A 57,671-nucleotide genomic window follows, 5' to 3' on the forward strand; every position below is an offset into this window, starting at 1 on the left:
ATATCGACAGCAGTTGTAGGGGCAATGGTATTAACAGGTTGTCAATCGACTGGTAACAACCTTGGTGGTATGGAATATGACAAAACAGCGTTAGGCACAGTAATTGGTGCTGCTGCAGGTTATGGGGTCTCTAAAAGTAACGCAAACACAAGTGCACAAAACAACCGTGCGGCAGCCATTGGTGCTGTAGTGGGTGCTGCTGCGGGTGTTTATCTTGACAATAAAGAAAAACAACTTCGCCAACAAATGGCAGGTACAGGCGTAGAAGTAAACCGTAATGCTGATGGTTCTGTTGGCTTGATCATGCCAGGTAACATCACGTTTGATACGAACAAATCAAACATCAAACCAAACTTCTATTCTACCTTGGACAAAGTAGCGCAAACGCTAACCCAAGATAACAAGAGCGGTATTTTGGTAACAGGTTATACTGACAGCACTGGTAACGACGCAATCAACATTCCATTGTCACAAGCACGTGCACAATCGGTTGCAAACTACTTGGCTAGCCGTGGTGTATCAACTTCACGTATTAATGCACAAGGTCACGGTGCTGCAAACCCAATCGCATCGAATGCTACTGCAGAAGGTCGTGAGCAAAACCGTCGTGTAGAAATCAGCATTTATGCAATCCAATAATCTGGCATTGTATAGATTGTAAAGAACCGCCTTCGGGCGGTTTTTTTATGCAAGCAATTTCTAGGGTCTACTCAGCAAATAGACAATGACGTCTAAAGTAGCATTTTAGATTAGTCATCTTTGGCGGAGATGACTATAATCGAGCTCGAACCGAAATAGAGGAAATACTATGACACTGGCAAGTCAGTTAAACGACAAGCAACTTGAAGCGATGAAATACACTCAAGGACCCTTGTTAGTGCTTGCAGGTGCAGGTTCAGGCAAAACTTCGGTGATTACCCGAAAAATTGCCTATTTGGTTAAGCATTGCGGGATTCCTGCGCATCGTATTACAGCGATGACTTTTACCAACAAAGCAGCACGAGAAATGAAAGAGCGTGTGACCAAATTGTTGTCACGTGAAGAAGCTAAAGGATTATCGGTTTCGACTTTCCACACCTTTGGTCTGAATTTATTACGTTTTGAATTAAAACACACGCCGTTAAAAGCCAACTTCTCTATTTTGGATGCCGATGACTGTAAACGTATTCTGATGGATTTAATGCACCGCGATAATTTGTCGGGTGCAGAAAGCAAAGAATTGATTGCCAAAGCCATGAAGATGATTTCGGACTGGAAAAACGATCTGATCGCACCAGAACAGGCACATACCACGTGCGAAACGCCAGAAGACATCCAATTTGCACATTTATATCAACTTTATGAACGTAATTTACGTGCCTATAACGCGGTAGATTTTGACGATTTAATTGTAATGCCAACACGACTTTTGCAAGAAAATGCTGAAGTGCGTGACAAATGGCAGAACCGTGTCCGTTATTTATTGGTCGATGAGTATCAAGATACCAACACCGCACAGTATATCTTGGTGAAATTATTGGTGGGTGTGATGGGGCAGTTCACTGCGGTAGGTGATGACGACCAATCGATTTACGCATGGCGCGGTGCCAAGCCTGAAAATATGGCCTTGCTGAAAGATGATTTCCCGAATTTAAAAGTGATTAAACTTGAGCAAAACTATCGCTCGACCAGTCGCATTTTAAAAGCGGCCAATACCGTCATTGGCAATAATCCACATATTTTTGACAAAAAACTGTGGTCAGACAAAGGTCATGGCGAAGTGATTCGGGTAATTACATGCCGCAATGATGATGATGAATCAGAACGCGTGGTTAAAGACTTACTCACGCATAAACTGATGAATGGTAAAAGCTGGAAAGATTATGCAATTTTGTACCGAGGGAACTTTCAGGCACGTATTCTGGAAACCCAATTACGTCAAATGCAAATTCCTTACAAGCTTTCGGGGGGGCAGTCATTCTTCGCACGTGCTGAAATCAAAGACATCATGAGTTATTTGCGTCTGATTATTAACCCTGAAGATGACAGCGCATTCTTGCGCATTATTAATACGCCTAAACGTGCGATTGGTCCTGTGACTTTGGAAAAACTAGGGCTGTTTGCACAAGAAAACCATTTGTCATTATTGGCTGCTGCAGGTGATCAGCGCCTAACCATGGCAATTCCGAAAAAAGCCACGACGCAGTTGGCAGAGTTTTCAGATTTTATTAGCAATTTTACGCGTAACTTATTGGAAGATGATGAACCTGTGCCAATCATCCGCCAGATGATGCTCGAAGCAGGCTATATCGACTACATTAAAGAGCAAGCGGCTACACCTGCGCAGGAAAAAACCAAGCTAGATAATATTGAGGTGCTGTATAGCAGCATCCAAAGTCTGATTAACCGCGCTGAAGATGTCGATGAAAAAAATATTGAAAGTGTGATTCGTAAAATGGTGCTGCTCGATATGCTCGAACAGCAACAGGAAGAAGAAGACACCGATAAAGTCAATTTGCTAACTCTGCATGCGTCCAAAGGTTTGGAATTTCCGTACGTGTATTTGATTGGCTTGGAAGAAGAGCTTTTGCCGCATAAAAACTCAATTGTGGCAGATACCGTCGAAGAAGAACGCCGTTTAATGTACGTAGGGATTACTCGTGCACGTCAGGGCTTAACCATTACTTTGGCAGAGCAGCGCAAAGCGGGCGGGCAAATGAAACAAATGACCCCAAGTCGTTTTTTGGATGAATTACCACAAGATGAATTGGAATGGCTCGGACGTAAGAAAAAGTTAGCCGGTGATGTCGATCCGAAATTACAGGCACAGCATTATTTGGAAAATTTACGTGCTCTGATTAAGCGCTGAAAAACATTCAGCGGTGTTGATGCAAGTACAGCATCAAAGGGCATAATTTATATCGAAATTACATTGAAAATTTAAAAACAGGATAAACTTCATGAAAGTTCAAGTTAAAGTCTTAGATTCACGTTTAGGCACAGAATGGCCAATGCCAACTTATGCAACCGCAGGTTCGGCAGGGTTGGACTTACGTGCTTGTGTAGACAGCAGCACCGTGATTGAGCCGGGTCAAACAGTATTGGTCAAAACAGGTTTAGCGATTTATATTCAAGATACAGGTTTTGCAGGCATGATTTTGCCGCGTTCAGGCTTGGGTCACAAACATGGTATCGTGTTAGGTAACTTGGTGGGTTTGATTGATTCAGATTATCAGGGTGAATTGATGGTTTCGGTGTGGAACCGTAGCCAAACAGCATTTAGCTTAGAACCTGGTGAGCGTTTAGCGCAATACGTTTTGGTACCTGTGGTGCAGGCTGAGTTTGAACAGGTAGATGAATTTGTCGCCACTGAACGTGGTGCAGGTGGTTTTGGGCATACGGGTAAAAACTGAGTTTACTGAGGTTTTAGCCTAAATCGTTTGGTAAGGTTTTACTTGAAACTTTACCAACAATTCTTGAAAAGTAACGAAAGATGCACTAATAATGACAAGCATATTGCTTGATGATTTGAGACGATAATTCCTACTTTAAAAAGTCTGATTAGAATTTTTCAAAATTTATAGAGCCAAGATTTATTTATTTTATGTTGGCTCATCTTTGTAGTTGTAAGCCTATGAACAATCCACAAACACTTTTTCCACAGCATATTTTTCGCGCTTACGACATACGTGGTAAAGAAACTGTGCTGACTGTGAAATTGATAAACGCGATTGCACAAGGATTGGTGCAACAATATCAACAAGAAAAGCAAACTCAAATTAGTATTGGTTATGATGCGCGTTTAAATAGCCCCGCTTATGCTGAAATTATGCGCCAAGTCTTTCTTGCCCATCAATTTCAAGTGACGATGGTGGGTTGTTGTTCTAGCCCGATGTTGTATTTTATGGCACGACACACGGCAGGCAATGGCATTATGCTTACGGCCAGTCATAATCCAAAATCAGACAACGGCATTAAATGGATTGTGCAGGGCGAACCGCCAACCCCTGAAATGATTCAACACGTGGCACACGATGCAGCGCCATATTATTTAAATACCGATGCAGCACCATCCATCGCCTCACAACACGCCACCAATATTTCACATGAATTTATTGAAGATGCGTGTCAGCAATATCAGCAGGCAATGTTGAACGATATTCAACTGGCGGGCACTTTTAAAGTGGTTTTAGATGGGATGTATGGTTCGGCAGGTCATTGCGCTGCTTTGGTTTTGCAAAAAATGGGCTGTGAGGTGATTGCTTTACGCTGCGAAGCCAATGGTCATTTTCCAGAACATGCACCCGATCCATCACAAGAAAAACACTTACAACATTTAAAAGCTGCGGTGCGTGAACATCAGGCGGACATTGGCATTGCTTTAGATGGCGATGGTGATCGTGTCGTCCTCTTGGATGAACATGCCAATGTGCTTTCAGCAGATCGTTTGCTGTCTTTATTTGCAGAAATGTGTTTAAAAACTCATCCTCAGCATCAAGTGGTGTTTGATGTAAAATGCTCCACTATGGTGCGCAATACCGTGCGTGATTTGGGTGGCGAAGCGGTGATGATTCGCACGGGCAGTACCTTCTTGCGGCGTTATTTGGCGCAGTCGCAAGGCAAGGCTGTGTTCGGTGGCGAATACGCAGGACATTATGTATTCAATGATGGACGTGGTTTTGGCTATGACGATGGTATTTACGCAGCGCTGCGCGTGTTGGAATATTTAAGCCACAGTAATTACAGCAGCCTTTCGGCATTGATGCAGAAATACCCTGAGCGTTGCTGCACTGAAGACACGTATATCAGCACACGGAATATTGAACCGAGTGCGGTTTTAAATGATGTTGAAAGTTCTAGCCATCGCAGTGGTGCAGAATTAAGTAAAATAGATGGTGTAAGACTTGATTTTGAAGATGGATTTGGCATTATTCGAGCATCCAATACAGGCGAATATTTTACGGTGCGTTTTGATGCCGATAATCCATCACGACTGAATGATATTCGCGATACATTTGTTTCCATGTTAAGTGAGCGATACCCTGAAATCGCCCAAGACATTTTAGATGCTCAATAAGGAGAGGCGAATGCCACATCAACAGACTGGTATCGACAAAGCGCAAATTTTGACTGAAGCTTTGCCGTATATTCAACGTTTTGCGGGCAAGACCCTTGTTGTGAAATATGGCGGCAATGCCATGACCGATCCTGAGCTGGAAAGTTCTTTTGCTCGTGATATCGTGTTGTTAAAGACTGTAGGCTTAAACCCGATTGTGGTGCATGGCGGTGGCCCACAAGTGGATTCTATGCTCAAGCAATTGGGACGTGAGTCTGACCGTATTGATGGCATGCGTGTCACCGATCCTACGACTATGGAAGTCGTAGAAATGGTCTTGGGTGGTAGCGTCAACAAATCTATCGTCAATCTGATTAACCAACATGGCGGTCGTGCCATTGGTTTGACGGGTAAAGATGGTAACTTGATTCGCGCACAAAAATTATTGATGCAAAAAACTACTGAAACAGGCGAAGTACAACAAATTGACCTTGGTTTGGTGGGTGAAGTGGTGGGTGTCAAAACCGACGTGTTGGAAATGTTTACCAGCAGCGACTTTATTCCAGTGATTGCACCTTTAGGTGTCGATGATGCAGGCAATACCTATAACATTAATGCCGATTTAGTCGCAGGTAAAGTTGCCGAAGCATTGGGTGCGGAAAAGTTAATTTTGCTGACCAATATTACGGGTGTATTAGACGAAAATAAAAACCTGTTAACTGGTTTGACTACGCAGGAAGTAGATCGTTTAATTGATACAGGCGTGATTTACGGTGGCATGATTCCAAAAGTGGGTTGTGCATTGGATGCAGTTAAAGGCGGTGTAATCAGTGCACATATTGTAGATGGTCGTGTGCCACATGCTACTTTATTGGAAATCTTTACTGATCATGGTGTGGGAACATTAATTACCAACCGTGTCCAAACGCGTAAATAAAACTCTATAAGATGATCCCTAAAAGAGCTTCACAATTGAAGCTCTTTTTTATGTCAAATTTACGGCAAGAAACTGAAATTTTGTTGATTCAGCATCCTTGAAATTGCTTTGCACCTATCCTGCAATCTTAAAATTGTAGTCGCTAAAATCGCGGTCATCATAGTGTCATGCTGCTGTCCTAGTGTAGGAGAAAACATGAGGTATCTATGATGCTACAAAAATTAAATCAGTATCGTCAGCAGTTTAGCTTTCCTATGGTTAAAGTGGGTAAAGCACAGAAAAAAAACAGCAAAGCTACGCAATATGCGTTTGAATGGGTTGAAAATTTAAAGCAACTACAAGAAGTACAGCGCTTTCGTGCACAGCAATTTTCCAAGCAATTTGGCATTGAATTTGAATCGGGTTTAGATCAGGACTTGTACGATTTTGGCTGTGAACACGCCGTACTCAGAGATAAATCTACGGGTGAAATTGTTGCTTATACTCGTTTAAAACTTTGGCAAGGGCATGAGCTAGCCAACAGTTATAGTGCGCACGAGTTTAAAATTATAGATGAGTTAGGGCATCTCTCGAATATTGTCGAAATGGGGCGTACTTGTGTGCATCCACGTTATCGTTCAGGCAAAACACTCTCTATTTTATGGCTGAATTTAGTGCCTAAAGTGTTATGGGAAATGCGTGCCAAACACATGATTGGCTGTGTCAGTATTCGTTTGGAAGGTAATGAAGCACGCGCGTATCATACCCATCAAGCGATTCAACAATTGGCAGAAAATCAACGCTGCGATATTCAGTCACAGCAGCCGTTTGAGCCAAGTTGTCCAAGTCATAGCTTTAGCCAAGATGAACGAATACCTAAACTGTTTGATGTTTATCTGAAAATGAATGCTAAGCTGTCTGAGCAAGCATTTTATGACCGTGAGTTTAACTGTCTAGATTATTTTGTTTTGTTAGATGTGAAACAAATGGCGAAACATTTTATTCGCCAAAAGAAAGTGAAAGCATCTTAACTAGAATAATTAAGCAGAGATTTCTACAGCACTGCATATCTATGAAGTGGTACTGTAGAAATCTATTTATATTTTTCAGATTTGAATTATCCACATGGCTGATGCACAATAATTAGATAATTTCATTATTTGTATAAAGATAAGGCCTTATGTGTCAGTTGCTTGGAATGAATTGTGCGACACCTACCGATATTACCTTTTCATTTCGGGGATTTTCGCAGCGCGCAGGAATCACCTCAGATCATTCTGATGGCTTTGGCATTGCTTTTTTTGAAGATAAAGCTTGCCGTTTATTTGTCGATAACCAGTCTGCAGTGGAGTCACCCATTGCAGAATTGATCCGTAACTATCCCATCAAATCGCGTAATGTGATTGCCCATATTCGTAAAGCGACACAAGGCAAAATTAATTTAGAAAATTCACATCCGTTTAGTCGTGAGTTGTGGGGACGCCAGTGGATTTTTGCCCATAATGGTGATTTACATGACTTTCATCCACGTTTATCAGGTCGTTTTACCCCTGTGGGCAATACCGACAGTGAACGTGCATTTTGTTATTTGTTAGATCAATTGGTAAATCGTTTTGGTTATGATGAACCGAGCCTGACGCAAATTTTTGACTTGTTAGCCGAAATTTCTCCTAAAATTGCAGAACATGGCACTTTTAATTTTTGTTTGTCCAATGGTCAGGCATTATTTAGTTATGCGGTGACCAAATTACATTGGTTGGTGCGTGCTTATCCATTTCAGCCTGCACAATTAATTGATTTAGATGTTGAGGTTGATTTTAGCCAAGTCACCACAGCAGAGGATTGTGTGGCAGTGATTACCACTGAACCCTTGACTCAAAATGAAACATGGACAGCATTTCAGCCAGGTGAAATGATTTTATTTCAACATGGACGCCCAATTAAAACCCAAATGACACATATTGCGCGTTTGGAACGTGAGCGTTTAAATCCTGAATTAAGACGGATCACCAAAGCGGATCAATACTAATTTATACGGGTATGTGTGGTTGAAAAATATTCATTTTATTATTGTATAATTCAATTAAATCAAGAATGAAAATGTATAAATTGGTTAATTAATAATTGATTCTTTTAGTCGGGTATTTTTGTTAAAATTTATTTAAATCAATGTCTTGTGTTGTTTTTTTGCGATTTAAACCAATCCCTACCAATTCGCTTCATTTTTATTTATGGGAAATACGGCTACCATTCCGCAATGTGATTAATCATTTATTTCTGTAAGGTGGTCGTATGAAGATGAAATGGGTTCCAGAATACAATACTGGTATCGATGTGATTGACGATCAGCATAAACGTATCCTCGATTATATTAATGAAATTGTTGAAATTAGCGATGGTACAGATCGAGCACGTGTAAAGCAGATTTTAAATAATATTATTGATTACACCCAGTCGCATTTTACGTTTGAAGAATCATTACAAGAAGAAGCGGGTTATAAATACCGCGTACCACATAAACGTGTGCATGATTTATTCATTAAAAAAATTGAGTCTTATCGCGATCGTTATGAAATGGGACAATCCATTGAAGGCGAATTGCATGAAGTCTTATCAAAATGGTTAATTAATCATATTCAACACGATGACGCCGATTATGTTGGTGCTGTGAAAGAGAATATGATGGGCATTATTAAGGAAAATGAGAAGAAGAAAGGTAAAGGTTGGTTCGCTCGTTTCTTCTCATAAGTCTGAAGCCATAAAAAATGAAAGAATAAAAATTATAAATTTGCGCAGCAAGCTATCTAACGATAGTTTGCTTTTTCTTTTTTGAGGTTTTGCTTTTCCTTGATGACAAAGGCAAAATAGCCGTAGATTTTTATTAGGACAGCGTCATGCAGGACAATGCTATGTCACGATGGTTATCGCCGCTGATGGCATTTGGTTTATCATTCATTATTATTGCCACACTCGCACCAATGACAGGTATTCAGGTTGAGCGTCAGCTCGACTTTTGGTTGTTGTGGCTAGCAACTATGCTGATTTTGGCATTACCGATTACTTATTTGGAAATTGCCTTAGCCAAACGCTCAAAAACGACAGCATTACAAGCACTTTTAAGTTTAACCCGTGATGCCGATGCTTCTCAAAAATGGCGTTTGGTGGGCTGGCTTGCAGTGGTGTTCATTCCATTTTTAGCAGGCGGTTTGTTGTCTAATGCTGCGCAAATTTTAAATCAATATGCCGCTGCAGACTTGGCTAGTCATGTCTTGTTTGTGATTGTGGCTATTTTCGCACTGGCATTGTCATTAGTGCCGCGTCAAATTTTATTGCTATGTACCGCTGTTGCTGTTGTGGCGGCTTTGGTTTTATCGATGGTGATGGGTTCAGAACTCCCTGCATGGCAAGTCACCTCAATTGAGTTTAGCGAATGGGGCAGTGCAACCGTTTTGGCTTTGGTGGCCAGTGGTTTAGGCATGGGCTTGTACTGGCAAACTAGTTTGCCGCAAGTACAGCAACAATCTGCAGCAACTTCAACGGTATTGCCAATTTGGATTGCTCAGCTATTGGCAGTCGTTGCTTTTGCATTCTTTGCCGTGCAAGCACAAATTCCAGCATTGGCTTTGGTGGCGGCAACTGTTGCAGCAGCAGCGGTTTTATTACAATTGGCACGTGAACAATTGGCACAACGTCAAATGGCGGTTGCGATTCAGTGGGTTGTATTGATTGCAGCAACTTTGGTTTGGGCAATTCCTGCCATTGGTCCTGTATTTAATTTTGCCTTGTTGCTTTGGGGCTTAGTTATTTGTTTGATTTACGCTATTTTTGCAGGCTGGATTATGAAAATCAGCCATTTGCGTAAAGCCATGAACTTTAGCAGTGAAGCCTTTTATAACATTTGGCGTATTGCAGTACGTGTGGTGTTACCTGTATCTATCGTAGTGGCGATGGTGGCGTTAATTGGACAGTGGATCGCATGAGTCAAATGGCGCAGGTTTGGGTGGCGTATGCCACACCCGAACAACAATGGCATGTGGCTGTCGCATTTCAGCAGGGTATGACCGCTTTAGATGCAATTCAGCAAAGTGGACTTACGACAGCGACGACTTTGCCTGAACCGTTGATGCTGGGTATTTTTGGTGTGCGGGTTGAGCCGCAGTATGTATTACAAGCAGGTGATCGGGTTGAGATTTATCGTGCTTTGACCATTAACCCGAAAGATATTCGTCGTAAACGTGCCGCAAAGAACCCAGTAGGGCGTTATGCCAAAAGCAATCGCTTGAGACAATTGCAATGATTTAAAAAACCCCTCAGATGAATTTCAGTGAGGGGTTTCTTTTTATTCTAAAGCGGCTATAGTGGTGGCGCGTTGAGAATCGCTTCTTTCGATCCTGGTAGGCCTGGTTGAGATTCTGGAATCGTTTCCAATCCTTCAACTTTTTCTACAATACCATTTTGATTGAAAAAGATTTTCAAATGCTGACCATGCGCGGCAGGGATCTTGGCTTTTTTAGCATAAGTTCCTGGGATATAGTTGTAAATGTAGTCCCAACGTAATGGATTCATCGGGTCGGCGATGGTAGGACTGCCCAGCAAAAAGCGGACTTGTTGATGACTCATACCGACTTGGACTTTAGACGCTTGAGCTTGGGTTAAAGGTGTACCCTGTGGAATATCGACTTTATAAACGCCCAAGGTCGAACAGCCTGCGAGCAGTGAAGTGACCAATAACGTCAACATGATTTTTTGCATTTTGCTACACTATCCCAAATTAATTATGATGCATTTGATCTTGATCCAGTGTTAGATCATACTGCATCTTAACTTTGTTGCATATTCCAACTTTAATTTTGTTGAGAGACCTTTTTTCATGCCTATTTCAAATCAAGAATTACGCAAAGCTGGACTTAAAGTTACCCTTCCACGAATTAAAATCTTAGAATTATTAGAAAATTCAAAACAACATCATTTAAGTGCAGAAGATATCTACAAAACTTTACTCGATCAGGGTGAAGATGTGGGTTTAGCAACTGTGTATCGTGTGTTAACACAGTTTGAAGCTGCAGGCATTATTGAGCGTCATAATTTTGAGAACAATCATTCTGTGTTTGAAATCATGCAGGAAGATCACCACGACCACTTAGTTTGCTTGAACTGTAGCAAAGTGGTTGAATTTATTAACGATACCATTGAAAAAGAACAGCATGATGTAGCTGAAAAATTTGGTTTTGAGCTCACAGGGCACTCGCTGAATTTATATGGTTATTGTGATGCGCCAGAATGTCGTGAAGCCTTACGCAAGAAATAATTTGCTGTAAGCATAAAAAATAGGCTTCCGTATGGAAGCCTATTTTGTTTGTGTTTAAGCGTTGTTGTGATGTTATTGCCCATCGAAGGTAATATTCGAAGTTGCATGTAACAAGCGCTCGCCACCTTCTTCTGCAAGTTTGATTTGTAGACGCAAATCGTTTGGCGAGTCGGCGTGTTTAAGTGCATCTTTGTAGCTAATTTGTTTGGCTTTATAAAGATCGTATAACGCTTGGTCAAAGGTTTGCATACCCAACTCACGTGAACGCTTCATCAGGTCTTTAATTTCGTGCACATCACCTTTACGGATTAAATCTGCAATCAGTGGTGAGTTAATTAAAATTTCAATCGCAGCACGACGTGAGTTGCCATCAATGGTTGGAATTAACTGCTGTGCCACAATTGCTTTCAGGTTTAGCGATAAATCCATGAACAACTGGTTATGACGGTCTGCTTCAAAGAAGTGAATAATACGGTCAATTGCTTGGTTAGCGTTGTTGGCGTGTAGGGTGGCAAATACCAAGTGACCTGTTTCGGCAAAGGCAATTGCATAATCCATGGTTTCGCGGGAACGAATCTCACCAATCAGAATTACATCAGGCGCTTGACGCAAGGTATTTTTTAATGCGATTTCAAAGGAGTCGGTATCAATCCCGACTTCACGCTGGGTAATAATACAGCCTGCATGTTCATGCACAAATTCAATCGGGTCTTCAATGGTAATGATATGACCTTTGGAATTTTGGTTGCGGTAACCAATAATAGACGCTAAAGAGGTCGATTTACCTGTACCTGTCGCACCTACAAAAATGATGATGCCACGTTTGGTCATCGCCAAATCTTTGAGAATAGGTGGCAGTTTCAAGTCATCCATGGTCGGGATTTTGGTTTCAATCCGACGGAGTACCATGCCCGGCTCATCACGTTGTTGGAATGCGCTGACACGGAAACGTGCTGTTTTTTCACGGTTGGTAATCGCAAAGTTACATTCACGGGTTTCGGCAAATTCCTTGCGCTGTTTTTCACTCATAATTGAGTTAAGCAGCTGACCGACAATTTCACCTGTAAGTTTACTTTTGGCTACAGGCACAATTTGTCCATGAATTTTCATGGAAGGTTCAACATCGGCTGTAATAAACAAGTCAGACGCTTTTTGCTGAATCATTAAATTCAGTAAATCATTAAAGTCCATCGCGTATCTCGAATTTTAAACTTATAAGAATGATTCAGGCTGTTTTGCAACCGTACGAGCCGTTTGTGGGCTAATCACACCGCGCGATACCAAGTTTTTCAAACTCTGGTCAAGGGTGGTCATACCGTAGTTGGCACCAGTCTGAATTGCCGAGTACATTTGAGCTACTTTGTTTTCACGAATCAGGTTACGCACTGCAGGAATACCAATCATGATTTCATGCGCAGCTACACGACCACCACCATTTTTCTTGAGCAGGGATTGTGAAATGACGGCTTGTAAAGATTCAGACAACATGGCACGTACCATGTCTTTTTCTTCGGCAGGGAATACGTCAATCACACGGTCAATGGTTTTTGCTGCAGAGGTGGTGTGTAGCGTACCAAATACCAAGTGACCCGTTTCAGCAGCAGTCAGTGCCAAACGAATGGTTTCTAAGTCACGCATCTCACCCACTAGAATAATGTCAGGGTCTTCACGCAGTGCCGAACGTAATGCTTCGTTAAAGCCATGCGTATCACGGTGTACTTCTCGTTGGTTAACCAAACATTTTTTAGATTGGTGTACAAATTCGATTGGGTCTTCGACGGTCAGAATATGGTCGTAGCGATTGTCATTAATAAAGTCAATCATCGCGGCAAGTGTGGTTGATTTACCTGAACCCGTTGGGCCTGTCACCAATACCAAACCACGTGGATATTCACAAATATCTTTAAAGATTTGTCCCATGCCTAAATCTTCAAGGGTCAAAACTTTAGAAGGAATGGTACGGAATACTGCACCTGCACCACGGTTTTGGTTAAATGCGTTCACACGGAAACGAGCCACGCCTGGGACTTCAAAAGAAAAGTCCGTTTCTAGATTTTCTTCATAATCACGACGTTGTTTATCATTCATAATGTCGTACACTAATTTGTGTACTTCTTTATGTTCTAATGCTGGTAAGTTAATTCGACGAACTTCACCATCCACACGAATCAGTGGTGGCATGCCCGCAGATAAGTGTAAATCCGAAGCGCCGTTTTTAGCGGAGAACGCCAATAATTCTGTAATATCCATGAAAGTCCCCGAGATCAATTAAATCTTAATTATTTTGATAGAATAATACGGCTTTCCATCAGCTTAACCAACTGTTAGTTGCTGGACAAGGTAAAAAAAGATGAATGAAATGAGAAATGCATCAATGAATAATCTGCAGCTTATGCGCACTCAGGTTTTGCAACAAATTCAACAGGCATGCCAGTTGGCACAGCGCGAGCCAAATACGGTGCAATTGTTGGCAGTGTCTAAGACTCATCCGAGTGAAGCCTTGCGTGAAATGTATGCGACAGGGCAGCGCGCTTTTGGCGAAAATTATTTGCAAGAAGCTTTGGATAAAATGCAGGCCCTGAGTGATTTAGAAATTGAATGGCACTTTATTGGGCATGTGCAGCGCAATAAAACCAAACATTTGGCAGAAAAATTTGCATGGGTGCATGGGGTAGATCGTTTGATTATTGCCGAGCGTTTATCGAATCAGCGCGATGCTCAACAAGTGCCCCTGAATATTTGTTTACAAGTTAATATTGATGCGCAAGACACGAAGGATGGTTGTCAGCCGAGCGAAGTTGCAGAATTAGTCCGACAGATCAGCCAATTACCGCATTTAAAACTACGCGGTTTGATGGTGATTCCTGCACCTGATCATCCTCAAGCTTTTCAAGATGCCAAACAATTGTTTGATGCAGTGAAAGCACAACATGCACAACCTGAAGATTGGGATACTTTGAGTATGGGGATGTCGGGCGATTTAAATGCCGCAATTGCAGCAGGTTCAACTATGGTACGGATTGGTACAGCATTGTTTGGCGCACGTGACTATTCCAAGGCTTAATTGCTAGATGAACAAAGAATCTGCCAAGATTTTGCAAACATTATCTTGTACGTTTTGGCTGACATGAAATGCGGAATTTTGCGGCTAGTGCTGAAGGTTGGATTTTCTTAATATGAACTTATCGGGAAACAGGGAGTTTCCTAAATAAGAAGAATAAGAAATAGAACAACACGGAAGTGCTTGGTACGACAGGAGTTATACCAAAAACTGAATCTAGAAAGCCTCGACAGGATGTCGAGGCTTTTTTAGTTATGTATACTGTAAAGCTGTCAAAGTTTTGGCTTGTGTAGATTATTTTTAATAACCTTCACTATTTTTAGAAAGCGCCACTTCCGTCCAGTAAATAGGTGAAGTAGACATTCAAGATTTATTTTCTATCCAGATTCGAATACGGGCAATCAGTAAAAATAGCAAAAAACAGAACTGAAAGAAGCCTGTGAAAATGATGGTCCAACCGTTATTTCCAGGTGTTTTTCTTGCATCCAACTCAATGACTAAAGTGCAGACGGTGAGAATGATTTCAAAAATTAAAACCGCTTTAAAAACCCAAGGTTTAGGGAAACGTATTAACCATGTGAGAAAAATAATACTTAAACTGGGCAATACAGCAAAGAGAATAATCGTTTTTATATCCATAAAATTAAGTACTTAAAGTGTGTGTGATTTTAAAATAAATTCAATACAACTTCATGGAAGCCTAAAATCTGAAATCTCACAGTCATCTCAATAATTCTTCAATCGACAAATAATCTTCAGATTTTAGGCAGTATTGGCTTTAACCCACCACATTGACTTCACTTGCCCCTGCACCCACTGGTTTGACTTGAATTTGCACAGGAATTCGTTCGTGCATTTCCTGAATATGCGAAATCAGCACCACTTTACGTCCCTGACTTTGCAGATGGTCTAAGGCATTCATCACCATGTGCAAGGAAGTCGGGTCGAGAGTGCCAAAGCCTTCATCAATAAATAGCGATTCCAGTTTCATTGAGCCAGATGCCATATTGGCAATTGCCAGTGCCAAAGCTAAAGAAACCAAAAAGGTTTCGCCACCCGATAAAGACAGAACAGGGCGAATTTCACTGTTCATATCTAAATCAATAATCGCCAACCCCAAACTGTCAGGAATACGATGCAACTGATAACGCGAACTCAGTGGCAGCAATTGCTGATTGGCGTATTCCACCAAAATATCCAAGTGATGTTCTTGGGCAATTTTCTTAAATTTCGTACCTTCTTTATGCCCAATTAAATCGTAAATACGTCCCCAGCGGTATTCTTCAGCTTTGATACTTTCAATTTGAGTTTGATAGGTAGCAAAAATCCCTTGATTGGTGCTATTCAGGCGTAGCTGTGCCTCAATCTCATTATAGTTTTGCTGTTGTTTGGCTTTGTCTGTTTGCAGCGCTGCCAGTTGCGTGGTGACCTCGTCAAAACTCAGTTGTGGCTGTTGCTTTAAGTGTTTTTGATATTGCTCTTCCAATGTTTGCCAAGCCGTTTTAGCACTCTCCAAACTGTTTTGTTGTTGCTGCAGCATGTTGCGTATTTGCTGATGTTCGGCATAAGAAATCTGTAAACATTTATCAATGATGCTGGCTTGAAAATGCGTGTGTGTCGCTTGCCACGTTGCAATGTGTTGCTGACATTCAGTGTGTTGCTGCATGCGCTGTTGAATTCTACTATCCAAACCATGTTTTTGCAGTTGTAAGTCTTTTAACACCTGTTCTGCTTGATTAAGTACAGTTCGTTGTGTGCTAAGTGCAAGATTGAGTTGCTGTTGTTGCTGATCTAAAGCCTGCTGCCATTCTTGATAGGTCTGATATTCACATCCCGCATGAGTTCTTGTAAGCTGCTTAATTTGATCACGCAGCTCACTTCCTGCAGTTTTAATCTGCTGCAGTTGTAGGGTTTTCTCTGCATGTTGCTGTTGTAAAAATAGCAACTTTTCTTGCACTTGCTGCTGTTGTTGAGTCAGTTGTTCAATCGTTTTGCTCAGTTGAACTTGCTGCTGCTGCAAGTGATGACGTTGCTCTAACTGTTGTAAGGCATTTTGATAGTATTCAATCGGTTGATTGAGCCAAGCGTGTCTTTGTTCTGCATCTAAAAGCGACAAAATAGGCTGTAAACGCTGAGCGAGGTCTTGGCGTTGTTGAATAGCATATTTGAGTTGTTCTGCCTGCTGTGCAGCATTGCGCCATTGTTTCAGGGTATCGTTTGCTTGTTGAATACTCTGCTGCAAGTGTTGAGTGGATTGATGTGTTGTTGCCCAATGTTGCTGTACGTGTTCAATTTGCTTTGCAACAGGCAGCGCTGCATCCAAATCTAAAGATAAGGATGTTGCAAGCTGTTGCACCAATGTCTGTTGTTGTTCAAGTTGCTGTTGCAGTTCAAGACTGCGTTGTTGTTGTTGATGATAAGTTGCATCGTATTGACTGCGAGCACGCTCCAATTGTTGTAGCTGTTTTTGCGCATGCTCAAATTCAGTTTTGGCCTGCTGCAATTGCTGATCCTGCAATTGGTTTAAAGCGTCACTGAGTAAATTTTCATGCTGAATAAACGGATGTTCATGGCTGCCGCAGACCATACAGGCTTCATTCGGTTTTAATTGGGCACGTAAATCCTGCACACTTTGATGCTGCAATAAACGCTGCTGTTCAAAGATCTGCTGTAATTGTTGCAAGGCTTGTTCAGTAATTTGCACTTGCTGCTGTTGGGTTTGAATTTGAGTCTGTGTCTGCTGTTGCAGACTTAAAGTTTCTTGCTGACGCTGTTGTAACTGCTCAAATAGGGTGGTCTGTTGTTGCCATTGTTCAAGTGCCTGTTGCAAGCGCTCTAAAACATGCACACTCTTTAAAGCATGTTGTAATTGCTGTTGCTCTGCCGTGAGTTGCTGCTCAAGTTGTTCAGGATGTTGATATTGTTTTTCCCAAACCAACAGTTGTTGCTGTGTATGTTGTTGTTGCTCAATTAAAGTATCTAATGCAGATTGGAACAGCGTAGGGTTTTGCTGACGTAGCTGCTGTTCAAGCTGCAAATAATCTTGCAGACGTTGCAACGTAAGGGCTAAATTATCATCAAAATTTGCCCATGCCGCAGTCTGTTTGAATTGCTGTTGTAAATGTTGCTGTTGTTGTTGCTCGGTTGCAAGTTGAGTCGTCAGTTGCTTCAAATTATTTTGCACAGGCTGAATTTGCTGCTCTGCAAATAATTTTTGTGCAGCATCCAAAGCGGTATATTGTTGAAGTTTGCTAGAAATTTCATGTTGTAACTGTGCCGCAATTTCAAGTTGTGGTTTCAATTGTTCAACATGCTGCTGCCATGCCTGAAGGTCTTTTTCCGCTTGCTGTTGCTGACTAATCGCTTGCTGTTGTGCGTATTCCGCTTGTTGCAAGTTTGGTTCAAATTTCAAAAGCTGCTGATTCAGATTTTTTAGCTCGGTATCTGCTTGCTGACGCAAGACAAATTGCTCGCGGATGGTTTGAAATTCATCTAAATGTTTGAGCAATTGTTTTTGAGAGGCGAGTTTAAGATCGGCATCGACTTGAACATCATATATTTCTTTTTTAGCTTGGGTGCTGGCATAGAGTTCATGGCAATCTTTGTGCCATTTCACATCATTTTCATACAGTTTTTCGGTTTGGGTCAGCAAAGCTAATTGTTGACTTAGGTCATGTTGTTGGGTTTCTAAGTCTTTTAGTGCTTCATCGCTGAGGAGCACCACATGCCCCATGACATTTTCAAGATCTGTTCGCTTTTGTTTAATTTCACTAAATTTAACGGCTGCACGTTTACTGACTTCGGTAAAAATTTGCGAATTGGTTAAATATTCAAGTAAATCTGCCCGTTCATGGTCTTTGGCTTTTAAAAATGCCCCAACTTCCGATTGTGCCAATAATACTGCGCGTGTGAATTGCTCAAAACTAAGGCCAATCAACTGCTCTACAATTGGCGTAGCTTCAGAAATTCTTTGATTTAAAACCCGTTGCTCATCTAGGCAGGTAATGGCACGTTCAACTTTTAAGTTTCCATCCACTTTGTTATGTGCACGGCGAATTTGCCAACGTGCCGAATAGCGTTTTTGATCGAGCGCGATAAATTCAAGTTCTGCAAAGCCAGAAGTCGTACCACGACGTAAAATATGTTTAGAATCTTTTAAGGAAATTTCTTTGCCTGCGGTATCGGTCAGACTGCCTGTAGCACCTCTTAAACGTGGAATTTCATCATAAAGTGCCAAACACATGGCATCCAGCAAAGTCGATTTACCTGCACCCGTTTTGCCCGTAATTGCAATTAAACCTGCCTGTGCCAGTGGCTCTTCTTCAAAATTGATGACATGGGTGCCTGCCAAAGATGCCAAATTATTTAAACTTAAACGTAAAATTTTCATGGCAAATCCTTAAGCTTTATTCTGATCAAGTTCGTGTTGGGCTTCGGCCAAAAGCTGTAAAAAATCTTGGCTCACTTCAGGGTCTGGTTGATAGCCCATTTTTTCCCATAAATCTAAAAATAATTTTTCAGGCGTTGGCGGTTCTAAATCAATTTTTGATTGTTGCACGTTCGAGTTTTCACTATTTTGAAAGCGTCGTGCAATACGCAGTAAACGATAGCGGTTGGCAGGTAGTGCTTGTTCAATTTGTTGACGTAAATCAATGGGTGGTGGCGCATCGCTGATATATTCAATTTCTAAAAAATGCCGTGCGCAGACTTCTGCAATTTCATCTTTTGGCAATTGATGAAGTTCAGTAATTAATTCAGAAAGTTCGCAGCGAATCCGAAGCAGCTCTACCGTACGTGGAATAAGCAAGCTTTCATATTGGAAACGCTGTGCATCTGCCTGCAACGGGTCAATTCTGACCTCAAGAACTTGGTGTTTATAATTCAGCTCGCTAAATGATAAGGGAATGGGTGAACCGCTATAACGGATATGCGGCTGTCCGACCTGTTGCGGTTTGTGTAAGTGTCCGAGTGCGACATAGTCAATCACCTCATCAAACAGTGCAGTCGATAAGGCTTCTTCATTCCCCACTACAATGGGGCGTTCTGAGTCGGAGGTTTCGCCGCCTTGCATGTGCGCATGTGACATTAAAATTAAGGCTTGATCGGGCTGTTTACGGGCTTTGGCTTCTGCAATGAGTTGTTGATGCAAATAAGCAACTGCAGATTGATTGTCACTGCTATGCTCATTTAAACCTGTAATTTCTGCACTGCGTAAATAGGGCAGGGTCAGACACCAGGCCACAATATTTTGCGCAGCATCATAAATAGGCACTAAGAGTTTATCTAAATCTAATTTTTGCTCAGCTGTTTTGCCAATCACGCCCACGGCTTTGGCGTTGAAGCGATCTAAAAAGGGTTCAACTTGCTCAATGCGATATCCTGAGTCATGATTACCAGCAATCATTAAGGTTTGCATGTGTGGCGCAAGCGCATGTGCATCGGTAAGGAATTGGTAGAGTTGTTTTTGAGCGCTCGAAGCAGGATTCACTACATCAAAAATATCGCCTGCTATGAGCAGGGCATTCGGCTGTTTGGTTTTAATTTGAGTTAAGAGCCAATTCAAAAATTCAGTATGTTCATATTCACGATCATGGTGATGGAAAAATTGCCCCAAATGCCAATCAGATGTATGTAAAAAATGAACAGCCATGCGTGTTCCAATCTTGATGTTGAATTATGAGATAACTTAACATAACTGAGCGCAACATTGCGGCAAAAAACCAGTTTTATGCTTTTAAAGCGACAGTTTAGGTCGCAGAATTTTAAAGAGAAGAGAAAATAAAAGCTGTCGCGATTTGTATAGAAAAATATAGAGAATTAAAATCTGATGCTAGAAAGGCTAGAAAAAAAGACCTTAAAAAAATAAAGACCGACGATTCGAGTGATGATGAAATCGTCGGTCAAAGAAAAACTTGCGATACAGTAAAGCTTGGGCTGCTGTTTAAAGCATGACTGTATGCGATTTATTGCTTTAGTCAGGTCACCGAAAATATTGTGGATGCCATACACATTAACGGTTGTTGTGACCTTGTAGCCTATATAACGTCAGGCTTTTGTATTCGGTTGACAATTTCATGAAAAAAAAACCAATTTTTTTTATACTAGGCTGAATCTTTTGTCTGAGTCATTTTCATGGTATCGCTAAGCCGTTATTTTCTCTGGTTTTTCTTGTATTGCTTTGTGATGACCTGTATTTGTGGCGTATTGGCTGCATTGTTACCTGCGGGTATAGGCGGGATTTTAACTGCAGTGCCTTATTTGGTTGCCATGATTTTAGTGCTGTATAAGTTTTTAAAACAACAACGCCGCGCACCGAATGACAAGGAACGCAAGACATTTACTTTGGGATTTAGCCTGATTTTTTGGGGCTATAACTTGGCATTTTTATTGTTAGGTTTGGCCATATTCTCTCGCCAAAACCCAAGCATTTGGCAAGATTTTTTACAGTATTTGCAACAGCCGCAATTTATGAGTGTGGTGGTGATCATGTTCTTGTTGATCGCAATTCCATTGTATCTGCTGACCTATTGGTTTTATGGTAAACAGGCACAGCGTATGGCAGTTAAAATGTTTGGCTGATAAAAGAAGTTGTTAATATCTGATTTTCTTCAAATATACATGATCAGTTATGTGATGATGATTTGCTTAGACTTGAACATTCAGTCTAAATCACGTATAGCTAAAACTATATTTTTCATCATGCTGAGATTGGAAGATGCATAAACCTTTGGTACTGGTAACAGGGGCAAGTGGTTTTATTGGTTCACAATTGTTGCCGTTTTTATTGCAACAGGATTATCGGGTGGTGGGGCTAACCCGACAGCCTAATCGAGTATCCAAACATCCTCAATTGCGCTGGATTCAGCAGTTGGATGAACTCGACACCGACAAAATTGATTATGTGATTAATTTGGCAGGAGAAAGTATTGGGCAGGGCAGATGGACTGCGGCACGTAAACAAAAATTGCTCGATAGTCGGGTTCAGACTACAGTGCACTTATATCAATATTTTGAAAAGCGCCGTATTTTTCCAAAGTGTATTATTTCAGGTTCGGCTGTAGGGTATTACGGAATTGATCCGCAGGAACAATGGTCAGCAGTATGTACCGAGCACAGTGCGGCACAAGATATTTTTATGTCACAGTTGTGCCAACAATGGGAACAGGCTGCATTAAGCTTCAGTCAGCAAAAAACCAAAATTATGCGCTTGGGCGTGGTGTTTGGACGCGGTGGCGGCATTTTACCGCAAATGTTGTTACCAATTCGTTTAAATGCTGTCGGGCGGATTGGGCATGGACGGCAGCCTGTGGCATGGGTACATATACAAGATGTTTTACAAGTCATTCACTGGTTAATGACGCAAACTGTAGACGCCAAAATTCTGAATGTAGTTGCACCTGAAAAAACCAGTCAACAGGATTTTGCCGAAACTGCAGCTCGGCTTTTAAAACGTCGTCCATTTTTTGTGTTACCTGCTTTTGTCTTACGTGGGCTATTGGGCGAGCAATCACAATTGGTGCTGAATGGGCAATATGTCAAACCCCAAGCCTTAGAGCACGCGGGTTATTGTTTTCAATATCCAAAACTTGAACAGGCGCTAGCGGCTTGTCTGGGTGCATCATCCTCTACTTAAATAGAGGATGATGCTGAACATTATGCATTGATAGCAGTTGGCTGTAATTGCTTTGGATCATAAGCTGCAGGATCCACAATTGTCTCTTGCCCAAGCATGAGTTGTCTTAATAACTGCGCTGAAGCAGTGCCCATACATAGGCCATTACGGAAGTGTCCGAAATTCACCCAAACATTATTCAAGTTTGGTACTTTGCCGATATAGGGCACACCTGTAGGCGAGCCTGGACGTAAACCTGCCCATTGTTTCACAATGGGGAATTGTGCCAATTCAGGCACCATTTCAAAACAGGCACTTAAAATATCCTGCTTAATTTGTGGGTCAGGGCAAGTATCAAAACCAACATGACGCATACTTGAACCGCAAAGCACATGCCCATCTTGACGTGGAATCAAGTACATGACCTTGTTCATGCACATGCTGGGTAACCATTGTGCTGGGGTTTTAAACAATACGATTTGCCCTTGCACAGGCTGTATAGGAATCTGTAAACCCAGTTGTGCCGCCCACTGTTGTGACCATGCGCCTGTTGTAAGCACGATATGATCGGCTTGATGTAAACGGCCATCGGCAGCTTGAATGGCTTGAATACGATTTTCAATGATCTGAAATTGTTGAATTGGACAGTGTTCAAAAAAACGCACGCGCGGATGTTGTTTCAAATACTGCGTGAGCGATTGTAATAAACGTGGATTGCGTACATTGGCAAGCTGTGAAAAATACAGAGCCTGTTTAAATTTGGGATGGATATGCGGGTTAATTTGTTCGAGCTGTTCCCGATTCAGATATTCGGCTTGCTGCATGGGTTCCTGATGACGCTCGGCATAATTTAAACCAATTTCAAAATCATCTTCGTCAAAAATCAGCATGCCTGTTTCATGGATTTCAAAATCAATGCCTGTGATGGGTTTGAGTTTTTCATTCCATGCTTGGTACTGTGGTTTGGCAAATTGAGCTAAGTCATTGACCGCTTGAGGATAACGCCACGGATACATGGGAGAAAGAATTCCACTCCCTGCCCATGATGCGGCTTGTGCTGCCTGTTGTTGATCAAAAATACTGATAGAGCAACCTTGCTCTACCAGTTCGAGTGCAGACAACAAACCGCTGATGCCTGCACCAATAATTGCGATGTGCATGAAAGCCGCCTATTTTATGCCATATCTTTAAGTTTGAGTGCAGCTTCTTCGGCAAAATACGTCCAAATACCATCTGCACCTGCCCGGCGGCAACTCATTAGCGATTCAATAATCACGCTGTCCGACAACCAGCCATTTTGAATCGCTGCAGCAAGCATGGCGTATTCACCACTCACTTGATAAACAAAGGTGGGCACACCAAAGTTATCTTTCACTTCACGTACAATGTCTAAATAAGGCATGCCTGGTTTTACAATCACCATGTCTGCACCTTCTTGAATATCCAGTGCAATTTCATGCAAGGCTTCGGCACGGTTGCCAATATCCATTTGATAATTGTATTTGTTGCCACCTTTCAGGTTGCTCGAAGAACCAACGGCATCACGGAACGGACCGTAAAAGCTAGAAGCGTATTTGGCAGAGTAGGCCATGATAGAGGTATAAATATGCCCGTTGCTTTCGAGCGCCTGACGAATCGCTCCAATACGACCATCCATCATATCACTTGGCGCAACGACATCCGCACCCGCTTCGGCATGGCTTAAAGCCTGTTTAATTAGACATTCAACGGTTTCATCATTCAGTACATAGCCTGTGTCATCAATAATGCCATCTTGACCATGCGTGGTGTATGGATCGAGTGCACCATCGGTAATCAGTACCATTTCTGGTAATTCTTTTTTCAGCAGACGTAGCGTGTTTTGCACCAAGCCATCTTCACGCCATGCTGCTTCTGCGTTTAGGCTTTTATCTTCTTGTGGCGTGACTGGAAATAAGGCCAGTTTAGATACACCTAGCTGCATTAAACGCTCGGCTTTTTTGAGTAATAAGTCTGCCGATAAACGCTGAATGTTCGGCATGCTTGGAATATCTTGGGTTTGATTTTGTCCTGGTAAAACAAATACAGGATAAATCAAGTGATCTGTGCTTAAGTGAGTTTCGCGAATCATGGCGCGTAATTGATCATTTTTACGGATACGACGCATACGAGTGGCAGGAAATGCAGGACGATTGAACGTATAGGTCATAAAAATCTCACTGATCAGTATTAAACTAGACGACTATTGTAGCCCCTTAAATTTCATTTGGGCATACATTGGCTGTTTTTATTGTTGGTAAATTGAGTTGTTTGGACTTTTGGGCACGTTATGAGTAATGCAGAGAAAAATTGGACTGGGAATATACATTTAGGCGCGAAAGTCGATATTGATGTCGTGCTAAGACAATTGGTCAATGCATTTAATGGATCGCCATTTTTTCAACACAATGGCATGAGCATGCGTGTGGTCGATGGTCAAATTGAAGCCTATATTGAGATGCAACCGTATATGGTGGGCAACGTGGCTTTCCAAATTTTACATGGTGGTGTTGCTGCAACCATTTTGGACAGTGTGGGCGGTATTGTGGCGATGGGTGAGTTATATAAAAGAACTGAACCTGACGACTTGCCCGATACCATAAAAAAAGTCACCCGTTTGGCTACGGTAGATATGCGGGTGGATTACTTAGCACCGGGACGCGGTAAGTATTTTATTGCCCGTGCGGAAACTTTACGTTTAGGGCGTAAAGGCTGCACCATGCGCATGACGATGGTCAATGATGAAGATAAACCAATTGCAACGGCAATTGCGTCTTATGCCTATTAAAATCTAAGGTAGGGCGCGAACAATTGTGTTTTGCCTAATTGGATGACTGTTTATTTTGATTAGTTTATTGTTTTAGACATATAAGGAGTTGAGTGATCAGCTCCTTTTTTGTGTGCATAAACAACTTTATGAATTGTGACAGTTTGTAGCGACTTAAGTTTTCTTTAAGTTTAGATTTCTATCTTGAGCATTGAGTTATTTTCTATCCAATGTGATGCACATGATCAAATTTAATTTTGATGCTCAATCATCCAGTCAAACGCATTTTCTGGATGCGAATTTTCATCAGCAAAAAAATAAAAAACAATTCAACGGGTATGCATCTGTAGCGCAGCCGTATAAACCACAAACGAACCCAAAACAGTTGAACCTAGAACAGCCACATTTAGATGTATTACACAGCTATGCCTCGGTGATTCAAGCACACACAACAGCACAACATTTAAATGTGACAACTGTGACCCGAGATGCTAGCGAACAACGCTTGGCATTAGAGCATTTTATTCGAGATAAATACCAAAAAGTCCATCAGGCATCCATAAATACTTTTTCAGATACCTTGTTTGCAGGCTATGTAAACCACGACATGCAAGTGGTGATTGGCATGCAACCATTGGGCGCAAACCAAGCCTTTTTGGAACAGTATTTAGGTGCACCCATTGAAACCATTTTAACCCAATTGAGCCAAGTGCCTGTAACGCGCGCGCAGATTGTTGAAATTGGCAACTTGGCAGCGTAAGACATGAGCAAAGCCAAATTGATAGTGGCTTTTTTGGTGTTTCATTTATCGCAGAACAATGTGTCGTGGGCAGTTTGCACAGGAACAGCAGCAGTGCGCTATGTGTTACAGCAAATGGGTTTGCATTTTCAGGTACTAGAAAAAGCCAACCCCGAAGCCTTGGGCGATGCACAGCATCAATGGGGCAGTTATTACCAACAGAAGCCTTATGTACTGGCGATTGACGTTGCAGCAGCGTTGGCGGTCACGCAACAGCAATATTGTTTTTATGCCTAAGGTTATGCAGAAAGGCGGAAATTGAAAGATGAATGAGTTGTTTGAAAACCTGAATCACTATGCCCAAACAGACCCTGAGCGTGAAGCAATTGTGACGGCACAAACCACACTGAGTTATGCCACATTACAGCAACGGGTTGAGTTGCTCAGTGCAGAATTGGCAACTTATCAAGTACAGCGTTTGGCGTTGTGGGGTGTGAATCAGGCCGATTGGATTGTGGTCGATTTAGCCGCACGTAAAGCTGCAATGACAGTCATTCCTGTGCCTTTATTTTTTACTGCTGCACAAGTGCAACATTTACTGCAAGACAGCCAAGCCGAGTTGCTGTGTATTTTGACGGATACTGCACAAAGCGATACTCCGTCCAATGTTAACTCGGCTATTGGAAATACTGCTATTCCAGAAGCTTTGTTGGAGATGATTGATGCAGTTCAGGCACAGGTTTTGCCACCATCAGATTTATATCAAGGGCAGTTGTTTCGTCTAAGCGTTGAAACAGCACAACCGCATTTATCCCCAAATTCTGCTGAGCAGCCTACAAAAATTACTTATACCTCGGGCAGTACGGGTACTCCCAAAGGTGTGTGTTTGGCAGAAGCCACCATTAATTCAATTACGTACTCTTTAAGTCAGGCATTGCAAAGCAGCCAGCTTGGGCGGCATTTGTGTCTAATTCCATTTGCAACATTGCTTGAAAATATCGCAGGCGTGTATGTGCCTTTTCACATGGGGCGTGCAGTGGTGGTGGCTGAAGTCAGTCAGTTTGGTTTGCTGTCCAACCATGAGTTTCATGAGTTTGATGTTTCACGCTTTGTCGATGCCGTGCAGCAATATCATATTGAAAGCGTGATTTTATTGCCACAAATGCTCAAAGCGATTGTGGAATATATCCATCAACACGGCGATTTGGGCTTGCGCACTTTGAAGTTTATTGCCGTGGGTGGTGGCAAGGTGTCTGCAGATTTACTCAAGCAGTGTCAGCAATTCAATTTACCTGTTTATGAAGGTTATGGTCTGTCTGAATGTGCATCGGTCGTGAGTTTAAACCTGCCTGAAGCTCGCAGAATTGGCAGTGTTGGCCGCGTATTACCGCATGTTCAAGTCGAAATTGCTGCCAATCAAGAAGTGGTGGTCAAGGGCAATGCCATGTTGGGATATATGCATGAACTTGGGCGTGAGCAGGATGCGGTATCAGCCGATATTCACACAGGCGATGCAGGTTATTTTGATGAAGATGGCTATTTATATATCACGGGGCGTATCAAGCAAATTATTGTCAGCAGTTTTGGGCGCAATATTTCACCAGAATGGGTTGAATCGAACAGTTTGAGTGAGCCTGAAATTCAACAGATTGCCGTGTTTGGTGAAGCGCAGCCGTCATTATCTGCAGTGATTTATGCCGAGGAACATCGTTCAGATGCGCAATTGGCAGCCGCGATTTATCGTGCCAATACCCGTATGCCTGATTATGCCCAAATTAAACACTGGTGCCGTGCTGAACAACCTTTTTCTTTAAATAATCAGATGTTAACCGATAACGGAAAATTGCGTAGAGCAGTCATTCAGCAACAGTATCAGACAGCTTTGGCACATCCTACAACGTATTTAATGGCTGATCTTGGAGATGTTTCACAGATAGACATCAACCTGTCAGTCATCAATAGAGATAGAGAGAAATCACATGAATATTGCACAACAGCAATTCAAACATTCCCCACAACAAATTAAAGATCGTTTGGTGGAGCACGGTTGGGTTTTACTTAGAAATGAACATTATGATGTGAATGCGTTTAGTGGGCTGATGAGCAATATTTGCCAAAAGCTGACCTATGACCCTGCACGTGAAAATGTGACCCGACAATCGCAAAAAGTAGATGCAGGTACGCAGGCAATGGGACTGCATATAGAAAATGGTTCAACCCCAATGCCGCCTGATATTATTGCTTTTTTTAGTGAAAAAAGTGCTTCGCGTGGTTCGCAGACTACTTTATGTGATGGACATGAGGTATGGCAAAAACTGCCTGACACACTGAAGCAGAAATTTGCTGAACCGATGACCATCAGCCGTTACTTACCCAAAGCGATGTGGCAAAAGTATGTGGCGACAGCACTCAATATTGCCGATGCCGTACAGGTCGGGCAGCAGGAACTCGCTCATTTTATTGAGATGATTCCTAGACAACGGATTCGCCCTGCGCATGATGAAGGCGTACAGTACGATTTAAGCATGCCGATGATTCGCCATGACAATTTAAAAGCTGTGCCTGCCTTTGCCAACACCTTGTTGGGGCCTTCTTATAATTACGAAAAGCAGCGTTTTTACTTTGCCGATGGCAGCGAAATCCAAGCAGAATTATTGGAAGAATTGGCAGAGCGATGCGAGCGTGAAACCTCAGAAATTGACTGGCAAGATGGTGATGTGGTGCTCATTGATAACAAGCGCTTTATGCATGGCAGACGTGAAATATTGGTGCCATTAGAAGATCGTAAACTCTATATTTGTATGGGCTTGGGACTGAATCCTGCATTTTTATAATTGAGTTGTATCGAATATCTTAAAATTGAGAGTATCTTTTATGTCAAATTTAACTGCGGTGATTTTCGGGGCAACAGGCGGGATTGGTCATGCGATTGCGCATCATTTTGCTGAAAAAGGCTTAAACTTAATTTTGGTTGGGCGTAAGCAAGACACCTTGCAACAACTAGAGCAAAGTCTGGCGCAGCAGTATCCTCAGTTGCAATTACACAGTCTGCGTTGTGATTTAATTGATGCCAGCAGTCGTCATGATTTTATTCAGGCACTTGCCGCATTAAAACAGCCGATTCATTACTATATTAACAATGCAGGCATGAATGATTTTCGTCTGTTTGCGCAGCAATCACAGGATACCATTGAGCAAATGATGTTGGTCAATGTGGCTTATCCGCTGCAACTGATTCAGGATGTGATTCCATATATGTCGGACAGTCAGCCGAGTCAGATCATCAATATTGGCTCGACTTTTGGCAGCATCGGCTATCCTGGCTATGTGAGTTATTGCGCCAGTAAGTTTGCCTTGCGTGGTGCAACTGAAGCGTTGGCGCGAGAGTATTGTCAGACTGCCATTCGTTTTAGATATTTCTCCCCACGCGCGACCAATACCAGTATGAACAATCCCGATGTGATTGAAATGAATATCAAAATGGGTACAAAAGTGGATTCACCTGAATTTGTGGCACAAGAACTGTATCAATTTTTACAAACAGACCGTCAATCCTATCAGGTCGGTTATCCTGAAAAAGTCTTTGTCAAACTGAATCAGTTGATGCCTAGCCGAGTCGCAGCTGCCATTCAAAAAGATTTAGACACCATTTATGAATATGCAGATCAAAGCAAAGCGTCCTTTATTCAGCAAACTTCCGCCTCATAAATGATATTTTTTTCGATAACGCCATAAGGTGGTTCGGCTAATGCCCAAGGCTTGTGCCACCAATTCAGTTTGCCCCTGATATTTTTCCAGTAAATCCTGCAGTGTGTCTTTATCTACTTTATTGTTGGTTTTGATGGGCAGCTTAATAGGTTGTGGCGTTGGGGTAGCTGTGGCGAGTTTCAAACTAGCATGCACAATTTCATCGGGTAAATCGTGTTGATCAATTTCCGTTTTACCTGCTGACATGGTCAATGCATACAGCAAGGTATTCTTTAATTCACGCACGTTGCCCGGCCAGTCGTAATTGATTAATACCTTCAGTGCTTGCTCGGTCAAATGTGGCGTGACCTGAAACTGGGCTTGTTGTTGCAAAATAAATGCTGCAATTTTAGGGATATCTTGTTTACGTTCACGTAGTGGTGGCACAAAAATTGGAATCACCCGTAAACGATAAAGTAAATCTTGGCGAAATCTGCCTAAACGCGCTTCTTCACGTAAAGCGCGATGGGTTGCGGTAATAATTCTGACATTCGATTTAATCGCTTTTTCACCGCCCAAAGGGGTGAATTCGCCCGTTTCTAATACTCGCAATAATTTGGCTTGCAGTTCCAGTGGAATTTCTGCAATTTCATCTAAAAATAAAGTACCACCTGCAGCACGTTCAAACACACCTTTATGCTCACGAATTGCCCCTGTAAATGCACCTTTCACATGCCCAAACAATTCACTTTCTAAAATATTGGCATTTAAAGCCGCGCAGTTAATCGCAATAAAGACTTGTGTATGCCGTTGGCTGCGTGCATGTACTGCTTGCGCCACCAACTCTTTACCACTACCAGATTCACCACGCACCAAAACAGGAAACTCAGTAATCGCTACCCGTTCAATAATGGAATACATATGCTGCATTTGTGGCGAATCACTATGGAAAAACTCCGCCAAACTATTTTGTGCTTGGGCAGATGGGGTGAGTGTTTGTGATGACACTGTTGCAACGCTAGGCTGTAGAAAGAATAAACATCCTGTGAAATCGGCTGTATGGACACGAATATTTAAGCTGTGGTAGTGCCATGCCTTAGCACTATTCGGGAGTTGCAGCAGACCTGTCTGTGGTTGTGATGCTGATTGTGATTGTAGTTTTAATTTCAATAATTGATTTTTTAATGTTTTACCCGTAGCTGCAGAAACAGAAGCATCTTGTGCATATTCATAAATCCATGTTTGAGCAATGTCGTCATAAACATAGAGCAAACTGTCTGGACAAAGTTGTTGTAAATGAAACAAAAAGCTTTCAAGACTGGCTTGTTGTTCAAAGTCATGTATCGCATTCATGATGTTTCATCTTTTGTTTCATTATTGATTCAATTGAAACATAAAATGCAACAGATGTGAAACATGGAATATGACCTAAATTAAATAATATTTCTTAATATATTGTATTTTATTAATATATTTAAAAGAGATTAAGTTGGTATTATATTTGCAAAATTAAGAATAACAAAATATAAAACTTGGTGTATATCTCATGATCTTTCATCAATTTTTTGAAGCTGACAGCTCGACCTATACTTACTTATTGGCATCTGAACAAACCCGTGAAGCGGTGCTGATTGACCCTGTAATTTCAGAGGTTGAGCAATATGCTGCTTTTCTAGAACAGCATGATTTGCAATTGGTGTATAGCTTAGATACGCACGTACACGCTGACCATATTACTGCTGCCAACGAACTCAGAACACGTTTTGGTTGTAAAACTGTATTACATCGTAATTCAGGTGTGGTGTGTGGCGATATTTTCATTACCGATGGCAGCGCCATTCGTGTGGGTGAATTGTTGATTGAAGCACGTTATACCCAGGGTCATACCAACGCCTGTACCAGCTATGTGGTCAATGGCATGGTATTCACTGGCGATGCGTTGTTAATTGATGGTTGTGGTCGTACTGACTTTCAGGAAGGCAACCCGGCGACTTTATATGACAGCATTCATCTACAAATTTTTAGCTTACCTGATGACACTTTGGTGTACCCAGGGCATGACTACAAAGGGCGTGTGTCTTCTACCGTTGGGCAGGAAAAACGCAATAACTCGCGTTTAGGACAAGGGCGCACCAAAGCGGAATTTATTACCCTCATGCAGAATTTAAAACTGCCTTATCCAAAACATATTGATGTGGCTTTGCCTGCCAATAAAGTTTGCGGCAAGTAATGCTTGCACAGTACAACACAGTGATGGAATAGGGGAAAATACGCATGTGGATGTTAATCCTAGAAGGCTTGGCGATTGGTACTTTGCTGGGTTTGACAGGGGCAGGGGGCGGTATTCTTGCCGTTCCTGCTCTTATGGCAAGCCAAGGCTGGACTGTGGCGCAGGCTGCACCCGTGGGTTTATTGGCAGTCACTTTGGCAGCTTTGGTTGGCACAGTTGAAGGCTTGTTCAAACGTATTGTGCGTTATCGTGCTGCATTGTGGATTGCCTTAATCAGTATTCCATCTGCACGTTATGGGGTGCATTTGGCAGGTATTGTCCCGCCCATTTGGTTAACACTGGCGTTCAGTCTGGTCATGTTTATTGTGGCGTATCGTATTTTCTTTAATAAAGTCAACGACCAAATTAATCCACCGTGTAAGGTAAACCAAAACACAGGACGCTTAATTTGGAATGTTAAAACGGCGTCTTTGCTTGGTGGTGTTGGTGTAATTGCAGGCTTGCTGACGGGTTTGTTGGGTGTGGGCGGTGGTTTTATTATTGTGCCGTTATTGCGTAAATTTACCGATTTGGATATGCGCAGTATCGTCGCAACCTCTTTGATGATTATTTTCCTGATTGGTGGCGTGAGTATTTCAGCACACGTTTTAGATGGCTTTCAGTACCCAATGGCAGTCACCATCACCTTTGTTCTGGCGTGTATTGTCGGGATGTTACTTGGACGTACTTTGGTACATCGCATGAATAGCAATACTGTACAAAAGGTATTTGCTACAACAGTCATTGGTGTTGCGTTCTACCTCATTTATACAGCGATTATGGCTTAAGTCTAATATTTGGATACTATGTTTTTACTTTGAACTGCAGTATTGTGAATAGGTAACGTATTGTTAAGTGTAAGAAAAAGCACTAGACCTAGACCAAATTAAAGATTAGCTTAGTTGTATAAGATGACAAGGAGCCAAGAATGAAAAAACATTTATTTTGTGTGGGTGTAGAGTTCCGCAAAGCATCCGATGAAACAGGCTCTTATGCGTATTTGACCGCATATTTAGGCGCAGATGACTTACATGAAGCGATTGATCGCGTTCAGAAACAACTGGAGCAAGAAGGCAATAAAGTATTGTTCGTTCGTGGTTGCTGGGTTGTCGATGCCGATTGTGATGATGGTTTCTGCCCAACTGAAGAAAGTAATGCTGCCTCTAAAGCAGACCTACTGTTCAGTGATGAAATCTATTATGGCAAATTGCAGCAATGGTCAATCAACAATGGCTATGAATACTGAGTAAAATGTTGGCTGAGTAAGATGCCGATGGGTTCAGTTTACTGACCTGTGAATATTTAAAAAACCGCGTTTGAATGATTTAAGCGCGGTTTTTTTATTCTTCATCAACCAAATGAACAAGTACATATTTTTCAAACCAGATCGGAAACTCTCCTTTAAAATCTGGATTAATGATCAATGTATCTCCGTTAGTCACTTCTCAGATATAAGAAGCCATATTCTTGGTCGCATTACTTGAGTTATCAAATAAATACGCTCGGTCAGATACTTCAATCGCATCAATCAACATGTGCATAGTGCGGAAATAGCGTTCACGGATTTTAATTTCTTCGACTGGATGACCACCATTTTTCACACGTTGTTTAACTCGGTCCACATTAATATCAGGGTCCTCAGTCGTCACAAAGTATAAATAGGTACGATAGCCTTGCGTTTTAGCATCTCGCAAAAACTCGATTTTACTCTCATGAGACATTACGGTTTCAAATGTAAATCCAACCTTAAGCGTAAGTAACTCTTTACGGATGACATCAAGAATTCGGGCTGCGAGGTAGGAATCAATCGTGTTCCCGCTTAAGTCGATTAAGCTTCCATCAATCACAGGATCTACTGAGAGGAGAGGACTTTTGCTTAGAGTACCATCTGCATTTTTTAGTGGTCGACTTGCTTGAGTAAGATAATCAACCAATATGTTTGCATTAATGCGTATATCAAATTGACTTAGATCAAGAATGGGTGTGGCTTTAAGATCGCGCTCAAGGTTGTCAGCATTCAAAAACAATTTAGATAAACGGCTATCTAAACCATTAATCATCGTACTTTTGCCCGATCCATTTGGACCCGCAAACATTCTGATTCGAGGTGTTTTTGGCAACATAAATTATTCTGCAGTAGCCTCTATGTTACGTTTTCTAATTTTAAAGGTTCTGCGACCATTAAACTGGCGGGCTAGATCAGGGTTCCGACCAGATAACTGTTTGATTAAAACTGGTTTGCCATTCGGGGTTTTGCTGACTAAGGCATCATTTTCCACATAAAGTACTCGATCACTGTGAGCTACTGCAATGAAGCGTTCACGCAAAACGTCAGCTGCAGCTGTAGCGATTTCACTTTCATTGGTTCGGTTTCTAGTTGACATATCTAAAACCTCTAGGTGATTAAGTTTCATGGTTAGCGCGTCAATTCTTGGATTAAGAATAAATTGCTCTATTTAATCAATATATGCGTATTTTGATTAAATTCCAAGAACAGTATGAAGCTAGTAAGTATTATATTTTTGCATTTCTGATGCTATCAGAATACCACATCAACCGTTTTTTAGCATTGTGTCGCATGTAACTTGAAATGCAGATATTTTATTGCTTTTGATATTGAGCTAAAACATCAGTTTCCAGCGCTGAAAACTTTAGAGCCTACTTAAAAGGACGTCCTTCGCCTTGTTCTTCATAAGTCACACCATCTCGAATGTGGTACAAGCGTTTAAAGGTAGGGATGATTTTATCGTCATGTGTGACTACAATAATTGCAGTTTGAAATTTTTCTGCCATTTCGTGTAATAAGCGAATCACGGTCATCGCGCGTACACTATCCAATGGTGCAGTGGGTTCATCGGCTAAAATCACAGGCGGTTGATTAATCAAACCACGTGCAATGGCGACACGCTGTTGTTCACCACCAGACAATTGCCCAGGCATGGCATGTACCCGATGCTGCACATCGAGCGCCGTTAAAATTTCCAATGCGCGGGCGCGGGCAATGTCATTGGCTACGCCTGCTAACATCGGCAGCAGCGCTACATTATCCAAAACATTTAAAAAAGGAATTAAGTACGGGGTTTGGAACATAAAACCAATTTTATCGCGGCGTAAGGCACTTAAGTCTTTGACTAACCAACGTTGATCAAAAATCACCTCATCGCCCAAAGTCATGCGTCCTTCGGTAGGATCAATCACGGCACCTAAACATTTGAGCAAGGTGCTTTTACCCGAACCTGAGGGGCCAATCAGCCCAACCACTTCACCGGGTGCAACCTGCATTTTGACATCTTTTAAGGCATAAAAGGCATTGTCACCTTGTCCAAAACGCTTTTTTAAACCTTCAATTAAAATGCCCTGTGTCATGTTATCCCCCAATTGCTTCGGCAGGGTCAATGCGCAGTGCCATCCGAATTGCAACCAAACTGGCTAACATGCAAATCAGCATCACCGCAATAAATCCAAAAATAGAATCTTGCGGAACCAATAAGACATATTTCGGGAAATATGGTGCGGCAAAGGTTGAACTGATTTTACCAACAGCAAACCCAATTAATCCAAGCGCGAGTGCTTGTTGCAAGATCATCCAAGCGATTGTGCGATTGCGTGTGCCAATTAATTTTAAGACCGCAATTTCACGAATTTTGTCCATAGTCAGGGTATAAATAATAAATGCCACAATCGCGGCGCTGACCAAGGCCAAAATCACCAAAAACATGGCAATTTGTTTGGCGGATGTGGCAATCATTTTGCTGATTAAAATGTGTTCCATCTGCGGGCGGGTATAGACTGTTAGTTGTTGCCAACGCTGAATATGTGCTGCTGTTTCTTCAGCTGAAGCACCTGCATTTAAACGGACTAAAATAGCATTCACATAACGGTTGCTACTTTGTGCATTGAGTACGCTTTCAAGCAAGTCAGGATAAGCAGGGCGGTTATAAATTGGGTTTACTGCAATTCGTCTACGGTCTTGTAAAATGGCAGCATTGTCCTTTTGGAATTGCGCCTGTTGTGCATCTTTCAGCGGAATAAAAATCATCGGGTCACCACCCGAAGACACCATGCGTCGGGTTAAACCCACCACGGTAAAGGTGTTACGACGGATTTTAATACGATCACCCAACTTTAATCCCGTACTCATGTCGGCTACGGCTTCATAGTGCCCGCGGGTCAATTGACGTCCTGCCAATAAATGTGGTGGCCACCCCAAGTTATTCCACGCATGTTCACCTGTTTGAATCCCGACCACCATCGAGCGAATATCTTTATCTTGATGATGCACTTGCATGGTTAAATAAGTAATATTTGAAGCATGCGCCACCCCGGGCATATTCATCACGCTGCGATATAAATCATCACGCACACTTGAAGGTTCTGCATAAGGGCCAAGTGTATCTTGCTGCACTACCCATAGGTCAGCACCACTGTTATTCAGCAGGGCTTTGGCATCATCTACCATGCCGCGATACACGCCAGCCATAATTAAGGTCACACCAATCAGCAAGCCGAGTCCAAAGCCAGTAAATACGAATTTACCCCATGAATGGAAAATATCACGACCTGCCAGACTAATCATTTAGCTGCTCCTGCAAGTTGCTTGACAACCCGTAAACGGTTTTTGGCATGTAGGGGTTTTTCACTATACAGCACCACTTGATCATTTTCAGATAAGCCTGCGAGCACTTGCACATCGCCCGCTAAATTTGAACGTCCCAATTGAACTTCAACAAATTGTGGTTTTTCTGCTGCAACTTTCCACACGCCTACTTGGTTATTGATACGGTGAACTGCCGCATTGGGAATGGTTAAGCTGCGTGCCAATGGTGCGAGGCTGATGGTGACTTCTGCTAACTCACCCAAAGGCGGAAGAGGCGTTGGAGGTTGATTAAAAACCACTTTAGCTAAAATTTCTTCGGTAATGGCATCGGCACGAGGTTCTACCCATAACACATGACCTGCCAAAGCATTATTTTGCCGTGAACGTAAATGAATTTGAGCTGGTAAGTCAGCAGCTAAACCAATCGCACTGGATTGATCGAAACGGGCATTCATCCAAATGGAGTTAGGATCGACAATTTCTAGTACTGTTTGACCTGCCACGACTGTTGAACCCGGTTCTGCATAACGTGCAGTGACGACACCTGCGGCTGTGGCCACTAAATTTAAATTATCACGCTGTGCTTGTAAGGTATTCAGGTCTGCACGTGCTTTATTGAGTTCTTGTTGCATCGCGCTGAGTGCCGCCGTTGCCAAATCGAGCTCTTGTTGTTTAATGGCTAAAGATTCTTGGCTGGTGGCATTGATTTTAGCTAGTTGTTGATAACGCTTGACTTGTTGCTGCGCAAAATTTTGACGGATTTGAGTGTCTTGTTGCTGAGCGGTAATTTTTTGGATTATCGCACGTTGAGCCAATAAACGATCTTCTAGATCGACAGGATCCATTTCGCCTAACAGTTGTTCTGCTTGTACGTTATCGCCAATATCTACTTTTAAGTTTTTTAAGCGACCTGCTGCAGTTGGGCCAATTTTATAATTATAACGCGCTTCAACGGTTGCTACGCCAAACAGGCTAGGTTGAATGGATTGATATTTGACTTGCGTGAGGGTGACGTTGACAGGGGCAAATGGGCCTGTGCGTAAGACCACGTAAATTAACAATAAAACCAGAGCTACAATGACCACAATCACGGAAATAGTTCGCTTTCCTAAGGGAAATACCTGCATGTGTACTCCGCATAATTTTTATCAATTAAGGAGAATATAATCTATTTTGTTATTGTGCGGGAGAGTTATTCGGTTTGGGGGATGAAAGCGAAAAATGTTTGGAGATGAATAAACCGTCCAATAAAAAGGCTTAAATCCTAAAAGTGGATTTGAACCTGTATTGTGCAAAAGTGAGCAATCCTGATCATTTTTCGTGAAGTTTTACCTCAATTTGATAGTCGTCTTGGGTCACTTTAATTTTATGGTCTTTATATTTACGTTTGCTTGGCGAGAGTGCAGAGCTAGTCACTGCCTTATGGAAATCACTATCTGACATGAAAAAATAATAAGCCTTATAGCCCAATAATATTTTCTCAATTTTATTGCCTTTAGTCTGAGCATCACTGATCAATGAATTTAGATACTTTAAGCTGATGTTTGCTGACATTCCTGAACCTTAAAATATAAAGTTGAAATTTCTAAGAATTTATAAGCAACAAACATTACAAATTTATGACAAGGGTTGTTTGAGAGATGTACTTCGCTTCAGGTCATTATAGATCTAAAAGTTGTGGGTCAAATTGACGCAATTTTGACCCAATTTATTCAAATTTGGGTCAATTTGTTCTGGATAGCATTGGACGCAAAACCCATAGAAAAAGCCTTAAACACTGATGTTTAAGGCTTTTTTAGTCATATTTAGTTATGTAACTTCATATGAATTTAAGAATTTGGTGGAGATGGCGGGAGTTGAACCCGCGTCCGCCAACACTACACTCGAGAATACTACATGCTTAGATATCGTCTATTGTTTTAACACTCTAAGACCCGACGAACAGGGTTTAAAGTGCGATCCTCTAAGTTTGGTATAAAGTCCCGAGGCTCAACTCTATACGGACTTGTGTGCGTGCGCTTCAGTCGGGTTCACTGACCACAAGTATTCAGTGAAGCGGACAAGCGGCCCTTAGGCAGCTAGAGCGTAAGATTCGTCGTTTGCGACTATTTTAATGCAAATTTGATTTACGAGAGAAAATGCGCTCTCGGCATGCATCTATGAGCTTCATCATCAGCGTCGAAGCCAATAACACCCCCATATCACAGCGCAATCATAGCATAGCTGGCAAAAATTACGATGTATTTTCTGCACAATTACACATTTCGATGCGCTTAGTTACATAATTGCGCTAATATTTTATTTTTCAAGTCAAACACAATAAAAAATATGAGTTATTTACTGGCACTCGATCAAGGCACAACTTCTAGTCGCGCCATCATCTTCAATGAACACGGACAAGTTCAGGCAACGGCACAACGAGAAACCCATATTCAAACCCCACATTCAGGTTGGGTGGAACAAGATGCCCAAGAAATCTGGTCAAATCAAATTGCTGTGGTGCAACAGGCTCTGGCGACTGCAGGTATTTTGGCTAAAGACATTCACGCGATTGGCGTGACCAATCAACGTGAAACGACTGTAGTGTGGGATAAACGCACAGGCAAACCACTGGCACCTGCCATAATTTGGCAAGATCGTCGTGCGGCTGATTGGTGTCATCAGTTGATTCAAAATAACCAGATGCAATTGATTCAGGAAAAAACAGGTCTGCGTATCGATCCGTATTTTAGTGCAGGCAAGCTGGTGTGGCTGCTGGAGCATGTCGGTGGATTAAAAGCATTAGCACAGCAGGGGCATGTGGCTTTTGGCACCATCGACAGTTGGTTAATCTGGAATTTGACCCAAGGCGCAGAGCATGTCATTGAAGCGAGTAATGCCTCAAGAACCATGTTGATGAACTTGCATCGTCAAACTTGGGATGAAGAATTACTGGAATTATTTCAAATTCCCGCATCGGTCTTACCCAAAATTATTGCATCCGACAGCTATATTGCAGATACCGCAACGGGTTTATTGGGCGCGAATATCCCAATTACAGGTATTTTAGGCGATCAGCAGGCGGCGTTGTTTGGGCAATCGTGCTTTGAAGTTGGAACAGCAAAAAACACCTATGGTACAGGCTGTTTTATGTTGTTTAATACAGGCAATCAGGTGCAATTTAGCCAAAATAAGTTACTTACCACTTTGGCGTGGCAATGTCAAAATCAAACCCATTTTGCCCTTGAAGGCAGTGTTTTTATGGCAGGCGCGGTGGTGCAATGGCTGCGCGATGGTTTGGGTATTATCCAAAAAAGCAGCGATGTGGAACAACTTGCCAATAGTGTAACTTCTAGCGATGGTGTAGTGCTAGTTCCTGCATTTACAGGGCTTGGTGCGCCACATTGGGACAGTGAAGCGCGAGCGCTTTTATGTGGAATGTCACGTGGCACCAACAAGGCACATATTGCCCGTGCTGCCTTGGAATCCATTGCATTTCAGGTGTCGGATGTACTCACTGCGATGCAATCCGATTTAGATCATCCACTGAAAGAGCTTCGAGTCGATGGTGGTGCTAGTCAAAATGATATGTTGATGCAATTCCAAGCCGATATTTTAAATGTGCCTGTGTTACGTCCTAAAATGTTGGAATCAACCGCTTGGGGAGCAGCAGCTATGGCAGGTTTAAAGGCGGGTGTATTTTCTGACTTATCTGAAATTTCAGCATCTTGGCAGTTAGATCGGGTATTTGAACCCCAAATGAATGAAGCAGAGCGTGCAGAACATTTAGCGCGTTGGCAACAAGCCTTAAAACGTGCTAAGTCAGACTTATAATCAGCGCTATTTCTAAAATAACGCTAAGTTGAAATAAATCTTTAAACCACAAGCCTCATCAGCAAAACTTTTGAGGCTTGTAGCTGTTTTTTCGTTACTTTGATCTTTTAGATTACGCCTTACATTGCCTCACGTTGAGCTTCATCTTCTAGATAACTTTCCAAAGAATCATCTAGTGCATAAAGCCATGGTGTGTGATGCGGTTTAGCCATTTTTCCTGTCATCACTGAGCGATAAACTTTATCTCTAAAGCCCATAATATTTTCTTTTTTATGCTTTTTCCATTGCATGAAAATATCGTGTACTGCATCAATATTGAAAGATGGATAGTCGGTCTGCGCAATCAGGCGTTTGATGTAATCCCCTTGAAAACGTGCAGATTGTTCATCGCTCATTAAGCGTTGTTCTTTTTCATGCAAGGTTTGGGTATGGCTTTGCATTTCCTCTATGCTTGGCAACGCAATTTTGCCCAAAATCACATCGCGGACAAACCATGCCTGCGCATCGAACATATTGAAGGTGTACCATTGATCTTGCATACCCAAATAGAACAAACGTGGATTCTTTTCCCAAACCACACCTTGATATAAACCTAGTGGATAAAGGCAGTTATGCGTTCTGAGGCGCAAGCCATCTTCAATAAACGGGAAGTGGTGTAAATAGCCCGTACATAAAATAATGGCATCAATTTTGGCCGATGTTCCATCACCAAAATAAGCAGTATTTTCATCTACACGCAGTAATTGTGGTTTTTCAGACCAGTTTTTGGGCCACTTAAAGCCCATGGCTTTACTGCGATAGCAACTGTAAATTTGTTTGGCGCCGTATTTATAACATTGCGAACCAATGTCTTCGGCAGAGTAGCTGCTGCCCACCAACAGCACTGATTTACCTTTAAATTCCAGTGCATCACGGAAATCATGCGCGTGTAAAATACGACCATGGAATTGATCAAAGCCTTCATAAACAGGGACACGCGGGGTAGAAAAGTGCCCAGAGGCCACCACGACATAATCAAACTGTTCTGAATAATGACGTTGCTGTGCGTAATCTTCGACATCAACTGTGAATTTTTGCGTCGCATCATCATAATGAATATGTTGAACGGCAGTGTTAAAGCGGACTAAATCTTTCACCTGTGCTTTTTCTGCACGCCCTTGAATATAATCCCACAACACTGCGCGTGGCGGATAAGACGCGATTGGTTTTTTGAAGTGTTCATCAAAAGTATAATCGGCAAATTCTAGCGCTTCTTTAGGACCATTTGACCATAAATAACGGTACATACTGCCGTGGACAGGTTCACCATGTTCATCTATACCTGTGCGCCAAGTATAGTTCCAGAGTCCACCCCAATCATTTTGTTTTTCGAAACATACAATTTCAGGAACTTGTAGACCTTTGGCCTTTGCTGACTGAAACGCTCTTAATTGGGCCATGCCGCTTGGGCCAGCGCCAATAATTGCAATTCGATCCATTGCTATCTCCATTAGTTTTTGAGTTCTTAATTACTTCCCCAATTTTGAGTGACACAATTCAGGATTTTAAATATCCGCATTATTAAAATAAGCAAATACAATCCTAAATTTAGAGGTCAAGTAGACCCTGTCAAAATAGGATGTGAATTAAAAAAATAGAAAAATAAAATACACAAAAGACAGTAAAAATTGCTTAAGCAACTCATCTTTATAAAAAAATGTATTTTACAAGAAGCATGATCTTATCATAATTTTTGATTGATTTTGGCTTTTCTTAGTTGTAAAAGTGAATTTGAGGTCATTCCGTTAATGTGGTGAATTTTATCATTTAGTATATTTAATTGATTCTTAAGTAATTTTCCCTATGGTCTCTAAATAGAATTTGGTTAGATATTTTTAAAAATTTGTTTGAATTGAAGTGCTTCAAGGGTGCTGAGAAAGTTTTTTGTGAGCTCTTTAGAATGATGAGAGGCAATGATGAAAGATAACATCAATAAGAAAGCAGATTAGATGATTGCGATTCGAAGTTCATTGAGTGAGCGGGAGGGGAGTGAAAGCAAGACATAAAACATTGGATGAATTAGGCGCATCCAATGTTTCTAATTTAGAACGGAGCTATTAAGGAATTAAAGTTTACGCCACACCTTATTTTCATCTTCTAAAGCGATAGTAAAGTTAAACTCGTCGTCTACGGTAACCAAGTAGGAGTTAGGATTAACCAATAGAACTTTTAAAATTGTACCTTGCTCGAATTCAATTGGTGCGCAGTTTTCTTTACGTAGAACAATAGGTTCAAGTAGCTCAATAGCAATGTTTTCTGTTGGAGATTCCATACCGCACCCTAAATGAGTTATTTTTAATCAACTGTATTATATAGTAAATTGATGAATAATCTACACAAAACCGTAAATTTGTGTCGGGTTTAAACATTTGGTATTTAAATGGTTGGTCAAAAAAACGCAATAAATATCTCCAATACTGCATAATTTGACACTTTAAAAATATAGAGAAAAATTGCAATTTCATTTAATTTTTTAGATGAATGGCAAATGAACAGCGCAGTAAAATATAGCCGATTGATGAAATTTACAGTTTTCAGTATAAAAATAAAATTATTGCTGAAAAAACAGCGTATAAAGTATAAAAGTTAAAGTATCCATCCACGCTTTTTACGTGGTGAAGGCACTGGGTTTTACATTCCTATTTTAAAAATAAAGGCTTTTTGTCTGCATGTTTAAGTCATTTTTTCCAAATCCAAAGTGGTTTTTTATTTCATTGCTTGTTTGGTTCGCGATCAATCTAGCCTTGTGGTATTCAGGCGGTAGCGCATGGGGTAGCTTGATTGGCTTTCCGCAAGGTTATGCTGAAGCAACATTACCCATCGATGTCAGCCGTTTTTGGTCACCTGCATTTTTATGGTTTTACCTGTGGTTTTTTGTGGCAACGACGCTGTTTGCCATTTTCTGGAAACTTAAAGCAAATCACCCATGGCAGCGATGGTCGGTATGGGGATCGGCATTCATCTTGTTTAATATTTGGTTTGGGGTACAAGTCAATGTTGTGGTGAATGCTTGGTATAACCCATTTTATGACCTGATTCAAAAAATGCTCAGTAGTGGCGGTGGAGATGTCAATGAACTCTATGCAGGTGTGCTGACCTTTTTATACATTGCCATGGTGGCAGTGACCTTAATGGTTTTGAATTTATTTTTTGTTAGTCACTATGTTTTTCGTTGGCGTACGGCAATGAATAATTATTACACCGCACATTGGGAAAAACTCAGACATATTGAAGGGGCTTCACAGCGTATTCAAGAAGATACCATGCGCTTTGCAAAAACCATGGAAACTTTAGGGGTAAATTTAGTCGAAGCCCTAATGACTTTGTTGGCATTTTTACCTGTGCTGTTTAGTTTGTCTGTGCATGTCAAAGCCCTGCCTATAATAGGAGAAATTCCATATGCTTTAGTTTGGGCTGCAGTGGGTTGGGCAGTATTTGGTACAGTGGTGTTAATTGTGGTGGGTGCGAAGTTACCAGGTCTGGAGTTTAATAACCAAAAAGTTGAGGCGGCTTATCGTAAAGAATTGGTTTATGGTGAAGATCACGCTGAACGTGCCGATCCGCTGAGTTTAAAAGAACTGTTTAGCAAAGTACGTTTGAACTATTTCCGTTTATATTTCCACTATGCCTATTTTAACTTGGTACGCATTTGGTATATGCAATTGGACAATATTTATGGTTTATTTGTGTTGTTCCCAAGTATTGCTGCAGGTGCAATTACATTGGGTTTAATGATGCAAATTGCCAACGTATTTGGCAAAGTCCGTGAATCTTTTCAGTATCTGATTGCATCTTGGCCAACCATTATTGAGCTCTTGTCTATCTATAAGCGATTAAAAGCATTTGAATCTACATTGGATCAATAATTGTGATGGCGACATCCATGATTTGTTATGGATGTCGCGTTCACATGTTCAGAACCATGATTGCTAAATATAAATAGATCTGAACAGTTGTATAAAATAATATGAGTGTTAGTGTTCAAAATCATAAAAAACTGTGATGAATTGGATTGTTTTATAAAAATATCAAACTCGATTCAAATAAAGCGATGATTATTTAACTATAAAATCAAGGTGTTAGATTTGTTATTTTCCGCCAATTCATATATTTTCATTCCTATAAAAACAATTGAGAATTGAAACGTGACCTGCAAAAAAATACTTTTAATTGGGGGGATGAGCAGCCTATTATTTGGTTGTGCAACAGTCGATCAATATAGCCCAAATTCGGTGAAGCATTTTGCATCTCCACAAGAACTGATTGTTCAAAAAAAATTAAATCAGCCGAGTGGTGCCGCTAAAGAATATGTCTATTATTGGGGGCCACAGCGTAAAGAACAACCTGCTGAATCTATGATTCCACGTAAATATATGGGCAGCTATTGTCAGTCACAAAATGGACGCCTCACGCTTGCCTATAAAAGCTCAATGAGTTTAGTCAAAAATGCATGGTCTAAAAAATTACTCAATACGTATCGAGATGTAAAACAGGGGATTGGGGCATACCGTTGTGTAGGTAATCAGGGTGATAGCTGGATTGTATCTATTGAGCCTGTGGCAGAGCGCCAGTTGGAACAGCGTGGTGAAGCGCGAGTGGTGAGTTTGGTCACTAAAATAATGTCTGAAGATGAAGCGCGACGTTTTTACCGTGCGACTTCTGAATCCGCAAAGGCAGGACCTAAAGCAACTCCAAGTAATCCCAAAACAATAAATAAAACCAAAGTTGCGGAAGTGAAAGAAAAACCTGAAGAGAAAAAAGAGCCAGTGGCTGCAGCAGTAAAAACAGCTCCACCACGTGTGGTTGAAACACCGCAACAGCAACAGACACGTTTATATGTCGCGGCACGTCGCGATTTAAACAATGGGCGTAATCAAATTAATGCCTGTAATAATGCGCAACGTGCTTATAACTATGGCAAGTTACAAGGCGCGGAAGGGACACGTATTTATACAGAATCTGGCATGTTGGTGGCACGTTGTTTAACGGGTGTTTCGAGTTATCGGAGTCGTTTTCCAAATTCAGATGTGCAGGCGAAACGTATTTTGCAGAATTTAGCCAATAATTATAATCATGCAGGGGCTAAGAATATGTTGAGAGGAATGAAATGAGGAGCGCATAATTTCTGATCTGCTCTTCATTTTAAAATTTAAATATTTATCTCTCCCTTGCACCACAGTGCAGTTTATCACTAGTGCTTGTTTTAAAGACCTTTCCAATATTAAAGTTTTGATGGCATTTAATTTGTAATGGAAGCTCCTTCTCCCACTTGGATGAGCAGTACTGCTGCGCAAGGGGGAGGGGTAATTTAAAAGATAAAACTAAATAAGATCAGGATAAAACTGCTCAAATTCTTTATTTATCGCCTCACCACGTAATAAATAGCCTTTGGGCTGAATATAACTATAAATTTCTCGTGCAGGCTGTTCATGCCAGCCAATATTAAATGCACAAAGTTTTGGGAAAAATTGTAGATGGTTGTAATTCAAATTATTATGAATCCAATAGGCGAGTTGTTGCCAATTGACTTGATCTTTTTCATACAGTGCTAAAAATGATGGAATGACAATACACGCCGTTGCCCCATAACCTTTTGCATCGGGATAGTCCCAAATGTGACTGGCAAAGTTTTTCTCATTACTTGCGCAGTTATGTCCTTTTTCATTTCCGAGTTGGTTCACGCTTGGTGAGCGATAAGCGGAGCGAATCGCAATTCGTCCAAATTTATCTTGGAGTGGTTCGAGCAGTTGTTGGCAGAGTTCTTTGCCTGTGCGAATGGCAATGTCAGGATGGTCGGGGAAGTTGGGTACACCATACCAATTAGCGATTTCGCTATAGAGGAAGTCACGCATAAAGAAAGACTTTGAAAGTTGAATTCGTCCTAAGTCTTCGAGTTTGGCGATGGAGGATACTTTTTTGATGGTCATATTTTAAAGTTTTCTAATCGATTTTTGATATATTTTGCTGAATTTTCAATACTTGGATAAACCGTTCTTTGGTTGATGTTGAGTAAATCTAATTCATCTAATATTGGCTTTTTATCATCTTTTTTTATTCTGACTTTATGAACGGTGAAATCATTATTACCATGTTCTGGTATTGCTTCTGCATCTAAACCAAAGATTAGAAAAGAGCCTGATTGAGCAATAATTCTTTCTTGGTTTAACCGACCTTTTACACAGAAGGTATTTTTAAGATCTTTGATTTCAATTCTAGGTTTGAAGTATGGTTTTTCATTTAATATACAGTGTAAGTATTGTTCATAAACTTTCTGATTAAGATCAGACTCATTTAGATGGGTTTTGGTTGAGTCGTTTTTTTGGCAATTAATAATATATTGGGATAGTTGATCTTTCTGATTAGAAGTAAGTTTTGCTAAATTTGTTAAACAAGAAATTTTATCAGAATCATAAAAACATATATCTGTTTTTTTTACGGAAATTATTACAACTTCAGCATCTTCATTGTGGTTTAAATTTTCACAAGCAAAGTAGAGTGCAGTTAATGGATTGCTAGATATATCAAGCAATCTAGTTGGCATTCCATAATGTTGCATTCGTGTGAGGATGTCAAAACCACTGATGTCATTACTGAATGAATTAGGTTCCATTGTGAGTAATTCACGGAATAACAGATGTTCACCTTCTAAATAAATTTTTCCTTTGCCACTGGGATCTTCACGTAAAAGTGATGGTAATAATTGGTACGAAAATTTTCCATGACCTCTATAAAAGACTTCGCTATTTTCTTTTTTGCTAGCAATGAATGTATTTATATCTTTAATTTTTTCTATATAAGTAGAAATACTATTTATATATGGTGGTGTAACAATAATTTCAGCTTCTACGCTAAAACTAGTTTCAATTGATACATTTATATGACCAATAATTTGAGGTGGACTTAGTAAGTCAATATTTTGATTTGGAAAAGTTTCTTTTATCTCTTCTAAATTTGAAAAGATATTAAGAGGTGCTAATTTTTCAAATAAATTAGAATTTTTAATCGCCCAATGTGTTCTGGTTTTTTCCCAACCCTCAAATTTTAATGCTTTTTCTAATTCTTCTAAATCACAAATATAAGTATATCTATTAGTATGTCCCTCTTTAGGTTTTAATGTTGATATTTTATCTGATAGTAATCTAAAAGTTGCGGTTATAGTATTATTATCATTATTTAACTTTGTCTCTCGTAATTCTGCTATTGCCACAAAATCTTGAAAGTTTTCAAAACAGATAAAGCAAGGGAAGTTACGTAAGATTAGTAAAGACTCTTCTGTTAGTTCTTTGAATTTTAATCGAATAGGCTCATCTGTATATTCAGCGAAACGACTGGTACTATAAGTAATGGATATAAAATTATTATCTAAAGTATCTATTTCTTGTTCTGAATAGCACTGTAGTAGATTGAAGTAAGCCATAAAAAACCCCGCATTGTGCGAGGTTTTTTATAACATGAAATCAAATGATTAGCGAATAAATCAACCAATCAATTTCTTCATCAACTCATTCACTTGCGCAGGGTTGGCTTTACCTTTCGCAGCTTTCATGACTTGACCCACAAGACCGTTGAAAGCTTTCTCTTTACCAGATTTATACTCTTCAACCATCTTCTCATTGGCAGCAAGTACGTCTTTAATAATTGCTTCAATCGCGCCTGTATCAGTTTCCTGTTTCAAGCCTTTTTCCGCAATAATTTCGTCCGCAGATTTGCCTTCGTCCCACATAAAGCCGAATACTTGCTTCGCAATCTTACCGTTAATGGTGTTGTCCACAATACGTGCAATCATGCCGCCCAACTGTTCAGCCGAAACAGGGGAATCCGCCAACTCTAAGCCTGCTTTGTTTAAAGCACCTGAGAATTCACCCATCACCCAGTTTGCTGCAATTTTACCGTGTGCCGTACCACCTGCTGCAGCAACTACAGCTTCGTAAAATTCTGACATTTCACGAGTCAATGTAAGCACGTGCGCATCGTACTCAGTTACACCAAAGTCCGCCACGAAACGTGCACGACGTGCAGCAGGAAGCTCAGGCATAGTCGCTTTAATGGCTTCAATTTGCGCATCTGGAATAACCACAGGCAACAAATCTGGATCAGGGAAGTAGCGGTAATCGTTCGCTTCTTCCTTCGAACGCATTGAACGCGTTTCCATCTTCACAGGGTCAAACAAACGTGTTTCCTGATCAATGGTGCCATCCCATTCCAAGATTTCCATTTGACGTTCAATTTCAACATTGATTGCCTGTTCAATGAAACGGAATGAGTTCAGGTTTTTCAATTCACAACGTGTACCGAAAGGTTGTCCCGGACGGCGTAATGACACGTTACAGTCGGCACGGAATGAACCTTCAGCCATGTTACCGTCAGAAATACCTAACCAACGTACCAGTGTATGAATCGCTTTAATATAAGCTACGGCTTCTTCAACCGAACGCATATCGGGTTCAGATACAATTTCAAGCAAAGGCGTACCTGCACGGTTGAGGTCAATACCTGACATGCCTTCAAATTGATCATGAATCGACTTACCCGCATCTTCCTCAAGGTGTGCACGGGTTACGCCAATGCGTTTGGTTGTGCCATCTTCAAGTTGGATGTCGATATGACCCAAGCCTACAATCGGGTTATCCATCTGGCTGATCTGGTAGCCTTTTGGAGAATCCGGGTAGAAGTAGTTTTTACGTGCAAATACAGAGGCTTGGTCGATGTAGGCATCAATACCCAAGCCAAAACGGATTGCCAAATCCACCACTTCTTTATTCAACACAGGCAAGACGCCCGGCATAGCTAAATCAACAAGGCTGGCTTGCGTATTTGGGTCTTGACCAAATTCGGTTGATGAGCCCGAGAAAATTTTAGAATTGGTTGCAAGCTGAGTGTGAATCTCAATACCAATTACGACTTCCCAGCCATCAATCAGGTTTGATTTGGGTTTAGCAGTATTCTTCGCCATTATGCGTTCTCCTCAGCAATTGCAGCGCGTTGAGTATGCCAATCGGTCGCTTGTTGATACTGATGTACCACAGATAACAGTTGTGATTCAGACCAGTAATTGCCAATCAATTGTAAACCTACAGGCAAGTGATCTTGGTCAAAACCAACAGGCGCACTAATTGCAGGTAAGCCCGCTAAGTTCACCGCGATGGTGTAAATATCACCCAAATACATTTCAACTGGGTCTAAAGACGCGCCAATTTTGTAGGCAGTTGTTGGTGCAGTTGGTGCTGCAATCACATCGACCTGTTCAAAGGCTTTTAAGAAGTCTTGCTGAATTAAACGACGGACTTTTTGCGCTTTCACGTAATAAGCATCGTAATAACCAGCAGAAAGAGCATAAGTACCAATCAAGATACGACGTTGCACTTCTGCACCAAAACCTTCAGAACGTGAGCGTTTGTAGAGGTCTAAAATATCTTGAGGATTTTCTGCGCGGTAGCCATAACGCACACCATCGTAACGAGAAAGGTTAGACGATGCTTCTGCAGGGGCAATTAGATAGTAAGTTGGCACGTAGCTTTCAGTCATGTTGAGATCAATCTCAACCAATACTGCGCCCAATTCTTCTAATTTTTTCAGTGATTCTTCAACACGTGCTTTCACCGCAGCATCTAAACCTGCCACATTGAAATATTGTTTCGGAATACCAATGCGTAAGCCTTTTAGCGTTGTTGCATTCAGGTTCGCGACATAATCTTCAACCGCTTTATCCATAGAGGTTGAGTCTTTGGCGTCATGACCTGCCATCACATTCATTAAATATGCGCAGTCTTCTGCAGAGCGTGCCATTGGACCTGCCTGATCTAAAGATGATGCATAAGCAATGATGCCGTAACGTGAAACACGTCCGTAAGTTGGTTTTAGACCTGTTAAACCACAGAAAGACGCAGGCTGACGGATTGAACCGCCTGTATCTGTACCTGTAGCAAATGGTGCAAGATCAGCCGCTACGACCGCAGCCGAACCACCTGATGAACCACCTGGTACATGGTCAAGTGCCCATGGGTTTTTAGTCGCGCCATAGAACGAACTTTCAGAGGTTGAACCCATTGCGAATTCGTCCATGTTCACTTTACCTAAAGTGACCAAACCTGCATTTTTACCTTGTGCCACCACAGTTGCGTCATAAGGCGAGATAAAATTGTCCAGCATTTTTGAACCCGCAGAGGTTTTAATGCCTTGGGTACAAAAAATATCTTTATGTGCAACAGGAATACCTGTCAGTGCTGTCGCTTGACCCGCCTGACGTAATGCATCGGCTGCATCCGCCTGTGCCAGTGCTACTTCATTGGTCACGGTGACATAAGAGCGCACTTGCGGATCAATTTTGGCAATACGTTTTAAATAATGTTCTGTTAGTTCGCGAGAGGAGAATTTGGCTGCCGCTAAACCCTCAGAGATTTCACGAATCGATAAGCGATGTAAATCTGTCATGAGAAAAATTCTTTTACCTTTTTATGAAGTCAAAATGTAACAGCCGAATAAATTATTCAATCACACGTGGAACAAGGTACAAGCCATCCTGAACTGCAGGGGCAACAGCTTGATATTGCTCACGATGATTCTGTTCGGTTACGACGTCTTCACGTAATGGTTGAGGGTGGTCAAATGGGCTTTTTAAAGGCTCAACGTCATCGGTATTTATGCCTTTTAAGCTTTCCATCATGCCTAAAATTTTATTTAGACTTTGAGCATACTCAGCAGATTGCGTATCATTGAGTTTAAGACGAGCAAGATGGGCAATTGCTGAAACTGTTTGTGCATTTAAATCTGCAGAATGCTGAGCATCCGAGGTAGACATAACATCACCTAAAATCAGTATTAATAAAAAATTTCAAAATATCGTGCGTTATAATAAGCGATTGACTTGTTCAACGCACCACATTTAGTTAAAGTTGCCAACTTGCGTCCACATAAAGTTTAATCGAGAACGACTCCGTGATTCTAAAACGACTAATTGGCTTGTTTTCGCCAGACCTAGCCATTGATTTAGGTACAGCAAATACACTTATTTATGCGCCAGGACGAGGCATTATATTAAATGAACCGACAGTTGTGGCAATTCGTCACAGCGGTTCACAGAAAATTGTTGCCGCAGTCGGTCTTGATGCCAAACAAATGTTGGGTCGTACCCCTGCAAACATTTCTGCAATTCGCCCAATGAAAGATGGTGTCATCGCTGATTTTGAAGTGACTGAAACCATGCTGAACCAATTTATTGGCAAAGTGCATGAAAAACGTTTATTCCCACCTGCACCGCGTGTAGTGGTGTGTGTACCATGCAAATCTACTTTGGTAGAGCGCCGTGCGATTCGTGAAGCCGTGTTTAACGCAGGCGCACGTGATGTACGTTTAATTGAAGAGCCAATGGCAGCAGCAATTGGCGCAGGTATGCCAGTCGAGCAAGCCTGTGGTTCAATGGTGGTAGATGTTGGTGGTGGCACGACAGAAATCGCGATTATTTCATTACAAGGTTGTGTTTATTCAGATTCATTGCGTATTGGTGGCGATGTGTTTGATGAGCAAATCATTAACTACGTGCGCAAGGCACATGGTTGTGTGATTGGTGAAACCACAGCAGAAACTATTAAGAAAGAAGTTGGCATGGCATTGCCAGATGAAGGTGCTAAACCACTGGAAATTGAAGTACGTGGTCGTAACTTGGCAGAAGGTGTGCCACGTGCCATTACTGTAACTTCTGATGAAATTACCCAAGCTATTTCTGATCCGTTACAAAGCATTGTATCGGCAGTAAAATCTGCACTGGAACAAACTCCACCAGAACTTTCTTCCGATATTGCAGAGCGTGGAATTGTGCTCACTGGTGGAGGTGCGTTATTGCGTAACCTAGACAAGCTTTTGGCACAAGAAACAGGCTTGCCTGTGGTAGTTGCAGAAGAACCATTAACTTGCGTGACCCGTGGTGGCGGTAAGGTCTTGGAATTCTTTGATAATCCAAACCACGATATGTTATTTGTTGGCTAATACATAGGATTCGGCGGTGCAAACAAATCTGTTTTCCAGACAACCGCCATCTTTTCGCTCTTTTATCATTGCGGTCATTACTTGTTTGGTCATCCTGTTTTTTAACTGGCGTGTACCTCATGTAATTCAACCCGCACGTGATGTTTTGTATGCGGCATATAACCCAATTTATGCCCTTGCAAGCTATCCTGTATTGTCGCGAGAATGGCTAAGTCAACAAAGTAAGTCTGAGGCTCAATTGCGTCGTGAAAATACCGCGATGCAGGCAGAGCTATTACAGGCTCAAGTCCGTTTGCAAAAATTGTCTGAACTCTCTGCAGAAAATACCCGCCTGCGTGGTCTACTCGATACGCCTCTAATCATTGATGGACGCATGGAAATTGCTGAAGTAATTGGTACCGATGCCGATCCTTTGCGCCACATTATTGTGATTAACCGTGGTTCACAAAATCAGCTCAAAGTCGGGCAAACCGTTTTGGATGATAAAGGCATTATGGGGCAGATCATTGCTGTGTATCCACACAGTAGCCGTGTCATGTTGCTTTCTGACAAAGAACACTCACTTTCAGTGCGTTTGGAACATACAGGCATGCGAGCCATTGTGTCGGGTACGGGCGATTTAGGGCGTTTGAAAATGGAATATGTACCGACCAGTGCCAATATTCAGGTTGGAGAGAAAGTCTATAGCTCAGGCTTGGGCGAGCATTTCCCTGCAGGATATTTGGTTGGAAGCATTGCCAAAATCAGCCGACATAATTCTGGTGAGTTTGCACAAATTGATGTGATGCCTGCAGCACAATTGGCGGGTGGTCATCATGTGGTGGTGCTGTTCTCAGAATCTTTAGCGAAGGAGCAGCCAAATGCCAATCGCTAAAATTGGACAAACCCGACTCGGACAAAACAAGAATAAAGATCCACTATTTCCGATTATTTTTTCTGTAATTGCTGCATCTGTACTCATGGTGTATCCGCTGTCTTATACAGGCTCGGGTTGGCGACCATTGTTTATGTTGATGGTGACCTTGTTTTGGGTGCTTGGGCAACCAACTTGGTGTGGTATTTGGTTTGCATTTGGTACAGGCTTGTTTGCAGACTTGCTCCTCGATGCACCTTTGGGCATGAATGCCCTAAGTTTTGTGGTGATTACTTTTGTGGCGCGTTTCCTGACTCGTGAGCGCCGTATTATGACGTTTGCGAATTTATGGGTCATTAGTGTAATCGCAATTTTGGCTCACCTCGCCCTGATTTGGGTGATGCAAGTCATGGGTGGGATTCAGTTCCCATTTGCCCGTCATTGGCAACCTTTGCTGAGTAGTATTTTGCTCTGGCCTGTGCTGTATTATTTCTTGCGAAAATGGCGCATTTAATTCTTGCCTCAAGTTCACCGCGCCGTCGGGAACTCCTGCAACAGCTTGGGCTGGAATTTGAAATTTACAGTCCAGACATCGATGAATCTATTTTAGCGGGCGAAGATGTTGCCGCGTATGTTGAGCGGTTGGCATGTGCCAAAGCCGATGCGGTTTTACGGCTATTTCCTGATGCTATTGTGATTGCTGCCGACACTAGTTTAGGGGTAGATGGGCAGATTTTGGGTAAGCCTGAGTCTAAGGCGCATGCCTTTGCCATTTGGTCACAACTCTCTGGTCGAAAACATGATGTTTTTTCAGGAGTTTGTGTGGGTACAAAACAGAAAAAATCCAGTATAGTGGTACGTACACAGGTTGAATTTCAATCGCTTAGCCTAGATGATATGGAAAGTTACTGGGCAACAGGTGAGCCGATTGGCAAAGCGGGAGCGTACGCAATTCAAGGCATTGCAGCACGTTATATTCCGCGCATAGAAGGGAGCTACAGTAATGTGGTGGGCTTACCTTTGCATGAAACCGTACAGTTATTACAGACAGTTAAGGCACTAAATTAACTGCTGCACAAAAATTTTTATAATGTTTTGAGTTTTATTATGTCTGACGAGTTGTTGATTAACGTCACACCGATGGAGTGTCGGGTGGCGTTAATTCAAAACGGCACGGTCAATGAACTATTCGTTGAGCGTACAGCCAAGCGTGGTTTGGTGGGCAATATTTATAAAGGCAAAGTGGTGCGCGTGCTGCCAGGCATGCAAGCCGCTTTTGTCGATATTGGTTTATCGCGTACTGCTTTTTTGCATATCAATGACATGATTTGGCCGCGCAGCCAACCTACACCGAATGTCTTTGAATTATTGCAGCCTGGGCAAATTCTAACCGTGCAAGTGATGAAAGATATGCTCGGTACTAAAGGCGCACGATTAAGCACAGATCTTTCCATTCCTTCACGTTATTTGGTTCTAATGCCGTATGGCAGTCATATTGGCGTATCACAACGCATTGAATCGAGTGAAGAACGTGAGCGCCTACGCGGCATCATCGAAACCATTCAGGCCGAGCATAAATTGCCAGGTTCAGTGATTGTACGCACAGCTGCCGAAGGCGTCGATGAAACGGCTTTAGTGCAAGATATGTGTTACTTAGCAAAATTGTGGGAATACATTCAGCGTAAACAAAAAAGCATTGCTGTGCCTTCCTTGATTTTTGAAGAGTTGCCGTTACCGCAACGTGTAATTCGTGATTTGGCAAATGATAACACCGCTAAAATTTATGTCGATTCACGTGAAATTCACGCCAAATTAAAAGAATTTGTGGATGAGTTTGTGCCCAATATGCACAATCGCCTGATTCATTACCCTGGTGAGCGTCCACTGTTCGATTTATACAATGTCGAAGAAGATATTCAAAAAGCGTTGCAAACCCGTGTGGCATTAAAGTCAGGCGGTTATCTGATGATTGATCAGACCGAAGCCATGACCACCATTGATGTGAATACGGGTTCTTATGTCGGTGGTCGGACTTTAGAAGACACCGTATTTAAAACCAATATGGAAGCGACACAGGTCATTGCCCGCCAGTTACGTTTGCGTAATTTGGGTGGCATCATCATTATTGACTTCATTGATATGCAAGAAGTACAGCATCGTGATGAAGTCTTGAGTCAGTTTGAGCGAATGCTTGAACGAGATCATGCCAAGACCAAAATTACCCAAGTGTCTGAATTGGGCTTGGTCGAGATGACCCGTAAACGCACCCGTGAATCTTTAGAACATTTACTTTGTGAAGCCTGTCCAACTTGTCAGGGGCGGGGATATGTCAAAACAGCAGAGTCAGTATGTTACGAAATTTTTCGAGAAATTTTAAGATATGCACGCGCATTCGAATCACAACGTGGCTTTACTGTCGTTGCGCACCCATCGGTGATTGACCGATTGTTAACTGCCGAAGCGCCAGCAGTGGCGGATTTAGAGCACTTTGTCAGCCGTGTGATTAAATTTCAGGTGGAAAATTTATATACGCAAGAGCAATACGATATCATTTTGAGCTGAAATTGTAACAGGATATCGCTAAACAGTTGTTACATCTGAAATTTTACTTTTTTGAGTGAATTCTCAATACTAAGCATACAGAGTAGCCAAAGCCGAACATCTCCCTCGGTTTAGCAAATGAGGTATGTCATGGGTATGAGTAAAGTTGTGATTCAAAAGAGTTTAAAAGTATTAGATCGTAAAGTGACACATAACGGTTATATTGTGGATGAGCAAGGTAAAGAAACTCAAATTACCACCGCAATGGTTAGCGCGGTTTGTCAGCAATTATTAAAACAGTGTCGTACTATTCAAAAATAAGGGGCAGCAATTGCCCCTTAATTGATTCTATTGAATTATTTTTCTGATGGATTGACGTATCAATCCACGATTTTATTGACCCCTTCAGGCGCATCAATAATCTGTTCAAAACGCTGAATTTCATCTTCCAAGTGTTGCAATAAGTTTTGCATTTTCGGTAAGGCATGACGACAAGCAGTTAAACCAACTTCTAATTTGTCTAAATAGCTGGTCATGGTAATGTTTAAAGCTTGTCCATCTAACACGATTGAAGCAGGGTATAGTGCATCTAGCTTTGCACCATTCCAATACAAAGGTTCACGTGGGCCAGGTACATTGGAAATAACCAAGTTAAAGGCCTGACGCTTTGGCATAATGCCTGACAAAATATTTAAACCAGCAGCGCCGTAAACAAAAGCACTATAGTTCATAATTTGATTGGCATTCATGCGCTTAAAACGCTGCTTGGCATTTTGTACACTGCGGCGCACAATTTTTAAACGCTCAAGCGGATCTTCTTTGTGCGTACCCAAGTTGGCTAAAATCATGGTGATTCGATTAGATACTTCAGAATCGTCATCACGAATAGAGGCAGGCACCATCGCAATTAAAGGTTTTTTCGGTAAAGCATATTGGCTGAGTAAGTACTCACGCAATGCGCCTGAGCAAATTGCCAGTACCACATCATTAATGGTTACGCCCAAAGCTTTAGCAATGCGATGCAAACGTGCAAACTCAAAAGATTGCGCGGCAAAACGACGTGAGGCGCTCACACGTTGGTTTAAGATGGTACTTGGTGCTTGGAAGCTAGAAACATAATCGGGGTTACGTCCCATATCTTTGGCAACAGTTTGTGATACTTCATAAACTGCGCGAGGGGTTGCTTCAAACTGACCTTTAACTCCACCAAAAATTTTCTTTAAACGGCTGACTTTCGGTTCTTTCAGGCGTTTAGCACGTGGGCCTTCTACACACCAAGGTGGTACAATTCTTTTTGCATTTTCGTCGTGCGAAAGGGATTTTTCCACCAAACGCATGCCAGCAATACCATCTACCATGGCATGATGAATTTTAAAGAACATCGCAAAACGATTATCTTCAATACCTTCAATAATATGGCAAGTCCAGAGTGGTTTGGCGCGATCAATCAACGAGCTGTGTTCTTGTGAAATATAAGTTAATAATTCACGAATACGGCCTGGCTTTGGCAAGGCAATATGACGGAAGTGATGATCGAGATCGAACTCTTCATCTTCATCCCAAAACAGACCATTGAGCTTATTGTTAAATGGTGCAATAGGCATCGACTTTGAATTGCGAATATCGGCAACCAAGTCTTGAATAAAAGTGGCTGGTGCATGTTCTGGAATTTGGAATAAGAATAATCCACCCACATGCATGGGCTGTTGACGTTTTTCGAGTGATAGGAAAATAAAATCAATAGGGTGTAATGGACGCATATTGTGGATTGCCTCACTGCAATTTCTACGCTTGTTCTTATCTGAACAAGGTTTTTAGAGTTATATAAGATTTAATTCAGTATATCTTTTTTATCAAACAAATATAGTGATTTTTGCGCCATCGCAAGTCAATAAAAATCACAGTAAAACTGTGATTTTTATTGTAGTAATAGATGTATTATTTTAAATTTCCAGCATGTAGACCGCATTCTTTGTGCGTTGCTTCTTCCCACCACCAACGACCTTCACGTTCATGTTGATTTGGCAACACAGGCCGGGTGCAAGGTTCACAGCCAATTGAAATAAAACCTTTTTCATGCAAACGATTGTATGGAATTTCCATCATGCGAATATAATTCCACACGTCACTACTTGACCAGTTTGCCAGTGGATTGTATTTGATTAATTGTTTATCTGGACCTGAAAATCCTGCATCTGCTTGTACGACAGGAATATCTTGGCGTGTACCTGGACTTTGGTCTTTACGTTGACCTGTAATCCAGCCATCTAGTGTTGCCAGTTTTTTACGTAAAGGTTGAACTTTACGAATCCCACAACATTCTTGATGCCCATCTTCAAAAAAGCTAAATAAGCCTTTTTCTTGAACCAATTGTTGCACTGCTTCGGTTTCAGGAAAGCAAATTTCGATCTCAATATTATAATATTTGCGTACA

Annotated in this window: 53 protein-coding genes, 1 other RNA gene and 2 pseudogenes (2 of these 56 cut by a window edge); 31 read left to right on the forward strand and 25 right to left on the reverse strand. The window is 41.5% G+C overall.

What is annotated here, in order from left to right:
• The 10 genes from FTU66_RS04560 to FTU66_RS04605 all read left to right on the forward strand — a co-directional run.
• Window positions 1-639: the 3' portion of an OmpA family protein gene (locus FTU66_RS04560; protein ID WP_180112387.1), read on the forward strand. The gene continues 15 nt to the left of window position 1, outside the view; only the last 639 of its 654 coding nucleotides appear in the window; the start codon falls outside the window, past its left edge; its stop codon occupies window positions 637-639.
• Between the two features lie 169 nt (window positions 640-808).
• A complete protein-coding gene (locus FTU66_RS04565; protein ID WP_004975304.1) occupies window positions 809-2,848 on the forward strand; it encodes a UvrD-helicase domain-containing protein in 2,040 nt (679 codons plus the stop codon).
• Window positions 2,849-2,939: 91 nt separating this feature from the next.
• A complete protein-coding gene (gene dut, locus FTU66_RS04570) occupies window positions 2,940-3,392 on the forward strand; it encodes a dUTP diphosphatase (protein ID WP_019838282.1) in 453 nt (150 codons plus the stop codon).
• Window positions 3,393-3,613: 221 nt separating this feature from the next.
• Window positions 3,614-5,056 carry a phosphomannomutase/phosphoglucomutase gene (locus tag FTU66_RS04575; protein ID WP_180112388.1) on the forward strand — a complete coding sequence of 481 codons (1,443 nt, stop codon included), beginning with the start codon at window positions 3,614-3,616 and terminating at the stop codon, window positions 5,054-5,056.
• A gap of 10 nt (window positions 5,057-5,066) precedes the next feature.
• Window positions 5,067-5,972 carry an acetylglutamate kinase gene (argB, locus tag FTU66_RS04580; protein ID WP_004975310.1) on the forward strand — a complete coding sequence of 302 codons (906 nt, stop codon included), beginning with the start codon at window positions 5,067-5,069 and terminating at the stop codon, window positions 5,970-5,972.
• A gap of 209 nt (window positions 5,973-6,181) precedes the next feature.
• Entirely contained in the window at window positions 6,182-6,982 is an 801-nt protein-coding gene (locus FTU66_RS04585) for a GNAT family N-acetyltransferase (protein ID WP_026438333.1), read from the forward strand.
• A 149-nt stretch (window positions 6,983-7,131) separates the two neighbouring features.
• The gene (locus FTU66_RS04590; protein WP_096902262.1) at window positions 7,132-7,980 is read left to right on the forward strand and encodes a class II glutamine amidotransferase; all 849 of its coding nucleotides are present in this window, start codon (window positions 7,132-7,134) and stop codon (window positions 7,978-7,980) included.
• Between the two features lie 263 nt (window positions 7,981-8,243).
• On the forward strand, window positions 8,244-8,699 hold the full coding sequence (locus tag FTU66_RS04595; protein ID WP_180112389.1) for a bacteriohemerythrin: 456 nt from the start codon (window positions 8,244-8,246) through the stop codon (window positions 8,697-8,699).
• A 146-nt stretch (window positions 8,700-8,845) separates the two neighbouring features.
• Window positions 8,846-9,931, forward strand: a complete 1,086-nt coding sequence (locus FTU66_RS04600) for a hypothetical protein (protein ID WP_180112390.1) — start codon at window positions 8,846-8,848, stop codon at window positions 9,929-9,931.
• Complete coding sequence (locus FTU66_RS04605; protein ID WP_131261718.1) at window positions 9,928-10,248, forward strand: RnfH family protein; 321 nt, start codon at window positions 9,928-9,930, stop codon at window positions 10,246-10,248. Before FTU66_RS04600 ends, FTU66_RS04605 begins: the two co-directional genes overlap by 4 nt.
• A gap of 56 nt (window positions 10,249-10,304) precedes the next feature.
• Here FTU66_RS04605 and FTU66_RS04610 read toward each other — a convergent pair whose 3' ends face one another.
• On the reverse strand, window positions 10,305-10,703 hold the full coding sequence (locus FTU66_RS04610) for an outer membrane protein assembly factor BamE (RefSeq protein WP_004975323.1): 399 nt from the start codon (window positions 10,701-10,703) through the stop codon (window positions 10,305-10,307).
• Between the two features lie 118 nt (window positions 10,704-10,821).
• On the opposite strand from FTU66_RS04610, the gene fur reads away from it, so the two are divergent.
• Complete coding sequence (gene fur, locus FTU66_RS04615; RefSeq protein WP_004975325.1) at window positions 10,822-11,259, forward strand: ferric iron uptake transcriptional regulator; 438 nt, start codon at window positions 10,822-10,824, stop codon at window positions 11,257-11,259.
• Between the two features lie 72 nt (window positions 11,260-11,331).
• On the opposite strand, the gene FTU66_RS04620 is transcribed toward fur, so the two are convergent.
• Window positions 11,332-12,450 (reverse strand): PilT/PilU family type 4a pilus ATPase, encoded by a 1,119-nt coding sequence (locus tag FTU66_RS04620; RefSeq protein WP_104852406.1) that lies wholly within the window; start codon window positions 12,448-12,450, stop codon window positions 11,332-11,334.
• Window positions 12,451-12,471: 21 nt separating this feature from the next.
• The gene (locus FTU66_RS04625; protein ID WP_019838292.1) at window positions 12,472-13,509 is read right to left on the reverse strand and encodes a type IV pilus twitching motility protein PilT; all 1,038 of its coding nucleotides are present in this window, start codon (window positions 13,507-13,509) and stop codon (window positions 12,472-12,474) included.
• 124 nt (window positions 13,510-13,633) lie between these two features.
• Here FTU66_RS04625 and FTU66_RS04630 point away from each other — a divergent pair, with 124 nt between their 5' ends.
• Window positions 13,634-14,323 (forward strand): YggS family pyridoxal phosphate-dependent enzyme, encoded by a 690-nt coding sequence (locus FTU66_RS04630; protein WP_131261727.1) that lies wholly within the window; start codon window positions 13,634-13,636, stop codon window positions 14,321-14,323.
• 360 nt (window positions 14,324-14,683) lie between these two features.
• Here FTU66_RS04630 and FTU66_RS04635 read toward each other — a convergent pair whose 3' ends face one another.
• From FTU66_RS04635 to FTU66_RS04645, 3 genes are all read right to left on the reverse strand, one after another.
• Window positions 14,684-14,959: a hypothetical protein gene (locus FTU66_RS04635; protein WP_180111690.1), complete on the reverse strand. Its 276-nt coding sequence runs from the start codon at window positions 14,957-14,959 to the stop codon at window positions 14,684-14,686.
• 139 nt (window positions 14,960-15,098) lie between these two features.
• A complete protein-coding gene (locus FTU66_RS04640) occupies window positions 15,099-18,710 on the reverse strand; it encodes an AAA family ATPase (protein ID WP_180112391.1) in 3,612 nt (1,203 codons plus the stop codon).
• A gap of 9 nt (window positions 18,711-18,719) precedes the next feature.
• Entirely contained in the window at window positions 18,720-19,970 is a 1,251-nt protein-coding gene (locus tag FTU66_RS04645) for an exonuclease SbcCD subunit D C-terminal domain-containing protein (RefSeq protein ID WP_180112392.1), read from the reverse strand.
• A gap of 482 nt (window positions 19,971-20,452) precedes the next feature.
• Here FTU66_RS04645 and FTU66_RS04650 point away from each other — a divergent pair, with 482 nt between their 5' ends.
• Both FTU66_RS04650 and FTU66_RS04655 read left to right on the forward strand, forming a co-directional pair.
• Window positions 20,453-20,899, forward strand: coding sequence for an ABZJ_00895 family protein (locus FTU66_RS04650; RefSeq protein ID WP_180112393.1), 447 nt, complete (start codon window positions 20,453-20,455; stop codon window positions 20,897-20,899).
• Window positions 20,900-21,035: 136 nt separating this feature from the next.
• Window positions 21,036-21,953, forward strand: coding sequence for a TIGR01777 family oxidoreductase (locus FTU66_RS04655; RefSeq protein ID WP_180112394.1), 918 nt, complete (start codon window positions 21,036-21,038; stop codon window positions 21,951-21,953).
• Window positions 21,954-21,973: 20 nt separating this feature from the next.
• On the opposite strand, the gene FTU66_RS04660 is transcribed toward FTU66_RS04655, so the two are convergent.
• A complete protein-coding gene (locus FTU66_RS04660; RefSeq protein WP_180112395.1) occupies window positions 21,974-23,092 on the reverse strand; it encodes an FAD-binding oxidoreductase in 1,119 nt (372 codons plus the stop codon).
• 14 nt (window positions 23,093-23,106) lie between these two features.
• Window positions 23,107-24,120, reverse strand: a complete 1,014-nt coding sequence (gene hemB, locus FTU66_RS04665) for a porphobilinogen synthase (protein WP_180112396.1) — start codon at window positions 24,118-24,120, stop codon at window positions 23,107-23,109.
• A gap of 120 nt (window positions 24,121-24,240) precedes the next feature.
• Between hemB and FTU66_RS04670 the strand changes: the two genes are divergently transcribed.
• The 5 genes and pseudogenes from FTU66_RS04670 (at window position 24,241) to FTU66_RS04690 (ending at window position 29,164) form a co-directional block, all read left to right on the forward strand.
• Window positions 24,241-24,738 carry a thioesterase family protein gene (locus FTU66_RS04670; protein ID WP_096902274.1) on the forward strand — a complete coding sequence of 166 codons (498 nt, stop codon included), beginning with the start codon at window positions 24,241-24,243 and terminating at the stop codon, window positions 24,736-24,738.
• Window positions 24,739-24,958: 220 nt separating this feature from the next.
• Window positions 24,959-25,753 (forward strand): annotated as a pseudogene (locus FTU66_RS04675) (thermostable hemolysin).
• A 28-nt stretch (window positions 25,754-25,781) separates the two neighbouring features.
• Complete coding sequence (locus FTU66_RS04680; protein ID WP_180112397.1) at window positions 25,782-27,482, forward strand: AMP-binding protein; 1,701 nt, start codon at window positions 25,782-25,784, stop codon at window positions 27,480-27,482.
• Window positions 27,436-28,290: a TauD/TfdA family dioxygenase gene (locus FTU66_RS04685; RefSeq protein WP_180061206.1), complete on the forward strand. Its 855-nt coding sequence runs from the start codon at window positions 27,436-27,438 to the stop codon at window positions 28,288-28,290. Before FTU66_RS04680 ends, FTU66_RS04685 begins: the two co-directional genes overlap by 47 nt.
• Before the next feature lie 40 nt (window positions 28,291-28,330).
• Window positions 28,331-29,164 (forward strand): SDR family oxidoreductase, encoded by an 834-nt coding sequence (locus FTU66_RS04690; RefSeq protein ID WP_096902277.1) that lies wholly within the window; start codon window positions 28,331-28,333, stop codon window positions 29,162-29,164.
• Here FTU66_RS04690 and FTU66_RS04695 read toward each other — a convergent pair.
• Entirely contained in the window at window positions 29,159-30,496 is a 1,338-nt protein-coding gene (locus tag FTU66_RS04695; protein WP_180112398.1) for a sigma-54-dependent Fis family transcriptional regulator, read from the reverse strand. The genes FTU66_RS04690 and FTU66_RS04695 overlap by 6 nt on opposite strands.
• 193 nt (window positions 30,497-30,689) lie before the next feature.
• On the opposite strand from FTU66_RS04695, the gene FTU66_RS04700 reads away from it, so the two are divergent.
• From FTU66_RS04700 to FTU66_RS04710, 3 genes are all read left to right on the forward strand, one after another.
• A complete protein-coding gene (locus FTU66_RS04700; protein ID WP_180112399.1) occupies window positions 30,690-31,373 on the forward strand; it encodes an MBL fold metallo-hydrolase in 684 nt (227 codons plus the stop codon).
• Window positions 31,374-31,417: 44 nt separating this feature from the next.
• The gene (locus FTU66_RS04705) at window positions 31,418-32,200 is read left to right on the forward strand and encodes a sulfite exporter TauE/SafE family protein (RefSeq protein WP_154320426.1); all 783 of its coding nucleotides are present in this window, start codon (window positions 31,418-31,420) and stop codon (window positions 32,198-32,200) included.
• Window positions 32,201-32,340: 140 nt separating this feature from the next.
• Entirely contained in the window at window positions 32,341-32,658 is a 318-nt protein-coding gene (locus FTU66_RS04710) for a hypothetical protein (protein ID WP_104852389.1), read from the forward strand.
• Window positions 32,659-32,752: 94 nt separating this feature from the next.
• On the opposite strand, the pseudogene FTU66_RS04715 reads toward FTU66_RS04710, so the two are convergent.
• The 7 genes and pseudogenes from FTU66_RS04715 to ssrA all read right to left on the reverse strand — a co-directional run bounded on the left by FTU66_RS04715 (window position 32,753) and on the right by ssrA (window position 38,207).
• A pseudogene (locus tag FTU66_RS04715) lies at window positions 32,753-33,508 on the reverse strand (hypothetical protein).
• 30 nt (window positions 33,509-33,538) lie between these two features.
• Complete coding sequence (locus tag FTU66_RS04720) at window positions 33,539-33,796, reverse strand: hypothetical protein (RefSeq protein WP_004975373.1); 258 nt, start codon at window positions 33,794-33,796, stop codon at window positions 33,539-33,541.
• A gap of 274 nt (window positions 33,797-34,070) precedes the next feature.
• On the reverse strand, window positions 34,071-34,778 hold the full coding sequence (locus FTU66_RS04725; protein WP_180112400.1) for an ABC transporter ATP-binding protein: 708 nt from the start codon (window positions 34,776-34,778) through the stop codon (window positions 34,071-34,073).
• A 1-nt stretch (window position 34,779) separates the two neighbouring features.
• Window positions 34,780-35,988 (reverse strand): ABC transporter permease, encoded by a 1,209-nt coding sequence (locus tag FTU66_RS04730; RefSeq protein ID WP_136144179.1) that lies wholly within the window; start codon window positions 35,986-35,988, stop codon window positions 34,780-34,782.
• Window positions 35,985-37,136, reverse strand: coding sequence for an efflux RND transporter periplasmic adaptor subunit (locus tag FTU66_RS04735; RefSeq protein WP_180112401.1), 1,152 nt, complete (start codon window positions 37,134-37,136; stop codon window positions 35,985-35,987). Before FTU66_RS04735 ends, FTU66_RS04730 begins: the two co-directional genes overlap by 4 nt.
• A gap of 184 nt (window positions 37,137-37,320) precedes the next feature.
• Entirely contained in the window at window positions 37,321-37,563 is a 243-nt protein-coding gene (locus FTU66_RS04740; protein ID WP_004975383.1) for a hypothetical protein, read from the reverse strand.
• A gap of 284 nt (window positions 37,564-37,847) precedes the next feature.
• Window positions 37,848-38,207: a transfer-messenger RNA gene (ssrA, locus tag FTU66_RS04745) on the reverse strand.
• 130 nt (window positions 38,208-38,337) lie between these two features.
• On the opposite strand from ssrA, the gene glpK reads away from it, so the two are divergent.
• On the forward strand, window positions 38,338-39,822 hold the full coding sequence (gene glpK / locus FTU66_RS04750; protein ID WP_180112402.1) for a glycerol kinase GlpK: 1,485 nt from the start codon (window positions 38,338-38,340) through the stop codon (window positions 39,820-39,822).
• Window positions 39,823-39,941: 119 nt separating this feature from the next.
• Here the strand turns inward: glpK and FTU66_RS04755 are convergent, their stop codons facing one another.
• A complete protein-coding gene (locus FTU66_RS04755; protein ID WP_136144449.1) occupies window positions 39,942-41,300 on the reverse strand; it encodes an NAD(P)-binding domain-containing protein in 1,359 nt (452 codons plus the stop codon).
• A 626-nt stretch (window positions 41,301-41,926) separates the two neighbouring features.
• Complete coding sequence (locus FTU66_RS04760; RefSeq protein ID WP_019838358.1) at window positions 41,927-42,133, reverse strand: hypothetical protein; 207 nt, start codon at window positions 42,131-42,133, stop codon at window positions 41,927-41,929.
• A gap of 397 nt (window positions 42,134-42,530) precedes the next feature.
• Between FTU66_RS04760 and sbmA the strand changes: the two genes are divergently transcribed.
• Both sbmA and FTU66_RS04770 read left to right on the forward strand, forming a co-directional pair.
• Window positions 42,531-43,727: a peptide antibiotic transporter SbmA gene (gene sbmA, locus FTU66_RS04765; RefSeq protein ID WP_179996957.1), complete on the forward strand. Its 1,197-nt coding sequence runs from the start codon at window positions 42,531-42,533 to the stop codon at window positions 43,725-43,727.
• A gap of 312 nt (window positions 43,728-44,039) precedes the next feature.
• On the forward strand, window positions 44,040-44,972 hold the full coding sequence (locus FTU66_RS04770) for a hypothetical protein (protein WP_179996958.1): 933 nt from the start codon (window positions 44,040-44,042) through the stop codon (window positions 44,970-44,972).
• A 210-nt stretch (window positions 44,973-45,182) separates the two neighbouring features.
• Here the strand turns inward: FTU66_RS04770 and FTU66_RS04775 are convergent, their stop codons facing one another.
• From FTU66_RS04775 to gatC, 5 genes are read right to left on the reverse strand one after another with little or no spacing between them, the layout of a single operon-like run.
• A complete protein-coding gene (locus FTU66_RS04775) occupies window positions 45,183-45,788 on the reverse strand; it encodes a hypothetical protein (protein WP_179996959.1) in 606 nt (201 codons plus the stop codon).
• On the reverse strand, window positions 45,785-47,278 hold the full coding sequence (locus FTU66_RS04780) for an FRG domain-containing protein (protein ID WP_179996960.1): 1,494 nt from the start codon (window positions 47,276-47,278) through the stop codon (window positions 45,785-45,787). Before FTU66_RS04780 ends, FTU66_RS04775 begins: the two co-directional genes overlap by 4 nt.
• Before the next feature lie 60 nt (window positions 47,279-47,338).
• Entirely contained in the window at window positions 47,339-48,814 is a 1,476-nt protein-coding gene (gene gatB / locus FTU66_RS04785; RefSeq protein ID WP_179996961.1) for an Asp-tRNA(Asn)/Glu-tRNA(Gln) amidotransferase subunit GatB, read from the reverse strand.
• Entirely contained in the window at window positions 48,814-50,292 is a 1,479-nt protein-coding gene (gene gatA / locus FTU66_RS04790; protein WP_004975402.1) for an Asp-tRNA(Asn)/Glu-tRNA(Gln) amidotransferase subunit GatA, read from the reverse strand. The genes gatB and gatA overlap by 1 nt, the downstream gene beginning before the upstream one ends.
• 52 nt (window positions 50,293-50,344) lie before the next feature.
• Window positions 50,345-50,659 carry an Asp-tRNA(Asn)/Glu-tRNA(Gln) amidotransferase subunit GatC gene (gene gatC, locus FTU66_RS04795; protein WP_004975405.1) on the reverse strand — a complete coding sequence of 105 codons (315 nt, stop codon included), beginning with the start codon at window positions 50,657-50,659 and terminating at the stop codon, window positions 50,345-50,347.
• A gap of 137 nt (window positions 50,660-50,796) precedes the next feature.
• Here gatC and FTU66_RS04800 point away from each other — a divergent pair, with 137 nt between their 5' ends.
• The 6 genes from FTU66_RS04800 to FTU66_RS04825 all read left to right on the forward strand — a co-directional run bounded on the left by FTU66_RS04800 (window position 50,797) and on the right by FTU66_RS04825 (window position 55,558).
• Complete coding sequence (locus FTU66_RS04800) at window positions 50,797-51,843, forward strand: rod shape-determining protein (protein ID WP_004975408.1); 1,047 nt, start codon at window positions 50,797-50,799, stop codon at window positions 51,841-51,843.
• A gap of 16 nt (window positions 51,844-51,859) precedes the next feature.
• Window positions 51,860-52,717 (forward strand): rod shape-determining protein MreC, encoded by an 858-nt coding sequence (gene mreC, locus FTU66_RS04805; RefSeq protein WP_167846190.1) that lies wholly within the window; start codon window positions 51,860-51,862, stop codon window positions 52,715-52,717.
• On the forward strand, window positions 52,704-53,210 hold the full coding sequence (mreD, locus tag FTU66_RS04810) for a rod shape-determining protein MreD (RefSeq protein WP_154320436.1): 507 nt from the start codon (window positions 52,704-52,706) through the stop codon (window positions 53,208-53,210). The genes mreC and mreD overlap by 14 nt, the downstream gene beginning before the upstream one ends.
• Window positions 53,198-53,764, forward strand: a complete 567-nt coding sequence (locus tag FTU66_RS04815) for a Maf-like protein (RefSeq protein ID WP_179996962.1) — start codon at window positions 53,198-53,200, stop codon at window positions 53,762-53,764. Before mreD ends, FTU66_RS04815 begins: the two co-directional genes overlap by 13 nt.
• A 39-nt stretch (window positions 53,765-53,803) precedes the next feature.
• Window positions 53,804-55,258: a ribonuclease G gene (gene rng, locus FTU66_RS04820; protein WP_178866918.1), complete on the forward strand. Its 1,455-nt coding sequence runs from the start codon at window positions 53,804-53,806 to the stop codon at window positions 55,256-55,258.
• Between the two features lie 129 nt (window positions 55,259-55,387).
• The gene (locus tag FTU66_RS04825) at window positions 55,388-55,558 is read left to right on the forward strand and encodes a PA1571 family protein (protein WP_004975418.1); all 171 of its coding nucleotides are present in this window, start codon (window positions 55,388-55,390) and stop codon (window positions 55,556-55,558) included.
• Window positions 55,559-55,617: 59 nt separating this feature from the next.
• Here FTU66_RS04825 and FTU66_RS04830 read toward each other — a convergent pair whose 3' ends face one another.
• Together FTU66_RS04830 and FTU66_RS04835 are read right to left on the reverse strand one after the other, a co-directional pair.
• Window positions 55,618-56,997, reverse strand: coding sequence for a wax ester/triacylglycerol synthase family O-acyltransferase (locus FTU66_RS04830; protein WP_096901778.1), 1,380 nt, complete (start codon window positions 56,995-56,997; stop codon window positions 55,618-55,620).
• 178 nt (window positions 56,998-57,175) lie between these two features.
• Window positions 57,176-57,671 carry the 3' portion of a phosphoadenylyl-sulfate reductase gene (locus tag FTU66_RS04835; protein WP_180112403.1) on the reverse strand. It continues 236 nt past the right edge of the window, so 496 of the gene's 732 nt are visible here — the last part of the coding sequence; its start codon lies off the right edge, out of view; the stop codon is at window positions 57,176-57,178.

This window comes from Acinetobacter sp. YH12131 (genome assembly GCF_013418635.1).
GTDB lineage: Bacteria > Pseudomonadota > Gammaproteobacteria > Pseudomonadales > Moraxellaceae > Acinetobacter > Acinetobacter towneri.

What these genes read in the sequence shown, in the direction of transcription:
- FTU66_RS04565 (WP_004975304.1), top strand. Translation starts at nt 809, where the DNA reads ATGACACTGGCAAGTCAGTTAAACGACAAGCAACTTGAAGCGATGAAA.
- dut (WP_019838282.1), top strand. Translation starts at nt 2,940, where the DNA reads ATGAAAGTTCAAGTTAAAGTCTTAGATTCACGTTTAGGCACAGAATGG.
- FTU66_RS04575 (WP_180112388.1), top strand. Translation starts at nt 3,614, where the DNA reads ATGAACAATCCACAAACACTTTTTCCACAGCATATTTTTCGCGCTTAC.
- argB (WP_004975310.1), top strand. Translation starts at nt 5,067, where the DNA reads ATGCCACATCAACAGACTGGTATCGACAAAGCGCAAATTTTGACTGAA.
- FTU66_RS04585 (WP_026438333.1), top strand. Translation starts at nt 6,182, where the DNA reads ATGCTACAAAAATTAAATCAGTATCGTCAGCAGTTTAGCTTTCCTATG.
- FTU66_RS04590 (WP_096902262.1), top strand. Translation starts at nt 7,132, where the DNA reads ATGTGTCAGTTGCTTGGAATGAATTGTGCGACACCTACCGATATTACC.
- FTU66_RS04595 (WP_180112389.1), top strand. Translation starts at nt 8,244, where the DNA reads ATGAAGATGAAATGGGTTCCAGAATACAATACTGGTATCGATGTGATT.
- FTU66_RS04600 (WP_180112390.1), top strand. Translation starts at nt 8,846, where the DNA reads ATGCAGGACAATGCTATGTCACGATGGTTATCGCCGCTGATGGCATTT.
- FTU66_RS04605 (WP_131261718.1), top strand. Translation starts at nt 9,928, where the DNA reads ATGAGTCAAATGGCGCAGGTTTGGGTGGCGTATGCCACACCCGAACAA.
- FTU66_RS04610 (WP_004975323.1), bottom strand. Translation starts at nt 10,703, where the DNA reads ATGCAAAAAATCATGTTGACGTTATTGGTCACTTCACTGCTCGCAGGC.
- fur (WP_004975325.1), top strand. Translation starts at nt 10,822, where the DNA reads ATGCCTATTTCAAATCAAGAATTACGCAAAGCTGGACTTAAAGTTACC.
- FTU66_RS04620 (WP_104852406.1), bottom strand. Translation starts at nt 12,450, where the DNA reads ATGGACTTTAATGATTTACTGAATTTAATGATTCAGCAAAAAGCGTCT.
- FTU66_RS04625 (WP_019838292.1), bottom strand. Translation starts at nt 13,509, where the DNA reads ATGGATATTACAGAATTATTGGCGTTCTCCGCTAAAAACGGCGCTTCG.
- FTU66_RS04630 (WP_131261727.1), top strand. Translation starts at nt 13,634, where the DNA reads ATGAATAATCTGCAGCTTATGCGCACTCAGGTTTTGCAACAAATTCAA.
- FTU66_RS04635 (WP_180111690.1), bottom strand. Translation starts at nt 14,959, where the DNA reads ATGGATATAAAAACGATTATTCTCTTTGCTGTATTGCCCAGTTTAAGT.
- FTU66_RS04640 (WP_180112391.1), bottom strand. Translation starts at nt 18,710, where the DNA reads ATGAAAATTTTACGTTTAAGTTTAAATAATTTGGCATCTTTGGCAGGC.
- FTU66_RS04645 (WP_180112392.1), bottom strand. Translation starts at nt 19,970, where the DNA reads ATGGCTGTTCATTTTTTACATACATCTGATTGGCATTTGGGGCAATTT.
- FTU66_RS04650 (WP_180112393.1), top strand. Translation starts at nt 20,453, where the DNA reads ATGGTATCGCTAAGCCGTTATTTTCTCTGGTTTTTCTTGTATTGCTTT.
- FTU66_RS04655 (WP_180112394.1), top strand. Translation starts at nt 21,036, where the DNA reads ATGCATAAACCTTTGGTACTGGTAACAGGGGCAAGTGGTTTTATTGGT.
- FTU66_RS04660 (WP_180112395.1), bottom strand. Translation starts at nt 23,092, where the DNA reads ATGCACATCGCAATTATTGGTGCAGGCATCAGCGGTTTGTTGTCTGCA.
- hemB (WP_180112396.1), bottom strand. Translation starts at nt 24,120, where the DNA reads ATGACCTATACGTTCAATCGTCCTGCATTTCCTGCCACTCGTATGCGT.
- FTU66_RS04670 (WP_096902274.1), top strand. Translation starts at nt 24,241, where the DNA reads ATGAGTAATGCAGAGAAAAATTGGACTGGGAATATACATTTAGGCGCG.
- FTU66_RS04680 (WP_180112397.1), top strand. Translation starts at nt 25,782, where the DNA reads ATGAATGAGTTGTTTGAAAACCTGAATCACTATGCCCAAACAGACCCT.
- FTU66_RS04685 (WP_180061206.1), top strand. Translation starts at nt 27,436, where the DNA reads ATGAATATTGCACAACAGCAATTCAAACATTCCCCACAACAAATTAAA.
- FTU66_RS04690 (WP_096902277.1), top strand. Translation starts at nt 28,331, where the DNA reads ATGTCAAATTTAACTGCGGTGATTTTCGGGGCAACAGGCGGGATTGGT.
- FTU66_RS04695 (WP_180112398.1), bottom strand. Translation starts at nt 30,496, where the DNA reads ATGAATGCGATACATGACTTTGAACAACAAGCCAGTCTTGAAAGCTTT.
- FTU66_RS04700 (WP_180112399.1), top strand. Translation starts at nt 30,690, where the DNA reads ATGATCTTTCATCAATTTTTTGAAGCTGACAGCTCGACCTATACTTAC.
- FTU66_RS04705 (WP_154320426.1), top strand. Translation starts at nt 31,418, where the DNA reads ATGTGGATGTTAATCCTAGAAGGCTTGGCGATTGGTACTTTGCTGGGT.
- FTU66_RS04710 (WP_104852389.1), top strand. Translation starts at nt 32,341, where the DNA reads ATGAAAAAACATTTATTTTGTGTGGGTGTAGAGTTCCGCAAAGCATCC.
- FTU66_RS04720 (WP_004975373.1), bottom strand. Translation starts at nt 33,796, where the DNA reads ATGTCAACTAGAAACCGAACCAATGAAAGTGAAATCGCTACAGCTGCA.
- FTU66_RS04725 (WP_180112400.1), bottom strand. Translation starts at nt 34,778, where the DNA reads ATGACACAGGGCATTTTAATTGAAGGTTTAAAAAAGCGTTTTGGACAA.
- FTU66_RS04730 (WP_136144179.1), bottom strand. Translation starts at nt 35,988, where the DNA reads ATGATTAGTCTGGCAGGTCGTGATATTTTCCATTCATGGGGTAAATTC.
- FTU66_RS04735 (WP_180112401.1), bottom strand. Translation starts at nt 37,136, where the DNA reads ATGCAGGTATTTCCCTTAGGAAAGCGAACTATTTCCGTGATTGTGGTC.
- FTU66_RS04740 (WP_004975383.1), bottom strand. Translation starts at nt 37,563, where the DNA reads ATGTCAGCAAACATCAGCTTAAAGTATCTAAATTCATTGATCAGTGAT.
- glpK (WP_180112402.1), top strand. Translation starts at nt 38,338, where the DNA reads ATGAGTTATTTACTGGCACTCGATCAAGGCACAACTTCTAGTCGCGCC.
- FTU66_RS04755 (WP_136144449.1), bottom strand. Translation starts at nt 41,300, where the DNA reads ATGGATCGAATTGCAATTATTGGCGCTGGCCCAAGCGGCATGGCCCAA.
- FTU66_RS04760 (WP_019838358.1), bottom strand. Translation starts at nt 42,133, where the DNA reads ATGGAATCTCCAACAGAAAACATTGCTATTGAGCTACTTGAACCTATT.
- sbmA (WP_179996957.1), top strand. Translation starts at nt 42,531, where the DNA reads ATGTTTAAGTCATTTTTTCCAAATCCAAAGTGGTTTTTTATTTCATTG.
- FTU66_RS04770 (WP_179996958.1), top strand. Translation starts at nt 44,040, where the DNA reads ATGAGCAGCCTATTATTTGGTTGTGCAACAGTCGATCAATATAGCCCA.
- FTU66_RS04775 (WP_179996959.1), bottom strand. Translation starts at nt 45,788, where the DNA reads ATGACCATCAAAAAAGTATCCTCCATCGCCAAACTCGAAGACTTAGGA.
- FTU66_RS04780 (WP_179996960.1), bottom strand. Translation starts at nt 47,278, where the DNA reads ATGGCTTACTTCAATCTACTACAGTGCTATTCAGAACAAGAAATAGAT.
- gatB (WP_179996961.1), bottom strand. Translation starts at nt 48,814, where the DNA reads ATGGCGAAGAATACTGCTAAACCCAAATCAAACCTGATTGATGGCTGG.
- gatA (WP_004975402.1), bottom strand. Translation starts at nt 50,292, where the DNA reads ATGACAGATTTACATCGCTTATCGATTCGTGAAATCTCTGAGGGTTTA.
- gatC (WP_004975405.1), bottom strand. Translation starts at nt 50,659, where the DNA reads ATGTCTACCTCGGATGCTCAGCATTCTGCAGATTTAAATGCACAAACA.
- mreD (WP_154320436.1), top strand. Translation starts at nt 52,704, where the DNA reads ATGCCAATCGCTAAAATTGGACAAACCCGACTCGGACAAAACAAGAAT.
- FTU66_RS04815 (WP_179996962.1), top strand. Translation starts at nt 53,198, where the DNA reads ATGGCGCATTTAATTCTTGCCTCAAGTTCACCGCGCCGTCGGGAACTC.
- rng (WP_178866918.1), top strand. Translation starts at nt 53,804, where the DNA reads ATGTCTGACGAGTTGTTGATTAACGTCACACCGATGGAGTGTCGGGTG.
- FTU66_RS04825 (WP_004975418.1), top strand. Translation starts at nt 55,388, where the DNA reads ATGGGTATGAGTAAAGTTGTGATTCAAAAGAGTTTAAAAGTATTAGAT.
- FTU66_RS04830 (WP_096901778.1), bottom strand. Translation starts at nt 56,997, where the DNA reads ATGCGTCCATTACACCCTATTGATTTTATTTTCCTATCACTCGAAAAA.